The sequence below is a fragment of the Scandinavium sp. genome, assembly GCF_036271055.1.
Taxonomy (GTDB): domain Bacteria; phylum Pseudomonadota; class Gammaproteobacteria; order Enterobacterales; family Enterobacteriaceae; genus Scandinavium.
Map to the genome: position 1 here is coordinate 1 of NZ_DATBBJ010000036.1, position 48180 is coordinate 48180.

General features: G+C 51.6%; 59 protein-coding genes and 1 pseudogene. 34 read left to right on the top strand and 26 right to left on the bottom strand.

Annotation, left to right across the window (positions count from 1 at the left end; all coding sequences use genetic code 11):
- Nucleotides 1-175 precede the first annotated feature (175 nt).
- From VH187_RS05350 to VH187_RS05365, 4 genes are read left to right on the top strand one after another with little or no spacing between them, the layout of a single operon-like run.
- Nucleotides 176-1933, top strand: a complete 1758-nt coding sequence (locus VH187_RS05350; protein ID WP_329700455.1) for a hypothetical protein — start codon at nucleotides 176-178, stop codon at nucleotides 1931-1933.
- Complete coding sequence (locus VH187_RS05355) at nucleotides 1933-6726, top strand: hypothetical protein (protein WP_329700456.1); 4794 nt, start codon at nucleotides 1933-1935, stop codon at nucleotides 6724-6726. The genes VH187_RS05350 and VH187_RS05355 overlap by 1 nt, the downstream gene beginning before the upstream one ends.
- Before the next feature lie 14 nt (nucleotides 6727-6740).
- Nucleotides 6741-7658 carry an N-acetylmuramoyl-L-alanine amidase gene (locus VH187_RS05360; protein WP_329700457.1) on the top strand — a complete coding sequence of 306 codons (918 nt, stop codon included), beginning with the start codon at nucleotides 6741-6743 and terminating at the stop codon, nucleotides 7656-7658.
- Nucleotides 7643-8020 carry a hypothetical protein gene (locus tag VH187_RS05365; protein WP_329700458.1) on the top strand — a complete coding sequence of 126 codons (378 nt, stop codon included), beginning with the start codon at nucleotides 7643-7645 and terminating at the stop codon, nucleotides 8018-8020. Before VH187_RS05360 ends, VH187_RS05365 begins: the two co-directional genes overlap by 16 nt.
- Here VH187_RS05365 and VH187_RS05370 read toward each other — a convergent pair.
- From VH187_RS05370 to VH187_RS05480, 23 genes are all read right to left on the bottom strand, one after another.
- Nucleotides 8017-9120, bottom strand: coding sequence for a DUF3987 domain-containing protein (locus VH187_RS05370; RefSeq protein ID WP_329700459.1), 1104 nt, complete (start codon nucleotides 9118-9120; stop codon nucleotides 8017-8019). The two genes, VH187_RS05365 and VH187_RS05370, sit on opposite strands and share 4 nt — an antisense overlap.
- Nucleotides 9121-9199: 79 nt before the next feature.
- Nucleotides 9200-10663 carry a DNA polymerase gene (locus tag VH187_RS05375; RefSeq protein WP_329700460.1) on the bottom strand — a complete coding sequence of 488 codons (1464 nt, stop codon included), beginning with the start codon at nucleotides 10661-10663 and terminating at the stop codon, nucleotides 9200-9202.
- Complete coding sequence (locus VH187_RS05380) at nucleotides 10660-11043, bottom strand: hypothetical protein (RefSeq protein WP_329700461.1); 384 nt, start codon at nucleotides 11041-11043, stop codon at nucleotides 10660-10662. The genes VH187_RS05375 and VH187_RS05380 overlap by 4 nt, the downstream gene beginning before the upstream one ends.
- On the bottom strand, nucleotides 11040-11174 hold the full coding sequence (locus tag VH187_RS05385; RefSeq protein WP_329700462.1) for a hypothetical protein: 135 nt from the start codon (nucleotides 11172-11174) through the stop codon (nucleotides 11040-11042). The genes VH187_RS05380 and VH187_RS05385 overlap by 4 nt, the downstream gene beginning before the upstream one ends.
- Before the next feature lie 156 nt (nucleotides 11175-11330).
- Entirely contained in the window at nucleotides 11331-12419 is a 1089-nt protein-coding gene (locus VH187_RS05390; protein ID WP_329700463.1) for a uracil-DNA glycosylase family protein, read from the bottom strand.
- 169 nt (nucleotides 12420-12588) lie between these two features.
- On the bottom strand, nucleotides 12589-13881 hold the full coding sequence (locus tag VH187_RS05395) for a ParB/RepB/Spo0J family partition protein (RefSeq protein ID WP_329700464.1): 1293 nt from the start codon (nucleotides 13879-13881) through the stop codon (nucleotides 12589-12591).
- Nucleotides 13878-14204 (bottom strand): hypothetical protein, encoded by a 327-nt coding sequence (locus tag VH187_RS05400; RefSeq protein WP_329700465.1) that lies wholly within the window; start codon nucleotides 14202-14204, stop codon nucleotides 13878-13880. The genes VH187_RS05395 and VH187_RS05400 overlap by 4 nt, the downstream gene beginning before the upstream one ends.
- An 81-nt stretch (nucleotides 14205-14285) precedes the next feature.
- Complete coding sequence (locus VH187_RS05405) at nucleotides 14286-14723, bottom strand: hypothetical protein (RefSeq protein WP_329700466.1); 438 nt, start codon at nucleotides 14721-14723, stop codon at nucleotides 14286-14288.
- The gene (locus VH187_RS05410; RefSeq protein WP_329700467.1) at nucleotides 14720-14953 is read right to left on the bottom strand and encodes a hypothetical protein; all 234 of its coding nucleotides are present in this window, start codon (nucleotides 14951-14953) and stop codon (nucleotides 14720-14722) included. The genes VH187_RS05405 and VH187_RS05410 overlap by 4 nt, the downstream gene beginning before the upstream one ends.
- Nucleotides 14950-15732, bottom strand: coding sequence for an AAA family ATPase (locus tag VH187_RS05415; RefSeq protein ID WP_329700468.1), 783 nt, complete (start codon nucleotides 15730-15732; stop codon nucleotides 14950-14952). The genes VH187_RS05410 and VH187_RS05415 overlap by 4 nt, the downstream gene beginning before the upstream one ends.
- Nucleotides 15733-16123: 391 nt before the next feature.
- A complete protein-coding gene (locus VH187_RS05420) occupies nucleotides 16124-17023 on the bottom strand; it encodes a PD-(D/E)XK nuclease family protein (protein WP_329700469.1) in 900 nt (299 codons plus the stop codon).
- Between the two features lie 208 nt (nucleotides 17024-17231).
- Nucleotides 17232-17426, bottom strand: coding sequence for a hypothetical protein (locus VH187_RS05425; protein ID WP_329700470.1), 195 nt, complete (start codon nucleotides 17424-17426; stop codon nucleotides 17232-17234).
- A 174-nt stretch (nucleotides 17427-17600) separates the two neighbouring features.
- A complete protein-coding gene (locus tag VH187_RS05430) occupies nucleotides 17601-17792 on the bottom strand; it encodes a hypothetical protein (RefSeq protein WP_329700471.1) in 192 nt (63 codons plus the stop codon).
- 58 nt (nucleotides 17793-17850) lie between these two features.
- Nucleotides 17851-18147 (bottom strand): hypothetical protein, encoded by a 297-nt coding sequence (locus tag VH187_RS05435; RefSeq protein WP_329700472.1) that lies wholly within the window; start codon nucleotides 18145-18147, stop codon nucleotides 17851-17853.
- The gene (locus tag VH187_RS05440) at nucleotides 18137-19609 is read right to left on the bottom strand and encodes a UvrD-helicase domain-containing protein (protein ID WP_329700473.1); all 1473 of its coding nucleotides are present in this window, start codon (nucleotides 19607-19609) and stop codon (nucleotides 18137-18139) included. Before VH187_RS05440 ends, VH187_RS05435 begins: the two co-directional genes overlap by 11 nt.
- Nucleotide 19610: 1 nt before the next feature.
- Nucleotides 19611-19811 carry a hypothetical protein gene (locus tag VH187_RS05445; RefSeq protein ID WP_329700474.1) on the bottom strand — a complete coding sequence of 67 codons (201 nt, stop codon included), beginning with the start codon at nucleotides 19809-19811 and terminating at the stop codon, nucleotides 19611-19613.
- A complete protein-coding gene (locus VH187_RS05450) occupies nucleotides 19808-20071 on the bottom strand; it encodes a hypothetical protein (RefSeq protein WP_329700475.1) in 264 nt (87 codons plus the stop codon). Before VH187_RS05450 ends, VH187_RS05445 begins: the two co-directional genes overlap by 4 nt.
- On the bottom strand, nucleotides 20068-20268 hold the full coding sequence (locus VH187_RS05455) for a hypothetical protein (protein ID WP_329700476.1): 201 nt from the start codon (nucleotides 20266-20268) through the stop codon (nucleotides 20068-20070). Before VH187_RS05455 ends, VH187_RS05450 begins: the two co-directional genes overlap by 4 nt.
- A 60-nt stretch (nucleotides 20269-20328) precedes the next feature.
- On the bottom strand, nucleotides 20329-20628 hold the full coding sequence (locus tag VH187_RS05460) for a hypothetical protein (RefSeq protein ID WP_329700477.1): 300 nt from the start codon (nucleotides 20626-20628) through the stop codon (nucleotides 20329-20331).
- 443 nt (nucleotides 20629-21071) lie between these two features.
- Complete coding sequence (locus VH187_RS05465; protein WP_329700478.1) at nucleotides 21072-21347, bottom strand: hypothetical protein; 276 nt, start codon at nucleotides 21345-21347, stop codon at nucleotides 21072-21074.
- Between the two features lie 636 nt (nucleotides 21348-21983).
- The gene (locus VH187_RS05470) at nucleotides 21984-22244 is read right to left on the bottom strand and encodes a hypothetical protein (protein WP_329700479.1); all 261 of its coding nucleotides are present in this window, start codon (nucleotides 22242-22244) and stop codon (nucleotides 21984-21986) included.
- A 234-nt stretch (nucleotides 22245-22478) separates the two neighbouring features.
- Complete coding sequence (locus tag VH187_RS05475) at nucleotides 22479-22661, bottom strand: hypothetical protein (protein WP_329700480.1); 183 nt, start codon at nucleotides 22659-22661, stop codon at nucleotides 22479-22481.
- The gene (locus tag VH187_RS05480; protein WP_329700481.1) at nucleotides 22658-22819 is read right to left on the bottom strand and encodes a hypothetical protein; all 162 of its coding nucleotides are present in this window, start codon (nucleotides 22817-22819) and stop codon (nucleotides 22658-22660) included. Before VH187_RS05480 ends, VH187_RS05475 begins: the two co-directional genes overlap by 4 nt.
- A 178-nt stretch (nucleotides 22820-22997) precedes the next feature.
- Between VH187_RS05480 and VH187_RS05485 the strand changes: the two genes are divergently transcribed.
- Nucleotides 22998-23285, top strand: coding sequence for a hypothetical protein (locus VH187_RS05485; RefSeq protein WP_329700482.1), 288 nt, complete (start codon nucleotides 22998-23000; stop codon nucleotides 23283-23285).
- Here the strand turns inward: VH187_RS05485 and VH187_RS05490 are convergent.
- The 3 genes from VH187_RS05490 to VH187_RS05500 all read right to left on the bottom strand — a co-directional run bounded on the left by VH187_RS05490 (nucleotide 23282) and on the right by VH187_RS05500 (nucleotide 24292).
- Complete coding sequence (locus VH187_RS05490; RefSeq protein WP_329700483.1) at nucleotides 23282-23425, bottom strand: hypothetical protein; 144 nt, start codon at nucleotides 23423-23425, stop codon at nucleotides 23282-23284. The two genes, VH187_RS05485 and VH187_RS05490, sit on opposite strands and share 4 nt — an antisense overlap.
- Nucleotides 23426-23572: 147 nt before the next feature.
- Entirely contained in the window at nucleotides 23573-23743 is a 171-nt protein-coding gene (locus tag VH187_RS05495) for a hypothetical protein (protein WP_329700484.1), read from the bottom strand.
- Between the two features lie 105 nt (nucleotides 23744-23848).
- Entirely contained in the window at nucleotides 23849-24292 is a 444-nt protein-coding gene (locus VH187_RS05500; protein ID WP_329700485.1) for a hypothetical protein, read from the bottom strand.
- A gap of 664 nt (nucleotides 24293-24956) precedes the next feature.
- On the opposite strand from VH187_RS05500, the gene VH187_RS05505 reads away from it, so the two are divergent.
- The 29 genes and pseudogenes from VH187_RS05505 to VH187_RS05640 all read left to right on the top strand — a co-directional run.
- The gene (locus tag VH187_RS05505) at nucleotides 24957-25592 is read left to right on the top strand and encodes a hypothetical protein (protein ID WP_329700486.1); all 636 of its coding nucleotides are present in this window, start codon (nucleotides 24957-24959) and stop codon (nucleotides 25590-25592) included.
- Nucleotides 25589-27130, top strand: a complete 1542-nt coding sequence (locus VH187_RS05510; RefSeq protein WP_329700487.1) for a terminase — start codon at nucleotides 25589-25591, stop codon at nucleotides 27128-27130. Before VH187_RS05505 ends, VH187_RS05510 begins: the two co-directional genes overlap by 4 nt.
- A 277-nt stretch (nucleotides 27131-27407) precedes the next feature.
- Entirely contained in the window at nucleotides 27408-27569 is a 162-nt protein-coding gene (locus tag VH187_RS05515; RefSeq protein ID WP_329700488.1) for a hypothetical protein, read from the top strand.
- Nucleotides 27570-27734: 165 nt separating this feature from the next.
- Nucleotides 27735-28463: a transglycosylase SLT domain-containing protein gene (locus VH187_RS05520; RefSeq protein WP_329700489.1), complete on the top strand. Its 729-nt coding sequence runs from the start codon at nucleotides 27735-27737 to the stop codon at nucleotides 28461-28463.
- A complete protein-coding gene (locus tag VH187_RS05525; RefSeq protein ID WP_329700490.1) occupies nucleotides 28456-28851 on the top strand; it encodes a hypothetical protein in 396 nt (131 codons plus the stop codon). Before VH187_RS05520 ends, VH187_RS05525 begins: the two co-directional genes overlap by 8 nt.
- Nucleotides 28851-30590 carry a portal protein gene (locus VH187_RS05530; protein ID WP_329700491.1) on the top strand — a complete coding sequence of 580 codons (1740 nt, stop codon included), beginning with the start codon at nucleotides 28851-28853 and terminating at the stop codon, nucleotides 30588-30590. Before VH187_RS05525 ends, VH187_RS05530 begins: the two co-directional genes overlap by 1 nt.
- Nucleotides 30591-30685: 95 nt before the next feature.
- Nucleotides 30686-30856: pseudogene (locus VH187_RS23555) on the top strand (Bbp19 family protein); the annotation flags it as partial.
- Between the two features lie 19 nt (nucleotides 30857-30875).
- Nucleotides 30876-31607, top strand: coding sequence for a hypothetical protein (locus VH187_RS05535; protein ID WP_329700492.1), 732 nt, complete (start codon nucleotides 30876-30878; stop codon nucleotides 31605-31607).
- An 88-nt stretch (nucleotides 31608-31695) separates the two neighbouring features.
- Nucleotides 31696-32739, top strand: a complete 1044-nt coding sequence (locus tag VH187_RS05540; protein ID WP_329700493.1) for a major capsid protein — start codon at nucleotides 31696-31698, stop codon at nucleotides 32737-32739.
- A gap of 15 nt (nucleotides 32740-32754) precedes the next feature.
- Nucleotides 32755-33315, top strand: a complete 561-nt coding sequence (locus VH187_RS05545) for a Bbp16 family capsid cement protein (RefSeq protein WP_329700494.1) — start codon at nucleotides 32755-32757, stop codon at nucleotides 33313-33315.
- Nucleotides 33315-33797, top strand: coding sequence for a hypothetical protein (locus tag VH187_RS05550; protein ID WP_329700495.1), 483 nt, complete (start codon nucleotides 33315-33317; stop codon nucleotides 33795-33797). The genes VH187_RS05545 and VH187_RS05550 overlap by 1 nt, the downstream gene beginning before the upstream one ends.
- 401 nt (nucleotides 33798-34198) lie before the next feature.
- Nucleotides 34199-34447 (top strand): hypothetical protein, encoded by a 249-nt coding sequence (locus VH187_RS05555; protein ID WP_329700496.1) that lies wholly within the window; start codon nucleotides 34199-34201, stop codon nucleotides 34445-34447.
- Nucleotides 34448-34451: 4 nt separating this feature from the next.
- Nucleotides 34452-34988 (top strand): hypothetical protein, encoded by a 537-nt coding sequence (locus VH187_RS05560; protein WP_329700497.1) that lies wholly within the window; start codon nucleotides 34452-34454, stop codon nucleotides 34986-34988.
- A 2-nt stretch (nucleotides 34989-34990) separates the two neighbouring features.
- Nucleotides 34991-35569 (top strand): hypothetical protein, encoded by a 579-nt coding sequence (locus VH187_RS05565; RefSeq protein ID WP_329700498.1) that lies wholly within the window; start codon nucleotides 34991-34993, stop codon nucleotides 35567-35569.
- A gap of 44 nt (nucleotides 35570-35613) precedes the next feature.
- Nucleotides 35614-37437, top strand: coding sequence for a hypothetical protein (locus VH187_RS05570; RefSeq protein WP_329700499.1), 1824 nt, complete (start codon nucleotides 35614-35616; stop codon nucleotides 37435-37437).
- 7 nt (nucleotides 37438-37444) lie between these two features.
- Nucleotides 37445-38587 carry a hypothetical protein gene (locus VH187_RS05575; protein WP_329700500.1) on the top strand — a complete coding sequence of 381 codons (1143 nt, stop codon included), beginning with the start codon at nucleotides 37445-37447 and terminating at the stop codon, nucleotides 38585-38587.
- 14 nt (nucleotides 38588-38601) lie between these two features.
- Complete coding sequence (locus tag VH187_RS05580) at nucleotides 38602-38934, top strand: hypothetical protein (protein ID WP_329700501.1); 333 nt, start codon at nucleotides 38602-38604, stop codon at nucleotides 38932-38934.
- A gap of 8 nt (nucleotides 38935-38942) precedes the next feature.
- The gene (locus VH187_RS05585; protein WP_329700502.1) at nucleotides 38943-39122 is read left to right on the top strand and encodes a hypothetical protein; all 180 of its coding nucleotides are present in this window, start codon (nucleotides 38943-38945) and stop codon (nucleotides 39120-39122) included.
- Nucleotides 39106-39675, top strand: coding sequence for a hypothetical protein (locus VH187_RS05590; protein ID WP_329700503.1), 570 nt, complete (start codon nucleotides 39106-39108; stop codon nucleotides 39673-39675). The genes VH187_RS05585 and VH187_RS05590 overlap by 17 nt, the downstream gene beginning before the upstream one ends.
- A gap of 142 nt (nucleotides 39676-39817) precedes the next feature.
- On the top strand, nucleotides 39818-41320 hold the full coding sequence (locus VH187_RS05595; RefSeq protein ID WP_329700504.1) for a hypothetical protein: 1503 nt from the start codon (nucleotides 39818-39820) through the stop codon (nucleotides 41318-41320).
- Nucleotides 41317-42261 carry a hypothetical protein gene (locus tag VH187_RS05600; RefSeq protein ID WP_329700505.1) on the top strand — a complete coding sequence of 315 codons (945 nt, stop codon included), beginning with the start codon at nucleotides 41317-41319 and terminating at the stop codon, nucleotides 42259-42261. The genes VH187_RS05595 and VH187_RS05600 overlap by 4 nt, the downstream gene beginning before the upstream one ends.
- 9 nt (nucleotides 42262-42270) lie before the next feature.
- Entirely contained in the window at nucleotides 42271-42426 is a 156-nt protein-coding gene (locus tag VH187_RS05605; RefSeq protein ID WP_329700506.1) for a hypothetical protein, read from the top strand.
- On the top strand, nucleotides 42423-42710 hold the full coding sequence (locus VH187_RS05610) for a hypothetical protein (RefSeq protein WP_329700507.1): 288 nt from the start codon (nucleotides 42423-42425) through the stop codon (nucleotides 42708-42710). The genes VH187_RS05605 and VH187_RS05610 overlap by 4 nt, the downstream gene beginning before the upstream one ends.
- 211 nt (nucleotides 42711-42921) lie before the next feature.
- Entirely contained in the window at nucleotides 42922-43122 is a 201-nt protein-coding gene (locus VH187_RS05615; RefSeq protein WP_329700508.1) for a hypothetical protein, read from the top strand.
- Nucleotides 43123-43393: 271 nt separating this feature from the next.
- The gene (locus tag VH187_RS05620; RefSeq protein WP_329700509.1) at nucleotides 43394-43630 is read left to right on the top strand and encodes an Acb2/Tad1 domain-containing protein; all 237 of its coding nucleotides are present in this window, start codon (nucleotides 43394-43396) and stop codon (nucleotides 43628-43630) included.
- The gene (locus VH187_RS05625) at nucleotides 43627-44439 is read left to right on the top strand and encodes a phage connector family protein (protein WP_329700510.1); all 813 of its coding nucleotides are present in this window, start codon (nucleotides 43627-43629) and stop codon (nucleotides 44437-44439) included. Before VH187_RS05620 ends, VH187_RS05625 begins: the two co-directional genes overlap by 4 nt.
- 1 nt (nucleotide 44440) lies before the next feature.
- Nucleotides 44441-47086, top strand: a complete 2646-nt coding sequence (locus VH187_RS05630) for a phage tail protein (protein WP_329700511.1) — start codon at nucleotides 44441-44443, stop codon at nucleotides 47084-47086.
- Complete coding sequence (locus tag VH187_RS05635; protein WP_329700512.1) at nucleotides 47083-47529, top strand: hypothetical protein; 447 nt, start codon at nucleotides 47083-47085, stop codon at nucleotides 47527-47529. The genes VH187_RS05630 and VH187_RS05635 overlap by 4 nt, the downstream gene beginning before the upstream one ends.
- On the top strand, nucleotides 47529-48180 hold a 652-nt coding region (locus tag VH187_RS05640; RefSeq protein ID WP_329700513.1), incomplete at its 3' end, for a hypothetical protein. The genes VH187_RS05635 and VH187_RS05640, both read left to right, overlap by 1 nt.

Genomic DNA, 48180 nt, shown 5'->3' on the forward strand with positions numbered 1-48180 from the left:
CCGCCGGACAGTATCGTGTGGCTGGTTACGACACCGAGGCGGCTGGCTATAAATTGCAAGAAGAAGCCATTGGCATTTCGGGACAAGCTTCGCTCCTCGGTAGCGCGGGTTCGATCTCGAAGAGTGCTCTTGGATTCTATAAATCTGGGGTATTCAGTCCCGGGGGAACGCCTTAATGCCTCAGGTTCCCTACAGAGCAGTTCCTGAAGTTGCGCCGGAGGTCCGGCCGCTTCCGACGTTTCAGGCGCGAGGCGCGGAAGAGACCGCCTTTGGCGGTGGTATTGGTGCTGCTCAACGAGAGTATGGCGGTCAGGTTATTGGCTATGGAGGGCAACTTAGGGAGAAAGGTAAGGAGATCGCACGGCTTGGAGGGGCTGAGGAAGGAGTCGGCGAGAAGCTAGCGCAAAGCGCCATAGCATTTCAGCAATTAAATAATGAGACGTGGGCTAAGGACAATGACGTTAAAGTTCTGACGGAAATCGGCCAAGCCAAGGCCGAATACGACAAGCTTGAAGGGCAGAATGCTGTAAACGCCCTGCCAGGATTTCAAGAACAAATAAAGGGTATTCGCGAGAAATATTTGGCTACGGCTCCGAATGCTGAAGCGAAGAGTATGCTTGACAACTCTATGGCACGCCAAGTCGGCTATGCCATTGTAGACGCTGGCGCTCGTGCGGGCAATCAAGCGAAGATCGCTGCTGATCGAGCGAGTAAAGCTCGCCTAGACGCTTATGTAGATGCTATCGATTTGCATAACCCTAACGCCGTTCGATCTAACCTGAAAAATATTCGAGAAGAGAGCATTGCTCAGTGCGAACACAGGGGTGATGAAGCCGATACATGCCAGTTGAGTATCAAGCATAACACTGGTCGTGCGATTGGAAAAGGAATAAAGGACATCGCCTACAGCGATCCTGACTTGGCTCGAAAATCTTACGAAGAGTATAAGAATTTTATGGAGCCGGACACTCGTGAACAAGCGCATACTGCTGTTCTGCGGGGCGAGGCCGGGACTGGCTCGCTGCTCGCAGCGCAACGTGCTACTCGTGATTTTGATCCGTCCAAGGGACCAGGGCAGCTCGAAGAAATGCTAGAACGTGGGAAGAAGGCGACTGAGGGATCGGAAAACCCCTATCTAAAGGAGAATACCGAGTCTAGAATTCGTGGAATTGTTAATCTTGGTTTATCTGGTTATCGAGACACGCAGATCGCCAGCCTCAACAAAGTTGAAAACTTTATTATCGGTTCGAGTGATGAAAAGCGTATTGTCAATATGGACGCACTTCGCAACGACCCAGAAATGAGTTCTACTTTTGACTCCCTATCCGCTCAAAATCAGAAGGTTGCTTTGGATTTTATGGCCAAGACAAAGCGCCTATATGAGAAATCAACACCCGAGCAGGATAACAACTTTGATAGGCTCTACGGAATGTCGCGGTCGAACTCTACGAAAGAACAGTTCGTCGGGCTTAACCTTCTAGGAGAGAACCTGACATATAAACAAGTGCAGCTGCTGGAGAAGCGCAAGGACGCGTTGCTCGCAAAATCCGACCCGGACGAGGATGTTGACCGTTATTATTCGTCGGTTAGAGGGCGTGTAAGAAACGCTGGAATCAGCCACGATTCTGATGAGGAACTGGCGTTTAAGGGAAAGTTTTCTCAAGCGCTTAACCGCTTCAAAGAAGCTCACCCAGGTAAAACACCAAATTATAAAGAGCTTAATGAGATAGCGACCGACCTACTGCTTAATCAGCCTGGTGGCCCAGGGAAGGGCTTCCTTCACCTTGCTGGAACACCTCGATACGAGCTCGATATCCCTGACGACCAATACCAGAAGCTTGGCGCAGCGCTTCGAGCCGAAGGTATTCCTGATACTGTTGCTAATATCTACAATCAGTATTTTAAGGCGAAAGCCGCTGGTAAGGTGAAATAATGCCGACAGAAGCAGAGTGGCGCGATATAATAAGAGACTCGAACTCGAGTGCGGCGGGGATTAACGCTAGCACGCCAGAGGCTTCGCCGGAAGCGGCTGCGCGAACGCTGAGAAATGCGACAAAAGCTGGCGTGCCATACTCGACTGGGAGTGGTGATCCCGAGCGATTCAATCAAGAAGTCGAGTCAGCAGAGAACGCTAATCTCGCGAGAACTGACCCCGTCCTTCGAAACTACTTCGCAACGTATGATTGGGCTGGATCGATTTCACAGGTTGATACGCAACAGCTCGCTAAAGCGGGCAATATGCTACGGCAGGTAGGAAGGGACATCTATGATGTAGCGGCTGGAGGCGTCAAACAAACTGCTGAAGCTATCCCAGAACTGATTGGAACGGTCCCTCCCTCTAAAGAGGTTCAAGACACTGTCGAACAAACAGTTAACTGGATGGTCGAGCATGGAGTTGCTCCCGACAAGGCTGAACTCGAAGGAGATCGAATTCGCTCAACCCTCGTTCGTAACGAAGCATTACAAGGGCTCTTATTTGGGCCGTTTACAGCTTTAGCCTCGCCTGCCATAGGCGCTTATCGAGCTTTGGTCTCGAGGCCTATTGAAGAGGCGACAGGCTTTCCAAAAGAGGTTACGGAAGGTTTGACTATGGCGGGCTTGGCCGCCATTCATACGACTCTGAGCACAGCAGGACTTTATCATGCTGCCGGTGAATCGCCAAAGCCAGGTGTTGACTATAATTTGGATCGTATAAATATCGAGCAATCAAAAACTGACAATGCAAACCTTGAGGCAACCTCCAAAGCGCTGGACGCCACCAAGACGAAGCAACTCAGCCCTGAGGCTACAAAGGGATTCGTAGAATCTGCTGTTGGCGATAAGCGAATTAGCATTTCTGCAGATGCGATCGACTCGATCCTTGGAGATCGAGCGGCAGAAGAATTTAAGTGGCAGCCAGACTTTCAAAAACAGTTACAGATGGCTCGAGAGGGTGGAGGAGACGTAAGTGTTAGGCTTGATGACTGGAATGCGTTTGCAACACCAGAACTTAGAGAAGCTCTGAAAGGTGATACGCGAGTTCGTCCAGCAGGATTAACGCCGCGAGAACGCGAGGCACTCGAGACGGCAAAGCCGGAGCAATACCCACCAGATGAACTGTATGTTGATAACGAGCAGCTTAAAGCCCTGTCCGAAAGTCTCAAGACGCAGATTGCCGAGGCTGAAAAAGTTGGGCTCGGCCCTGAGGATATTGACCTTCTTAAAGCTCGTAAATCGCTCGTCGATCGTCAGACCATCAAGCCAAAAAGCCCTGCTCGGCAAACTGTAGAGCGAGAGCTTTGGCTGAAACCGCTCTTTGATGAAAATACTTTCAGCCGATTCATGACCAAGAGCGTTTTCGCAGATTATTCAAAATCCTTTGAAATGGAGGCTACCGAAGCCAATTCTGCAGAGTTCGCACGTCAGCAGCGCGAGATAGCGAAGCGGCAAACTACTGAATGGAAAACGAATCGCGAGAAAGTTCGCGAGGATGTTAACACCGACTTCCAAGAGAAGCCAATTATTATGGCTGACAAGTTCTTACGAACCGGAAGATACTTTGGCGAGAAAGTCAGGGATTTCAAACTTAATCGAGGGGATGTTCCTGTTCGTTACAATCAACTCTTCGAGCGTTATACAGTGCCTAAGGGGGGTGTTCACCCCGACGATATTGCTGGTCTTTTCGGCTACGATAGTAGTCGAGCTATGCTCGAAGATTTGCTAACGCTGGATCAACGACGTGGTGAAACGCAGCCAGCAACACACATACGCCAGCTGATCGACGCCGAGACCAATCGACAGATGGAAGCCAAGTACGGCGTTCTGCAGGACAACATCCTCAAAGAGACTCGCGAAGCGGTGGGCACAGGTGGCCAAGCCGACATCCTCGCGAATGAGATGTTCACGCTCGGTCGATCGGAGATGCTCCCAATCGAAGATCGAATGCCTGCAAAATTTACACGAGAATATATTGAGGGTCGAATTAATGATCTGTTCAGAGCTTCTAAGGCTGCGCAGTCGCGAAGCGTCGAGACGTTCGTCAGAGACGTCGGCAAGGCTCAGCGTCAAGCCGAAGCAGCGCTGCTTAAGGGCGATATTAAAGCGGCCTTCCAGGCCAAGCAAAAGGGGTTCGTTGCTTTCCAGTTTATGCGTCAGGCGCAAAAGTTCGAAAAAACTGTCGAATGGACCGAAAATACTGTAAAACGGTATGGTCAAAAGCAGATCGTTGAAAGCGTGGACCAGCCCTATGTTGATCAGATTCATAACATCCTGGGAGATATGGGTCTTGGAAAGCGATTTCCAATACCAAAGAATACGCCTTCATTAGAAGGTTTTGTTCGATCTTCTGAAGGGAAGGTGGAGGTAGCCTACTGGCTAAAAGACCTCGGTGATAAACCTGCTTATAAGGATTTAACTGTTGATCAGTATCGAGCGTTTTCTGACAGTCTGCGATCATTGATCGAGGCTGGACGAGATGCCAGGAAGGTTGTAGTCGCGGAAGGCAAAGCCGATCTCGATACCGCAGCGAAAGAACTCAAGGAGGGACTCGATAGGTTCAAGCTGATTCCGCAGGATCGATTGAACCCAACGGTAAAGCAGAGGATTGGTTCTAACTGGAGATTGGTTCAAGCTAAGCTGCTTCTCGCAGAGCGCGTTATGGATTACTCAGATAAGAATGATCCTAATGGACCTATGATGCGGTATATCGATAATCCGCTCAGACAGGCATCCGCTCGTGAATTAGAATTGCAAGAGCAGGTGCGCTCGCGTCTGCAAGACATGCAGAAGTACACAGATTCCTCAATCAATGATATGATCCCTAATAACTTGATTCCAAGCAAACGGAACGGAACAGGGTTTATGCGACTGAACCGCCATAATCTTCGAATGATCGCCCTTTATATGGGCGATGAGGAACGAGCGACAAAGCTCGTTAAGGGCTTTGGTCTTGTTGATCCAACAATCGAAGAATTTTACGGCGCGAATTCTCGCGAGATTCTTAACGACGCGTTCGCGAAGGTGGAAAAATTTCTGAAGGACAATATGACCGAGAACGATTGGCGATGGGTTGTTGGGCACTGGGGAATTTTTGACTACCTGAAACCAGAGGCCGATGCTACTCACATTCGAGATACTGGCGTACCTGTAGATGAGACGCCAAGACGTTCGATGAATACGATAATGGGCAAGGTCGATGGAGGCTACACGCCACTAGTTTATGACAAGCTAGAGACTCGCCAGGTGCCTGTTGGGCACGATCTATTCGAGCCAAATTATCAGTGGGCTTCAACTCAGAAAGGTTATACGAAGGCGCTTACGCAGTATGCCGAACCACTTGATCTTACGGGCGCTCTGATGCCATCCAAGATCATGGGAATGGTTCATGATATTGCTTTTCGCGAAGCGATTCGCAGCGTTGATAAAATCATTCGACATCCTGATTTTCGAGATGCTATGATAGACAAGTGGGGCAAAGAAATCTATGATATGTTTCCTCGCTGGCTTCGAGATTTGGCAAATGTTCAGAACATCGATGATAGTTATGTTCAGTCATGGACGCGAGCATCAGTATTCTTTAGGCAGAATCTCACTTCGAGTCTAATCTTTTTCAATCCTCGAACTGTAACTAAACACGGCTTGACGGCCACGGCGCTTAGCGCCACGCAAGGCGGCTTCAGACCGCTCGCGAAAGCGAGTGCTGAACTTTGGGCTAAAGAAATGGTAAGTAGTATAAGGGATATTCAGAACTCGCCCAAACTGGCGCCGCCTACGCCAGAGTACGTGGATGCTCTGAAGGAGCTTACTGATCAGGGAGAAAAAGGCCAGAGCACTATGCAGTTTATCATGGATAACTCGCCCATGATGCGAAATCGTCAAGTCAGATTTAATGACTCTCTTCGAGAAGCTTACAAGAAAGCATCGGAAGCTGGCACACTCCGAACCTTCTTCAATATCCGAGCGGTTACAATGGATATAGGCCGAACACCAGTTGCATGGTCGGACGCTTTCTCAGCGTTCCCAACGTGGCTGATGAACTATAAACGGGTTTTCGGTGAAGGGTTCTCTCGTGAGGAAGCGGCCTTGCAGGCCGATAAAGCTGTTACGCGAGCGCACGGTTCGACGCTGCTAATGGACAAGCCAGCTGCTACTCGAAGTCGAAACGAACTCTATCGTTGGTTTACACCGTTCTATAATTTTTGGAATCACGCTGCCAACTTTCAGACGCAAATAGGTTGGGATTTAGCGGCTTATGCTAGAGGGGCCGAGGAGCCTGGAGCAAACATTCCAAGCCTGGCCAACAAGATATTCAAAACAGCGATGGTCCCTATTCTCGTGGAGGAATTCGCTAACCTAAGTTGGAGTGATAAACACGAAAGTTGGGGTTCGGTACTCGCGAAAGCAGTGGGTCGCTTCTTTGGCGGTATGATCCCAGGCGTTCGAGAAGTTTCTAATTGGGTACTCGATGGGCGTGAGCCTTCTGTAGGAATGCTTACTACTGCTGCACGAACGGCGCAGGCAGCCAGAACCGATGCACAGCATTTAATTACTGGAAAGAAATTGAGCGAGAATTGGGCAACTCATTTCACCGCTGCAATCGGCGGCGGTCTCGGTATTGGGGGTCCGCAGGTTGGAAGGACTGGAACCTTTACAGTTGATTATTTACACGGCAAGAATCAACCAGTAACCTTCGATCAATGGATGCGTGCGCTCTTTACTGGACACGCCAAGCCCCCGAGGGGGCACTAAGAGGAGATCAATTCATGAAGATTGTCATAAGCTCTGGACATGGCCTGAAGGTTCGCGGCGCGAGCGGATTTATCGATGAAGTCGATGAAGCTCGAAAGGTCGTTGCTCGTGTGGCGACTGACCTGGAAGCCATCGGCGTCGGGGTCGTGGAGTTTCACGACGATGTAAGCACGACGCAAAGCCAGAATCTGAATCGGATAGTTGCGTTTCATAACTCGCAAACGCGAGATTTGGATATCAGCGTCCATTTCAACGCTAACAAGACAACCCCCAGCCCGATGGGCTGCGAGGTGCTATACGTCACTCAGGTCGGTTTGGCTGGAGAAGTCGCCAGCGCTATCTGCGCTGCCTCCGGTCTAAAGAATAGAGGGGCAAAGAAGAGAACTGACCTGTTCTTTTTAAATAAGACGGAAGAGCCTGCGATCCTCATCGAGGTCTGTTTCGTGGACTCTCAGGCTGACGTTGATATTTACCACAACAAGTTTGGCGTGATTTGCGAAGCTATTGCGGATAGCGCCTCGGGGCAGGCGCCGCCCCTCGATACGAGGTGGCGAGAAGATATCACTGCCACCGTTTTTGGTGGCAAGGGCGATCCGCAAGATAGTGCTTACACTGGCAAGCCAGTCGATCCAACTGTCCCGGCAGTGGCGCTGCCGTACAAGTGGTACGACGAACCTGCTCCGACGGTTATCGTCGAGGGACCGAAGGGTGCCTCCAAAGCTTCTATAGTGGACCGAGGCCCTTGGAATCTTGATGACGAGGGCTACGTCATCAAGGGCTTTCGGCCAGCGGTCGAGGGTCAGTACGAGAACCAGACTGAGGCTGAGAATGGACAAGTTCCGACTAATGATGCGGGAATAGATCTGACACCGGCGCTAGCCGATAAGATCGGTATCTCTGGCAAGGGCAAAGTCAAGTGGCGATTCGCCTAAAACCACTCGAGCAGATGACGATTGGACAGCGCATTGCGTTGACCGTCGTGATCGTGCTTGTGATCTTATTTGCGATGGCGGTTGCCGGTTTCATCAGTGGTAGATGGGACGAGGCACCAGCGCAAGCAATAACTGATATTAATCTCTATGGCGACGTGCCACTCGATACCACTTTGCTGCGTCTGGACCGACGAGCACTTGATGAGGCTTATCACGCGCAGCTCCTGAAACTGTGGGGGGTGTGGCTTGCCGATGGTGCACGCCATCCAGGCAATTTCCAAAACGGATTGGGCAATGCGCGACGAGCTTACGGATTAGCATTGCAAGCCATCATAAAACGCGAGCATGAGGTTAGACCTTAGTCTTGCGTTCCAGGACTAAACACGATACCGCCAGCCTGACCAATCGCAGCTTTGACAATCTTGGCCCTCGCCATAATATCTATCATACGAAGAACGTTGTGAGCTGGAACGCGGTTCTTCAGAAAGCTTACGAGGGCGTATTCTGGAACTGGCTTCCCAGTTCGAAAGAACTGAGTTTGAATGAACAGGGCGGCATCCTCGATTATAGCGTGATCACCACCTGATGATATCGCGGAGAATATTTCTGGCATAACGCGCTCGGCTCCGAGGAGCCAGCCGAAGGCACAGCCGACATCGCCATCGTTAATCAGCATGTCATTGCCACGCGAGGCGCAGGCAACCATGCAGAGTTTTATCAAGTGGGCTGTACGCCGGGTCTTGTAGTGGTTGAGCTTTAGGTGCTTTGGCGGCTCTTGCATTCCTTGCACGTTGCCATCGGCTAAGTGAAAATCACGAACGATATCCCTCGCAGTATCAGTCCAAGTCATTCGGCCATGAAGGCCAAAGATGGCTTTGAGATCGATAACCAAATCCATTCGATCGAGATCGAAAACGTTCTCTGTGAACACATCAACGATCTCGCGATCACCACAATAGACTAGAATTGTTCTAGATATAAATCCCTGATCCCAAGCCCCGTCCGGCATGAGGTTGTTAAGATACGAGGGGGTAGTTGCAGCTAAAAGGTTCAACTGGGGTTTTTCAATTTTGATATGCAGCTTTGCTGTGCGTCGGCGTTCGTCGTAAGGCGCTCCGTCGTAGATGGCCGTGAGCGAGTTCATAAACTCACTGTCATAAACTGGAATTAGGACACCAAGCTCCCCCGACACCACAAGCAGAGAATTAAAGTTGAGCGTCTGCTGATTGCGAATATCTACAATAGTTCGCTTCGCTTCGAAGAGCGAGTCAACGAGAGCGGCGCGAGTAATGCTCGTGGGCGCGACATGAAGTTCACTGATCTCACGCCATAGTCTTTCGACCTGGGTGAGCATGACGGTCTTACCTACACCAGGCGGCGTCACGAGAATGACGTAGAGATTAGGATAGAGAGAGTCTCCCCCCGTCTGGACCCAAACCTTACGCTCGAGAACTCCAGCCACCGCTGAAATTCCCGCCCATGTTCTTAGGATTTCAGGCGACGGGAAGTGCTTGGTACGCCTAACGAAGCCTCTAACCCAATCATTTAATCTCCTCGGAGCGACAGCGGCTGTCACAGCCATTGTACTTTTTTAGCCCGTCGGGGTTATCCTTGGAGTGGTCTGCCCAGTTCCAGCCGGTCTTGACTTCGTAGGGCAGTTCCATAACCCGGTCATGCTGGAGCACTACGGGGTGACGCATCAGTGATTTTAGTTGGTGGACTATTTCATCTTCGCGCTCCTGTGGATACTGGACCAGAATAGCATCGTGGATATTCATAAGAACTTGGCAGATATTGGCTTGCCAGACCTGCAACATCCCGTTGTTAAGGATATCGCTGCACGATCCCTGTGGGTCGTAGGCCACTGCTTCGCGAATGGTTTCTGCTTCGGTTAGCCGCCCTAGGAAGTGTCGCCTTCGCCCCATGAGGCTAACAAGAAACCCATCTCGCTTAAGCACGTTGGCGACGGAGATGTGCCAAGAGAGGTGGCCGGGAAAGCCTCTAAAGTATGCGGACTGAAACTTCTCAATGACTCCCGAATCAATTTTTGTATGAACAGCCATCGTTGAGGGGGTGCCCATATAATTAGTTCCATGACCGAGAACTTTGGCCATATGTCTAAATGAATGCTGTCGATAAAAGGGCTGCTCTGCAATTTCACGATCAGCTCGTATATCTCCAGTCCATTGCATATTTGGCCACGCCATTCGAGACACTGAGGTGTGGAGGTCTCCGGACTCGCAAGCGTCAAGGTAAGCACCGTCGCGGAAGAGGTTCCATTCGATTGCTCCGACACAGCGACTATCTCCCTGCTCTGCATCCAACTGCGCGAACTTCATTCCTGAATCGGCGACGAAAATACGGCGAAGCCGCTTCTCTATGTTTTGGAGATTTGTTCCGGTGCCGAAGTCGCTGAAGCTGGAACTGAATCGTCCAGTGTTTGTTCCAGCGATATTATAACTTGTTCTGATCCGATTGTCAGAATCAATCTCGGTCTTGAGAACTCCAATCTTCTTGTGAAGATCGCGGCACGCGAGGATATGATTAATAAGAGGCTCTGCGAGAAAATAGCTTTTAAGCTTTTCGAGCGCATCTCGGTTGACAGTAGTCTTACCGGCTCGTCGCACGGGCGGGCAATCAAGGACATTATAAAGGAGATTAGACACTTGTGCAGGGGATCGCCAGTTGATAGCTGAGACACCAACTCCTCCAATAAGGATTCGTTGCAGATGATATTCGATCTCTCCAATCTCGCTCTCAAAGTCTCGAACCAACTGATCTCTGACTTGGACATCGATGCGAACTCCCCTGAGTTTCATTTCCATCGTAGGGCCCTGAAGAGCTTTCGAGAATTCATACGTGGCTCGTGTTGTTTCATTCAGATCAGTCTCTATTGCTCTGAAAACTTCTTGAGTTACCATAGTATCCAGGCCGTTATAAATCCACAACTTCTCTGTTTCAGAGCTTGGAGGGCGTTCAAGCTTGTCAGTGTAAATAATCTTCATAGACCAAGCTCTTCAAGCGTATTGTATTCGCGAGCTGGTTTATGGTTATATCTATCTTCCCACACTCTTATGATCTCCTTTATTCGCGCTGATCTGCGATCTCCCATATGAGGAAGTAACTTGTACATAAGATCGATTGCACGTTGCGCATGCAGCGTTGCTTTATATTGAGGTTTATACCCTCTTCGCCGCATAGATGGTTCGTATCGAAGAAGGCAACTACATTGCATCAAAGCTGCCGCTTTAGCTATTACATCCTTATCGATCATGTTGACTCTTACCTGAACATACCAACCTCTTCCTGAGTAATTACGGCCAACATGAAAACTACCTTCTCCTTCGAGCAGGCCAGCAAGCCAGACCAGTTCTAATTCTGTCATATCGTCACCGTCAAGGTTAGGACCGCCGCCGCAAACCAGTAAACTGCTCGGCGCCAGTCGCCATAGGCGGTGTAAACGGCGCTGGCACCGAGGTCGAGCACAATAAGCATCGCTGGGAAGATGCTGGTCATTTCTTTTTCTTCTTACTCTTGTAGCCTGGTCTAACGAGTTGATAGGTTCTACACATCTCTTGTACGTAATGCAGAGCCAAAGCTTTGTTCAGCACCGAATCAAATTCGTAGTAAATCGTGCTGAGACCATCCTTTATTACGAGCTTCAAGTGTTTCTTATTCATCTCTTTTCAAGGTCTCCATGTGCTTCGATCGCATAAGCTTCCAGGCCGGCTCGTTCGTGTAAACGCTCCCAAGGAACCCGAGGCCCTTCTGCATTTCCGGCTGCAGCGCGTGATGCAGCAGCATCGTGTCCTCACACTCACCAGCGGTTGCTAGACCGTAAACGTTATAGAGGATGGAGAGGTCGAAGGCTCCGTTCTGGAAAACCTTTCGGCATGGATGGCGTAAGCAGCGGCTAACAAACTTCCAAGCTGCGCGTTCATGGTCAAGATTGATCCAATAAGCTCCATCTGGTTTTCTGAGGTCAACGAACGGAACAACAAGTGAAACTCGCTCATTGGGAGCGAATCCAATACAAGTAATTTCTGTTCCAACTGTCTCAATGTCAATGGAGAGGAGTTTGCATTCGCGGATGTATGTTTCATAGAAGGTCTCCATATCACTTAGCGATGGTTCTGTCCAGACGGCGCGTTGCGGCCTGCGAATTTCTCGGAATGCGCTTTCGCGTCGGGCTTTGATCAGATCACTGACGGTGATGACTCGGAGCTTCCATTCGCGGAGAATGGCAGCGGGGTGGACGATTGGAATGCACTTGATACCAAGGTTGGACCAAGCGACAGTTCCTCGAATTTTAAGAATGCCGGGCTGTCCAAGGAGAGCCCACGCAGCAGTTCCTCCAACTGCGATCGCAAGATTGGGCTTAAGGGATAGTAGTTCTTTCTCAAGCCGATTAAGTTCAGAAGCGTATTTAGCAAGAATATACTTTCCAAGGCTGAGACTGGGACGGCCAGGGATAGACTGAGCTTTACTGCCACATAGGTTTGCGATGTCATTGGTCGGCCTCGGCCTGATGTTGAACACGTTCGTGAGGTAGAGTTCTGGATGGGCGTCCCATATCGCAGCTACGAACTTGGGGTCTCGAGTGGACCAGTACGCCTGCGCCATCGAGCGGTCATGAAACGACATCTTGATGATACCAGCCTCGTCGCACATCTTAGCGAGTTCGAGACCTGAGGTTCCCACGAAGGGACGCTGAAGGCGTTCTTCGTTCTCGCCCCAGGATTCGCCGATGAGCGCTATCATCGCCGCTTTGGGCGCCAGCCCATCTCGATCATGTGCAGCACTATGTCCCCGCTTGGACCGCCCTTATATCCGGGAACGTAGAGTTCTATGCCTTTTTGCCAGTCTCGATTAAACCTCATTTGTAACTCGTGAAGTTCCTTAACTGTTAGTTTAGGCCATTTTTCCTTAATCATTTTGACAGCTCCTTTAGAGTTCGTGCTTGTGATAATCTAACTCTGGCTCGCTTAGCAAACTCCTCATTCATCTCGAGTCCGAGAACGCGCTTTGCGCCGAGGCTCTCAGCCGCGCGGAGCGCAGAGCCGCTACCGCAGGTTGGATCGAAGATCGAGGTGAACTGGTCAACGATCATTCCAAAGAAATAGCGAAGCATCGGTTCTGGCTTCTCGGACAAATGACCACCGTCCCTGACGGTTGGGGCAGCGTAAGCGTTCGAGACGGCTCGCACAATTTGGCGATCACCTCTATGACCAAAAAAGGCCGTTTCATAAATACGTCGGGGCCCTCGCTGGGGATCAGGCAATACACCAGCGTTGTCGGATTTGAACCAGACAAGAGGGAAGGGGTTGACCTCGAAACGAGTCTTGAGGAGTCGGAGGGTGTCAGTGTAGTTAGCCATTGAGAACCAAAAGACGATGTGAGCACTATCAGAACAAATCCGATCGAGCCCATCAAACAGTACGCCACAAAGTGTTCTATAAATTTCTGGCGTGTCATCGTAGATTCCTCTTACCTGAGTTGCAATGCCTTGTTGAACTTTACCAGCGCCAATACCGAAGGGAAAGTCGCAGTGAATGAAATTAAATCTGGGACCATCGTAGGTCTTGATCCAGTGAACGAAATCTGTTATAAGTATTGACTCATCAATATGTGGTGGCGCTGTAGCCCCAAACATTTGAGCGATAGAAGTGCGACTGAGTTCTTCTTGCTCTGCACGAGCGTGATCAGCTGCTCGCGTAAGTATATTTAGAGCAACACTAATGCCTGTCATCTTAGCTGGATCTATTTTACCAGCAACAATCGCATCAGCGACTGTGAGCCGGTCTGTAACGATCGAGCGATCGCCGAATCCAAGAGCTTTTTGCGTGTCGTCCTGGCTCCATTCTGGTTCTATTGTGCGTCTATTCTCGTGGTACTCTCTCACAGCGAGACATTCGTCCTCCCATTCTAGGTTGACGCGCTTTATATTCTCCTCAAGTTCTATTGCTCTAAGCTCATGAAGATCGACTTCGTCTACCCATTGAATAGGAATATGAGTCCACCCAAGAATCTTGCAAGCCTCAACTCTGCATTCGCCAGAGACAAGCCGATAGTCCCGCGTTATTACTGGTGGATGAATGAGCCCGCGATTGCGAATAGACTCTGCTAGTTCATCGATACCTTTTAGCTCGCGCCGCTGGCGTGCGTCTCGATTGATTATTATACTGAAGAGCTCGACTGCTTTGAATTCGCCAGAAGTCATCATGCTCCCCATTCGTTGGGAGGAAGTATTGAGTTTTTCTCGAGAAAGTCTTGAAGCCTTCCCGCTATGTGATGCCAATCGCCTTGATGATGCAAGTCTCTAAGCTTAGCGTGCAAGGAGTACTCAAAATTACTTGGCAACACGAGAGTAAGTTGTAGTTTGTATGGATTGCCAACTTGACATTCGATAAGCCTCTGTCTACAATCAGAACCATAACCAATCTTTACAAAGTTATGACACTTAATAAAATAGGTGCCAGTATTCTTCAAATCTTGCTCTCTCCAATAACGAGCAGCCAAATTGGTCATTTCTGCTTTTAAGTCCACTTGATTCTCCGTTTTTGGAGGTCGCCGTGTTTTGAGAGGTACCTCGTGGGATTCCCACGAAGCACCCCTCCAGCTCGCTTGTTAGACCCGCACCGTCCCTGCGAGAACGTGGATCATACGAGGTTCAGTGCCCCTCGACAACTGCTGTCGAAGGACGACGCCGACCTGGCGCCCAGGGCTCTCACTCATTAGTTCCAGGATGGTTTTCTCACCCTCCTCGATACCGAGGTGCTCAACGAGGAACTGCTTTATGAAATACTTGTTGTTCTCGGTCACGTAGAAGTCGATGCTGACAGACTTACCTTCGCAACCACCCGCATCGGCAAGGCCTTGCTCGTCGGCGACCTCGATCGGGCGGATAAGCTTGGCACGAAAGCGATAGCCGGGAGTCTTCTTCTCACGGCTTTCGATCCGCTCGAACATTCCATCCACGATGCCGAGGTACGTACCAGACGGCAGTGCCTTTGGCGGCTCGATGTCCTTCGCGCGTGTATTCAGGATTTCTTCGAGGGTGCTCATTGCTCTATGACTCCATTGAGTTTATCTTGTGTATCACCAAGCGATGTTACTGCTTCGTCGAGTTCGTTTACGATTTCCTCTGTTCGTTCTCCTTCCTCTCCGCTGCGAATGCCTTCTGGCATGTTTTCCAGACTGTCCTCTTCGTCGGATTTAATTTCTTCGATGTCGACCTTTGCTCTCTCGATGAGGTCTATGACTGATACGAGTTTCTTTCGTCGGCTTTCGTTCATTTCTTTGCTCCCTTGACGGTTTGGAAAAAAGTTGCCAACCCCGTCTCAATCGGCAACTCTTTGGCCATTTCGAAGCTCGCAGGGTTCTTCAGGTCTATGAGGGCGGTGGAGACTGTTTGGATTGTGCGGGCTCCCCCGGGCCGGGTGACACACTGGACCACACTATTGAAATACCGAGGGATTGTAGGGCTAAGTGCCTGCCCAACAGCAGTTGGATAGCCTCTTTTAGTTCCATCCGGAAGGTCGATGAATCTGATATGCGCTGTAACAATGACGTTGGTATTGTAGTCTCTATTCGTAATGTAATTGAGGACGTGTTCGATGGCATCTTGTGCGGCTCCGTATATCTGGCGTTGATCCTTGGCTCCTGGGTTCATGGCCCAGGCCCAGTTGAAAGCTCCGTCACTAAGAAAGGTAAGACTATCGATAGCAAGGACGGCATTTGGTCCCCATTCGCGAGGATTTCCAAGATCTCCCCATTTATCCAGGAGACCGAAAGCTTTAGTAAACGCTGTTGGTGCTCCTTCAAGAATTGGGCCGGCTGCAGACGGGCGATACTTATCTCGGAAGGATTCGACTTGGACCGAAGAAAGTCGTTCAGGGCATGTTCGTCGAACAGCCGCTGCGAGGCTTTCCCACCCGGCGTCCATATCCAGCAATCTAACGTCATAACCGACCTTCACAAGGGAGGCGAGGGAGCCAGTCTTGCCTGTGCCACTATCGCCTATCATCAGGAGTTTGACTACGGGGCTTGCCGTCAGCTTGTCTAATGTTGGCATATGCATCTCTCATTAGTGGGGGCTTTTGCGGAGTACTTCTGTGTAAAGCGTTAAGATGTCGCCTACGCGGACATCAGCGCTATCGGGCAGCATACACAGCATACTGTAGGGTTCACCGCTCGGGCCACTTAACCGAATTAGCATATAGTTGCCACGCCGCTCGGTTACGGGGACTTTGGCGAGTGGTAAGATGAATCTGAGTTGCTTCGTCATGTAACGATCACTCGGACTCTTGGATGATAGCGGACGATCCGTCCGTTTCTGACTGTGTAAAGTAATGGCCGATGATTATGACTGACCGGTGTGATTTTTCTGGCCTTCATCGAGGCTTTAAACTTCGCATGTTGTGCAGCACTCCACTTATGTCCGCGCATGATAAATCTCCCATTTGTTAGCGGATTTCTAGCGGATTCCAAGGACGACGCTCGAAGTCGCTCTCCAAGAACATCTGTCGAACCGACGGGTCTTGCGAGCATACTCGCTTGAAGCTGCAAAGCATACAGCTTCGTTCGTTCATTGGCCAGTAGTTCGCTGCGGCATAGGTCTCGGCCTGGCGCAACCAGAATATCAGATCGTTAAGCCATTCCTGCGTTTGCGCAGGTGTTCGATATGTCATTCCACGCGCAAAGCGCGTAAAGCCTACGGCTATTTGAGCACCATCGATGATGATTCCCTTAACGGGGGTGTGGAACACCACGTTGGCAGCAATGGTATAGAGGGACATTTGATTGTCGAGGTCGAAGCGACCAAAATAGTCTGAGCCGATAGTGTGCGAGGTGGTCTTGCGATCAGTAACGTACTGACCACCACCAAATTCTACTATGCGATCGAGATGACCACAGAGCAGATATGGGGGACCGCCAGGCGGTCCCCAGTCAAGCTCCATTCGGAATGAAAGCTCAACGGCGGGCTTGCCATTCTCGAGCGTCACGGTTTTAAGTGGATCGGTGGCGAACTCATCCAGATACCAAACGATGGAGCGAATGAGGGTTTCGCGATTGCGCTTCGTGTCGTCGCTGTTCCAGCCATAACTGTTGACTAAGGTTATTCCAATAACCTCCCTGAGAGCGTGGGTCTTATCCACACCATCGATGAGGAGGCGGTCCCAAAGCTCCAAAGCCTGGTGATAGAACTGGCCGAAGGTCAGAGCGACATTCTCGCTCTTTGCGCGCCATCCCTCTATTTGGTGATAGAAGTATTTGCGAGGACAGTCTTTGAGCCAGCCAAGGCTGGTGGAGTCCCACGCGAACTGGATGTTGCCGTCGTAAGGGCTTACCGCTGCGGTGCTCATCTGAAACCCTCAATCCATCGTCTTGCGCCATCCATATCATGCGTACTAAGATAGAATAAGCCTATCAGCATCATGCTAGCAGAAATGTCCTTAAGTTCCTCATGCTTCATTAGGTCAGAGCCCATTGAACCGATAGCATTTTGGATATCTCCACGATCGAGATATTCTCGCGCCCGCTTCTTACACCATTCTAGATGTTCATCTCTTGTCATAGTCCCAAATCCTCCAGGCTGTCAGGGTCTTTGCCAATCGGCTTTTCGCTCTTAGGCTTTGGGGCGGCCTTGCCAAGCAGCGATTGCTTACGGCGCTCACGCATATAGGCGATCACTCGGTCGAGTTCCTCGTCGGTGTAGCGCTTTTCAAGCGGGTTCCTTGCAAATAATTCAGCGATTGTGTCGGGCACGCTTCGCCTCCTCTGCGTTCTTAAGGAACATATCGACTAATTCTCGAAGGATTATGGCCATGGGCTTGGCAGGGAAGTTCTCCTTGAGCTTCGCCACTTGATCGGGGCGCAGCCGTGTGTGGAGGTGATAGAGGTCAGTCTTGCGACGGGGCATTATTCCACCTTTACCCTCCGTTAGCAGGTCAGTTTGGACTTTGCCACCAGGTCAAAGAAGCTACGTGGTAGCTCCATGACTCCGGTTATTAAAGCGCCTTTGGGAATCACCACGGTTACACTGTTTGGATCACCAAAGCGGGAGGGTTTAATAATCAGGTATTCCAAACCCTCAAGAGTCATTAATGGAATTTTGATTTCGTCATGAGTCATTATGGTCCCTCTTCGTCAAAAAAGGTGCAGTTTTCACATTTTCGAATTTTCTCGGACATCAGATCTCCCTCATATCCGGCAGGGCCATTTCGACCTTCTTGATAAGAACTGCCGTCCCGCTTAATTCGAGACGAAGCTTGTCGTAGATCGACTGCTTGTGTAGGATGTGTGTCTCGTCATAGATTTGAGCGTTCTCACGTCGATCGAGCCGCCGAAAGTAATTGGCTCGACCGCGCCAATAAATAGCTTCGCCTCTCGTTTTGAAATTGACTTCTAGCCCTCGCGTCGCGTTGAGCGCTCTATCGAGAACCCGCTTTACATCTTCGAGCGCTAGCGGTGTCCGATTAAAGCTCACTGAAGTCCTCCAGGTTAACTAAGAACAACTCGCGCTTCGCCCTCGTCGTGATGACGTACTCGACGTTAAGCTCCTGCTCGAGCGCTTCTGGTTCTTTGGCCCACTTGCTGGGTATTCGCCAAGGATCAAGGTGATATACGAAATCCCATTCGAGACCCTTAGCCTTATGCCCACTGAGAAGTTGGACGGGTCCTTTGGATTTAAAGAGAAGCTCCGCGTATGCAACAGCGTCCCGGAGTGTCTCTCCGTATTCTGCAAAAACGCGGAAACATTCAGCTTTATCGTAGATTGGCCCAGGCGGTTTGCCACTGTCGATTTTTTCACTTGTCCACCTTTCAATAGCTTGGAGAACGTCCTTGCGAGGCATTTCGTCCGGACCAAATTTCTTCATGGTGCGAAGCAAGCCCGCGCCAATATCTGTTCCAATAAGCTGAACGCCGTGGCCGGCGCGAAGAAGCTTGAGCGCCAACGCGAAGAGCGGAGCGTTGTTGCGACAGATAATCGCAGTGCTGCTCGTGTCGCCATTGATAGCCCAAGGGGCTCGAGCGCTAACAGCGCCCTCAAGCGCCCAAGGCGCCCATTTCATGTGAGGGACGCGGCTCTGCGCTTTGCGAACGACAGCTTGAGGACAGCGAAAGCTGACGCTCAGCGTCATTTCTCGCATTGAGAAGCGCTCTTTGAGTCGTTGCATACTGGAAGTGATTGCCCCACGAAAAGCGTAAATTGATTGCCACGGATCGCCCACTGCCATGAGGCGATTGGGCACGAGCTTTTCGAGCATGGCATGGTTAATCGACGAAAGGTCTTGAGCCTCGTCCACCATTGTAAGCGGATATCTTGGGAAAACGCCTCCAAACAGTGTGGGCATGTATATCTGATCGTCAAAGTCAATGACGCCCTCGAGGGACGACGCGATAGACTGGCGAAGGACCGCATCAACTGTATCACGGTAACAGTCCTCCTCTAGCGAGCTGTAAAACTCTTCACCAGTGCAGAGACCTTTTCTGCCAATCGATTCAGGGATGTAGCCAGCAATTTTAGCTTGTCGGATAGCCGCAAGAGTGTCTGCAAACATATCGTATTGAACCTCTTGGCTCCGGCGCGATAGGGCGCCGATATGCGCCTTAAGGAAGTCGTAGGACTTGTCCTTGTTGACGGTCAGGCGCCGGCCAGTCTGACCGGACCAGGCGCGATGACCAATGCTGTTCAGCGTCATAGCGGCCACATTGGCCGGAAGGCGCTTCTGCATTTCCTCGGCAATGCGCTTGTTGAAGGCGAGTGAGAGGATCGGCATGTCGTTGGGCAAGTACTTACAGAGGAACTGCAAGGTGCTCGTTTTGGCCGCGCCGGCGAGCGCGTTGATGAGGAGGCTATCCTTGCAGTTGAGAGCCTCCTCGATAATAGAGGTCTGCTCCTCGGTAGCTTCGAGCGTTTTGCCGTCGTATTCTAGGACATATGTCATATTAGTGTTCCTCTGGTTTTGAAAGAGCCTGAATGAAGCCATCCACGCCAGGGAGGTATGCGCGAGCTTTTTCTAACGTAGCAAATGGACCGTAAATTCTGGACGGCGAGTTCACCTCAGGAACAATAAGAACCCACTTAAACGGGTCTCCAAGCTTGGCTAGCCTGGCCTCTTCCCTTTTTGTAAGCGCTCTGACTGTCATTTTCTATCCTTAGTAGCTCCTCCAGCAGCGAACCATTCGCTATCTGAAGGTTCCTTCTGCTTCATCCAATTAGCCAATCCTCCTGGAGGCTCCTGAGCCGGGGGAGTTGTGACTTCCTGAGCCTTTCTCTTTCGCTTTGGCGTTCTGACCGAAACCAGGACTCCACCATTAGAGGCAATAAACTCTCTAATGGCGTCATCCTTTATTGCTCGCAAGCTGACTGTATAAACCAGCCAAGTTCTTCCGAGTTCCTCTTTCATTGCAGCCTCCCCATTGCCAATTGCGTTAGCTGGTGTTGAAGCTTCTTGAAGTTCTCGCTCACCGCCAGCCACATCACGCCGATCTCGGTCTTGCGCTCGGCGTTATGGAGGTGGGCGATCATCGCCGCGTGTTCCTCGGCCTTGCGGAGGTTCTCCATAAGCTGGGAGTATTCGTCGCCGATTGTTGGGACGCTCAAGACTTGTTACCTCCAAGGTGGGAGAGCAGACGGACTGCTCTCCCAAAGTTGGAACAGACACTATTTCGAAGTCTGGTCTGTCAGGGCCGGAGCGGCGATACCGAGGATGCGAGCGGCCTCCTCCTTCGCTCTCTGGCTGGCTTGCTCGAACACCTTAATGGCGGCGAGCTGAACCTTAGTCACATTGGTAACGCCGTTCAGCGCCATTGTGGCCTCCCGCGCCTCCTTTGGCTCGAGAGTGTGATTGACAACGCGCTCGGCGATCTCAGTGAAGCCGTGAGCAACTCCGATAAGCGAGCGTTCAATCACAAACGGGTCAGACATCTTCTCGACGTTACCACTTCCATTTTCATTTGTCATGACTTCCTCTCTCTATGTACAATCCGAGGGATTCGGATTGTTCTAAAACTTCCATGCAGTGTCTACGAGCATTCTCAACCGCTGCCATACATTGAACTAACGGATAAAGTTTTTCCCAACAATCCTCGCAAAACTTGGTGCCAAAGCCGAAACGTATCACAAGATAGCAATCCACGCGAAACGTGCCCCAAGGCTGTTTGCAGCGGGTGCACCTTCCCACAAGCAACGAGTCTTGCATTTGGTTTCTAAGGCGGTTGGGAACTTTGCTCATCAGATGGGCTCGCCGATCGACAGCACGTCGCGCAGCTTTATGCCAATCCGGCGTGGACTGAGATGTCGAATCAGATGTTTATAGCGGCGACGAAGAGTGGCGATTGACAGCCCGGTCAACTCGGACGCTTCAACCAAGCTAATAATGCATTCAAGTCGAAGAGTTGGGTCCATCACGACTCGCCTCCGATGGATCGCTGAATTAGCGAGAGTCTGTCGCGAACGTCATCAACTCGACTCTTCGTTTCATCCAGAAGATCGGTTACTCGATTGAGAAGCTCGATAATGTCCGTGCCACGCGGCCTCGGCCCTGATTTGGCGATGGCTTTCTCGGCAGTGTTAAGTTCAGTCTGATTCTTGTACGGAACGTGAGAACCTGGAGGGATTAGCTGGTTTTCGATCTTGTCGAGGGTCTCAGTCATCACCTTGTCGAGGTCGCGCTGGTTCATAATCCTAACTCCTCTAGTGAGTTGTATTCGCGAGGCGCCGTTGGCGGTTGCTTGACGTTTGGGTAATGGTCGGGCCAGTCGTCGGGAATGTAATACCAAGGTGGAAATAGAAGCACTTCGAGACCACCAGGAAGCGCGTACTCCAGGCTTTTAAGGTCCCAATGCCTATAAGGGTAGGCTCTGTGCCCGCTGGTTGGAATTATCCAGCCCCTCTCGTGCTCGCTGCCGATCTGAATCGGCTCCGCCACGTCGAACGCTGGCTGGCCCCGAACTTTGTGTAGGATTAGATAGGGCATTGGCTTATTCCTTGTGATCCCATCCTTCGGGAGCGCCCTTGAAGCGTCCATCGAGGTTCCATGCTGGTGCTTCGGCCCAGTATAGTTCACTTCGAGGCTTCATCCGAGGGCCGTCGTACCAGCATTTGGCGTCGATCGGAGGGATTTTGGTTCTGAAGTGCCACGATGCGTCCTTAGGCTCAAGCTGGCATAGCTGACGCTCGCCTGCATCAGCGGTGTCAAACACGAGAAACCAAACAGAGAGGAAGAGGATATATTGGGCATACCCTCTTCCTGCGCTAAGGGGCTGCTTCTCAAGCATAATTGCCCAATCCCCTTAGATCAAGCGTCAACTTCATCGTTATAGTCCTAGGGCCGCGAGGCCCTCCTCTATCTCAGCGGCTACCGCCGCCTTTGCCGCTTCGCGCTTTTGCGCGGCCATGGCTGAGAGCCATTTATCGAGTTGATACTGTGTTGGTTCAGCTTTCGTGCCGATAAATGACTCCGGCTTCTCGGAGCGCTCGCGCAACGTGCGCAGAAGCATAGCTACGCCATGCTGGTTGTATGGCAACGCCACAGTGTGGCCGTGCAATTCACCGCTGCGCGGTGGGAGTCCCACCATCAGCTTGTCGCCCGCTGCCCAGATGTAGGCTGCGTGGCGTGGAACAGGATAGTCACTCACGTCGCGAATCTCCTATCACTGCGCTCGCTATGCCAACGAGTGCAACAACCATGATTATCATAAGCGAAAGCCCAAACAACGTCGCTTTGACGATCTCGAGCTGCCACACCTCTATAACGTAAACCAACGCGAAAAACGCGATGAATATTGCTATGACTTGCCAATGTTCGCGCTTCATCGGGAGGTCTCCTTGTTGAGCAGATCGATGGCGGCTTGCGCCTTATCGAGCGCGAAATGGAACGCGCACCAGCATATACCAACGTCATGATCGCATGGCTCGTTGATCGCGATCATCTCGTCCCGGCAGAGCCGAAGGGCGCTAAGCGCGTGGAGCATGGCGCGCTGCTCGGTGGTCATGGTTTTTGCTTGAGCGTTCGCATTGCATTGCTCAATTCGGCTTTTAGCCGCGAGATTTCATCTCGCAACTCAGCGCACTCTTTCTCCGACGCGCGCCACAGCCGCTCGAAGATCGCCGCTTCGCCTTTGAGATCGGAGCGCTGCTCGCCGTTGGTCATGACAGGTCCTCTGGATAGAATATCGTGAGAATGGAATGCGACGGCCAAGCGGCGCTGCCATAGTTAACAGTGAAATCGCCGCAGAGCCAGTGGTGGGTGATGATGGTCCTGATCATAGTCGGACTCCATGCTCGTCGCTCGGAGAGCTTCTTGGCCAGTGCGGATTGAGCAGCCCGATGTGGACTGTCAATTCGCGCTGTGTGCGAAAGGCTTGACCACACTTACAATGGAATTGCCTGGGCTGTGCCCTCCCGAAAACGGCTGCGTAATTGCAACCATCCTCTTGGATGTTCGTGGTCGCGCCGCATTCCTCGCACACGCCCTGGGTGTAGAGCTTGTTTGGCTCTGCCATCGTTTGCTTGATGCCGCACACGACGCAGTTGAATTGCTGGTAGATGGTTACGCCGTCGTCGATCAAGCGACCGACTTCGGTAACGACTTCGCTGAATGGATGGAGGCGCATTAGCGCGCCTCCCGTTGCACTTTCAATAAACGTTGGATGGCCATCTCGATATATTGGCGCGTTTTTGTATCCTCAATTTCAATGCCGCGCAAATATTCGATGGTCAGCGGAATTGCCACTACATCTGGTATTTGAATTTGCATTTGTGTTCCTATGGTTTTCGCGGGGCGATTTGCCCATTGTTTAGTGTACCACAAGCTCGCCATTTTGTCAATGGTCTCAAATAAGAAATGTTCAGGGCGATGGTCCGTTTGAAACCATCGCCCTGACGCGACCGCCGTTGGCGGTGTTCAGCGTTGTTGGTTTGCTTCCAACAACCTGGCCAAATCATCGGCTATTTCGAGCATTGTTTGCTTTAGCGTTTCGTACTCGTTCGCATCGTAATGGCCATTGAGGAAATGACGAATGACGATGGAAGCGCTGTGCGTTCCCCATTTCCGGATAAACTCTTCACTGGTCATGGCTGTCACCCAGCGTAATGATCGGTGGCGGACTGGCCATCATCAGCGAGCGCATTACGCTCGGACGGTCAGGGGCATTCGCGCCCCCGTCCCGTTTCGGCCTGGTTACGCCACTTCGAGGCTGTCGAGGTCGAGGTCTTTGGAAACCTCAAGTTCTTGCCGCGCGATGTCCACCAGTTCCGGGTGCTTCGCGAGGTATGCCCGCGCGAAGGCGTCTTTCTTGGTGAACGACTTGAGATCGGCTTTCGGATTCTGCCGCTTCCAAGCCGCCACAACCGTCGCCCGTGCCTTCGTGAGGGCAAGGCCTTCGGCCGTGCGAGGCGCACCAACACGCGCTGCGCGGATGTCACCCTCATAGAAACGCGCGAGGATGCCCTCAACATGGGCGTACATTTCGTCCGCGTCGGACTCGTCCGCCTTGAACGACGCGATGGAGTCGTTCAAGCGCTGGCGCCAGCCATACTCGGCGATGTACGCTTTGACGTGCGCTGGCACGCGGCTCTCGTCGACGTTGATCGCGCGGTCACACTTCTTGATAAGGACTTCCATAGTGGTCTCCCATTGTTTCGGCGGGTTTGCCGATGACGCGAGAATGGCTCTGTTCGAGCCGATTGTCAATCACGCTCCGCGTAAATTCGGCGTAAATTCGTACGAAATAAAATTGCTGAGCCTGTTGCAATTATGCCACAGCTCGGTAATGACCCTGGGGTTACGGTGACGTCCCGTCATGGGACGCCATGTACTGATAAGCCTAACACTGGGGGGACCGTTCTCAGTTTTTCCAGCTGGTGACTGAAAAAAAAAAAAAAATCTCATTACTCTTCTCTCTCTTTCGAGCGGCCAGCTGACGATACATCGTGGTAATCCCACGCGGTACCTACTACCGCACTGCACCATGAGAATGACAATGCGCAAAAACTGGATATGAGTCGATCGCGTCCCATGAGAGTCGTCGACCGTAACATCAGGGCAACTACTGAGCGTATACGCGTGGCCAAGCGCTGACTACGCTTCGTGGCCTCGCGGCAGCGAGGCTGAGGCCCCAGAGACGCTCGAGGCCCCACCGGGGGCCAAAACTCGGGCTCGGCCCCCAACATACACCCCTCCAAAGTTTTGCCGCTCGAATCCGCAAGGTACCTCTTAGGTACCCCAAACGGCGTTTATTACATCCATCTGTAACTATCGGCTTGACAACACCGCGACGCGGTGTAGAATGCTGGCCATCGATCGGGTGATCGATGTGAAGCAGCTGGATTTTACGAAGCTCGACCAGGAACTGCTCGACATCGACGCGGGCAAGGCTCGGCTCATCCCCCTGCAACCACTCCAGCGGATTCGCGATAGCCATCATTGGCTTGCCCGCGCTATCGCGATGGGGAAGCGACATTTCGAGGTGGCAGCCGAAACCGGCTATTCGATCAGCCGAATCTCGATCCTCCTGGCCGACCCGACCTTCCAGAACCTAGTACAGATGTATCGGCGCGAATTTGCCGAGCAGGACATCGAAGGGCATATGGATGCTCGACAGATGCTCCAGCAGAACTTTGTCAAGTCGCTCCGCTTGCAAAGCGACCTCCTCGACGATTATGCTGATGCGCACGAGGCAGGCGAGAAGCTCCCCGCCGGTGTTATTCTCGATAACGTCGTGAATCTCGCAGATCGACTTGGCCACGGCAAAACCCAGACGAACGTCAATGTGGATGCCAACGGCCTGGCCGATCGCATCGAGGCAGCGCGACGCGCTTATCTTCGCAGCTTGGGCGATTCAGCTGATCCCGCCACCCGGAAGCCCTCCCATGCTTCCGCCTCGGCTGGATCGCCCGCCCTCCTACCGGAGGGTGACAAGTGAGAGAACCTCTGGATTTTGATAAGCTGGTCGCTTTCGTGCACGACCCTGCTGACTTCGTTCAGTTCTGTTTCCCTTGGGGCCAGGGGGAACTCGAGGGAATGACCGGCCCAACCGAGTGGCAGTTGCGCGTGCTGCATCACATAAGTGCCAAACTGAAGGAAGGGTATCGACCAGGCAACGTGATCAACGAAGCCATGATACGAATCGCACGAAGTTCTGGCCATGGAATCGGCAAGTCAACGTGTGTCGCGTGGATCATCCTCTGGGCATTGGCAACGTTTCCAGATACGCGCGGTGTAGTCACCGCGAACACGAAAACCCAGCTCGAGACAAAGACGCGAGCTGAGCTTGCCAAGTGGCACCGATTGTTCTTTGGCAGTCATCTGTTTAGAATGACTGCCACTTCTATTATGTCCAGTGATCCTACCCACGAGATGACATGGCGATTGGACTTCATCCCGTGGTCCGAGAACAACCCAGAGGCGTTCGCCGGCCTCCACAACAAAGGCAAACGCCTGCTCGTCATCTTCGACGAGGCGAGCTACATCAGCGATAGCATCTGGGAAACCACCGAAGGCGCCCTCACGGATATCGATACAGAAATTCTGTGGTGTGTCTTTGGGAATCCAACTCGCAGCGTGGGTCGATTCAGGGATTGTTTCGGGCGTTTCGCCCAAGTGTGGAATACAGAAACGATCGACGCTCGAGAAGTGCCATTCAACACTAACGCGAAGCTCCATCAAGAATGGATAACTCTCTATGGCGAGGATTCCGATTTCGTGCGCGTGCGCGTGCGAGGAGTGTTCCCGCGAACTGGCGAGATGGAGTTCATTTCCTCGGAAGTTGTCGAGGCCGCCTGTCTCGCAGAAGCCTATTCCACTCCTAACGATCCCCTAGTGATAGGAGTTGATGTTGCGCGATACGGAGCAAACGAATCAGTCATCTGGTTTCGTAAAGGCCGGGATGCTCGTACCATTCCGCCTGTGCGACTTAGAGGCATCTCTACAGTGGACCTCGCCGGAAAAGTCTCAGAAGCCTTCTACCGATACAGAGTCGACGGCATCTTCGTTGATGGTGGAGGCGTTGGCGGCGGCGTTGTTGATCAGCTTAGGGCTCTGCATATTCACGTCTTCGACATAAATTTCGGCTCAAAACCGCAAGGTATGGGCTGGGCCACTGGCAACGAAGGCGAGCGTTATGCGAACAAACGCGCGGAAATGTGGGGCGCAATGCGGGCTTGGTTATCCCACGGAGCCATTCCTTCGGATGCTGATCTTAAAACGCAGCTTGTTGGCCCGACGTATACCTATACTGTCAAGAACGAAATCCAGCTCGAAAAGAAAGAAGATATGATGCACCGGGGCATCGATTCTCCGGACCTCGCAGACGCACTTGCATTGACCTTCGCTATGCCTGTCGCCCCGCATCAGGGAAGGAGCGATGGTCCGGAGAAGCCTTTGGTCGAATCGGAGTATAACCCATTCGATCCCAAGTTCATGATGGATGGCGTCGCCGACGAGCGGAGGAACGCTGCATGAGTTTCCTTGGTCATCTCTTCAGTGGTGGCGGAGCGCCTCCGTTGGGTTCTCCCGCCAACCCAATTCTTCCAGTCCCGCCGGCTGTTGCTGCTCCGGCCCCGCTCGCACCTCCAACTCCGCCACCGGCGCCTACCGCAGCGCAAGCTCCACAGAGCTTCGCCCCACAGGCGACTCCAGCGCAATCGCGGCAGGCGAGCATCAACGCAGGCGTTCCAACGTTCCTTGGAGCAGCCGCCGGTCCTGGTCAAATAGCGAAATCGAAACTGGGATAGCGCTCATGGCAAACGTCGGATTGATCCTGTTGTGCTTCGCCTTTGTGTTCGCCGTAATCGCAGCGTGCATCATGACCGCGCAGGGCCGTTGGCACTTCGGCTGGGCGGCGATCGCGTTCTGGATCGCGAGCGAGCTGATCGGTGGCCTAGGGAGGGTTTTCCATTGAGCAGGGATACAAGCTTCGAGAACCTGTATAGCCACATGAGCTACCACGATGTCAAAGGGTGGCTGATTAAAGGTGCGAAGCACGAGGATGCTCAGACGATCCTAGCCGCCTTGGCTAGGATCTCCAGCCGCCGCTTGCGGAAGGGATTGGCGAAGGTTTTAGCTGATGCCTGACGATGACTACATCGCGCAGAATGCTGGTCGCACAGATATCCCCGAAAGCTGGCTGCGAAAGATAATGGCTGTGGAATCAGGCGGAAATCCTAACGCACAAACGGGCTCTTATCATGGGCTCTTTCAGCTATCGCATTCAGAGTTCCGCGCAGGTGGTGGTACAGGCGACATCTACGATCCACAACAAAACACGAGGGCTGCAGCAAACAAGATAGCTCAGGAGAAGCAGACATTCGAGCGGAAGCACGGTCGACCTGCCACGCTGCCAGACATCTACATGATCCATCAACAGGGCGCCGCTGGGTATGATGCTCATCTGGCCAATCCAGATGCGCCAGCTTGGCAGAACGAGCAAAGGGCCAGCGGCAAATCAGCGAGTTGGGCCAAAACTGCAATTTGGGGCAATATGACACCAGCGATGAAGGCCAAATACGGCTCGGTCGAGAATGTGACCTCTGGAGATTTTACTGGCGACTGGAGTCGGAAAGTCGAGGGCCAGGCGCCTTCTACAGCGATGACGCGAAGTCGTGCTAGGCACGAGGCTATACCAACCGAGGCCGGAACCGCACCAGAAGGCGCACCTGCACCGAAACCCGTGCCCGAACTTGATATCTCGACGGGTCCGGATGTTGAGCCGGTTGAGATTCGGCCGGTTGCGCGATTCAGAATGAGGAAAAGTCCGTATTTGGCTTCCATCCCATCAGGAGGTAACGGTGCCTGAGCAATTTCAATATCCGGAAAACGGCTGGTCCACCGGTACGATGCGCAAGAACGGTGATGTGCAGCGAGCTATGGAGCTGGGCGCGGATATCCAGAGGCGCCGGTTCGGTGGAACCGATGGCCTTGGGCCTGGCGAGGAGTTACATCATAACCTCAATAATCTTCCAGAGGATTGGCAGCAGATCAACCGGCACCCCGATGGTGGTTTCATTGTTAAGCGAGGCGCCGAAAAGACGTCAATGAAGCCAGGAGACCTTCGGTCAGTCACTGATCCGGGAAATAAGTATAAAGGCCTCAAAACTCAAGAAATGTATATGCAAGGCGGTATAAGCGATGAGGCTGTTGGTAAGCAGATGGAGGAAATGAGGAAGAAAGGGAAGCAAATTTAATGCCCGCTAATTACGTCAGCGATGAAGACCTTGCCTACCACCGCCATGTGAATGAGCGGCTGCTAGGCCTGCGTGTCAATCGCTATAGCTGGTGGGTCCACGCTCGCGAACTAGCCGACTTCCTTCTTCCACGTAGGTATAAATGGCTCATTACTCCAAACCAGATGACCCGTGGTTCTCCGATCAATCAGCACATATTAGACTCTACTGGGACTCTTGCGGCCAGGAACTTAGCGTCCGGGATGATGTCAGGTATCTCCTCTCCGACCAGACCCTGGTTCAGATTGAAGATTGGCCGGATCGATTCTACTCAGACGAGCCCGACATCTTTGTGGCTCTCAGAGTGCGAACGTCTGATGATGCTCGTGTTCCAGGAATCCAATTTCTACAATTCCGTAGCGATTGTATATTTCGATCTGGTTATCTTTGGGACAGCAGTGATGCTCATATACGAGGATTTCGATAATGTTATTCACTGCTATAATCCTTGCTTCGGCGAGTTTTATCTCGATAACGACGGCAAATACAACCCAACGATCTTCTTTCGTGAATTCACAATGACCATCGATCAAGTGGTCAATCAGTTTGGTTACGAGAATTCCTCCACTCAGGTCCAGCGTCTCTATGACGAGGGCAAGGCTGGTCTAACTCGCGAGATCATCGTAGCTCACGGGATCGAGCCGAACGATGATGCCCGGAGGTTTGGCGTTCCAGATCACTTCGCCTTCCGAGAGTGTTATTGGGAATGGGGCGGCTCGACCTCGCCGCAGGGCGGTATTAGCTATGCTCCCGGCTTCTTGCGTAAGCGGGGCTTCCATGAAAATCCTTGTATTGCTGTTCGTTGGGACCTTGTCTCTAACGATGCATACGGACGATCTCCCGGAATGGATGCTTTGCCAGATATCAAACAACTCCAACAGGAAGTTAGACGCAAAGCTCAAGCAATCGATAAAACTGTTAACCCACCGATGGTTGCTGATATACAACTTAAGAACCAACCCGCATCCTTGCTTCCTGGTGGAACCACTTATGTAGCGGGAATGATGCAGGCCAACAATGCAGGATTCGCACCAGCCTACGGCAACTGGAAGCCCGGAATCGCCGAGATTTCAGAGGATCTTAATGAGATTCGTGAGAGGATTCGTAGGACATTTTATAATGATCTTTTCCAGGTCATCTCTCAGTTCGAAACTCGTTCTAACGTCTCCGCCACCGAAATTGATGCACGGCGTTCTGAAGCGCTTGTCATGATCGGGCCGGTGCTAGAAAGGATCGAATATGAACTCCTCAGCCCAGCAATCGAGCGAGTCTTTGGGATCATGGCTCGATCCGGAGTCCTGCCCCAACCTCCACCAGATATTCAAGGAGCAAATATCAATATCGAATACGTCTCAATGCTCTCCCAAGCTCAGCAGGCAGCAGCCACCTCAGGAATTGAGCGGACCTTACAACTGGCAGGCGGCCTCGTCGGAGTTGATCCCTCCGTCATGGACAACCTTGATACTGACTTTACTCTCCAGAAATATTCCAACTTAATGAACAACGACCCCAAGATGATCCGCTCGCCGGAAGCCCTTGCGCAAAGACGTCAGCAGCGCCAGCAGCAAGCCGCACAGCAGCAGCAGGATATGATGGCAGAGCGAGCCGCCAAGCTCGCGGGAGGTGCGAAGACACTGAGTGAAACTGATGTCGGTGGTGGCCGCAACGCCTTGCAGGCAATGATGGGAGCACCTGGATAATGGCCTATGATGCAGGAAATCGGAAAGACGTTCGAGCAGCGGAGAAACAAGCGAAACTGGAGGAGCAGCAGCGTCGTGAAGTCGTTGGTGGTATTATGTCAGTTGCTCCCGGACGTAAGTGGGTTTGTGAACTGCTCGAACACTGCCACATCTTTTCTACCAGCTACTCCGATGTGGCGCACCGAATGGCCTTTATGGAAGGTCAACGTGAGGTTGGAATCAGGCTGCTTGCTGACGTCATGGCATCCTGCCCCAGTGAATACATGGAGATGATGGAGGAAAGAAATGCCCGACAATCAACCATCGACCGAAGGTCAGATCGAAAGGACCCCGACCGGCCAGATAGCGGACAAGGGCCAGACGACGGCTCCGATGGCGACGACACCGCAGACCTCGACGACGACGGAAACTCTGGCTACTACCCCGGCCAGCACGTCAGATACGACTGAAAAGTCCCTAGTCAACCAGGCCCAAGAAAAGTCACTCGCTAATCAGCAGCCTCCCGCAGGCGCTCCGGAATCTTACGAGCCATTTACCGTCCCGGAAGGTTATACCTTAGATGAAGAGACTATCAAGGAAGCTGGCGCTATATTCAAAGAATATGGTCTCAATCAGACCCAAGCTCAGAAATTGGTTGACTTTCATGTCAAGCAATCCAACGAAGCCTTTAACGCTCCATACCAAGCTTGGAATGATATGCAAGCGCAGTGGATCAAACAAGTTAAGTCCGATCCGTTTCTTGGCCCGAGGCTCAATCAGGTGACTAGCGCGATTAGCAAAGCGATCGACTTGGCTTCGGCCGGCAATCCAAAGCTTGCAGAGGGCTTTCGTCAGGTGATGGATTCTACTGGTGTGGGAAATCACCCGGACTTCATCAAGCTATTCTACGAGATGGCCTCGCGACTCACCGAAGGCGGCCATGTCGCAGGCAAAGGGCCGTCTCCGGCCGGTCAGCGTCGAGAAGGCGCGATGCCCTCCGCTGCCCAAGCGATGTACCCGAATTTACCGTCTGGATAGTCCAGCCTCAGAGAGGATGAACCGCAAAGGCGCAGATGGACTCAACTCAGATAGTTGAAAGGAGATAACTCGAATTTAGGAGCCTGACATGGCTACCATTGGGGCAACTGCCCTAACCTACGCTGACTGGGCCAAGCGGATGGATGATGGCTATCACGTCGCCGTCATCATTGAGCTTCTGTCCCAGACCAACGAAATACTTGATGACATGCTGGTAGTGGAAGGCAACCTTCCGACGGGCCACAAGACCACTGTGCGCACCGGCCTTCCGCAGGCAACGTGGCGGCTGTTGAACCAGGGCGTGCCCAACGCCAAGTCAACAACCGCTCAGATCGTCGATACCTGCGGAAACCTTGAGACTTACGCAGTTATCGACAAAGATGTGGCTGATCTGAACGGCAACACTGCGGACTTCCGGCTCTCCGAAGTCAAAGCATTCCTTGAGGGAATGTCTCAGCAAGTGGCCGCCACGTTGATCTACGGGAACCAGTTCATCAACCCGGAACGCTTTACCGGATTGGCACCTCGCTACAGCACGCTTAACCAAGCTAACTCCCAGACGGCGGCCAACGTTCTTGATGGCGGCGGTACAGCTTCCACCAATACGTCCCTCTGGATCGTCGTCTGGGGGCCCGACACCTGGCACGCCACCTTCCCCAAGGGAAAAGTGACTGGCCTTCAACACAGGGACATGGGCGAGTGGCCTGTGCAAGATGCAAGTGGTAACACGTTCCAAGCCTACCGAGACCACTTCAAGTGGGAAATCGGGCTCGTTGCCAGAGATTGGCGTTACGCTGTCCGTATCTCCAATATTGACGTTACACAACTCACGGGTGTTAACGCAGCAAACCTCATCAACCTACTCGTTCGAGGTCTCTACCGTCTACCGACAGCGCCAGCTGGCGCGACGACGATTCAGACCTCAGACACCCCTGAGGTCCGGGCGAATATGGGTCGTACCGTCATCTATGCCAACCGTGTCATCCGAACCTACCTCGACCTCCAAGCCATGAACAAGACGAACGTTCTGTTGCGGATCGAGGAGTTCGATGGCAAGCCTGTCACCACGTTCAGGTCTATCCCTGTTCGGACCTGTGATGCGATCCTGAACAACGAGGCCCGAGTGGTCTAGAAAGGAGATTCGGCTATGATCCTCGACAATTTTCTAATGTTCACTGGCACCAGCAACGGCACGTCCTCTGGCATCGCATCTGGTGCCAACACGGACAAGCCAACGACTGGTGCTCAGACCAGCACCAACATCATCGACCTACACATGCTGGGTATCCCTGTCCTTGCATCAGGTCAGGGTGCAAGGGACATCGGCATCGGTGATGATCCTGCAATGAAGCTCTTGGTTCTGGTTACCGCTACCTTCACAGGCGGGACCAGCCTTCAAGTAGCCTTGCAGGGTTCACCGGATAACGGCTCGGGAGCCCCGTTGGGCTTCGTGACCTGGTGGCTCTCGCCAGTATACGCCGAAGCTACTCTTGTCGCAGGCGCTCGCCTGTACGACATGGATATGCCTCGGCCTCCAGCCGGTGTTGTAGAGCCAAGGTTCCTTCAGATGCTCTTCACTTCTGCTGGAACCCATGGAGCCGGTCTGATCGAAGCCTGTATCGTGCTCGATCGTCACGACCAGTTCTACAACGCAACCGCAAATAACATCCTTGGCGGCTATCCGCCTGGGGTGATTGTAGCGAACTGATGCGGAATGTTAAGGGCTGGTTGGTTGGGGCAGCGCTTGTTGCCCTAGCCACCGCTGTGATAGCCCAACCAGTCGCACAGAACAACGTTAGCGGCAACGAATGCTGGAATGCCGGGCAAGGACCGGGTGGTCCGAGTTCGTTCCTCTGCATCAATCTAGTCCGCAACGGGACGGCAATGGCCCTGATCACCGGCTCCGGGGCCGCCACAACGATCGCCACGCAGCAGCAGCAGGTGTTGATGTGGAATGGTGCCGCTCCGACAACTTGGACAGTCACCCTTCCAAATCCAGCATTTGACGGAGAGCTTCTGACGCTAGGAACTAACACCACGCTGACTACAATGGTTACGGCCCAAACTACAAACACCCCGCAGGTACAAGTGGCGTTGTCTCCAGCCTACTCGGCTCAGACTCTCACAGCTGGCACATCGGTGATGTGGCAGTTCAACTTCGCTAGCTTAACGTGGTTCAGAGTCCGATGAAAAAGCTCCTATTCGCACTCGGGCTATTGCTGGCTTTCCCTGTCGAGCCAGCGGTAGCCCAACTTGCCCAGTGTGGCCGAATCGTAAATGGTGCCAGTGCCGCAGCAACAACGCTACTCGTCAGTGGAGGACCAACCTTCCGAGTCCATCTGTGTGGATGGGACATAACCTCTACGGCAGCTGCCACTTTCCAGCTAGTAGAAGGAGGCGGCGCTACTTGCGGCACTAACACGGTGAATATCACGGCCGCTCATACTCTGACCGCACAAAGTGTGCTCTCCAGCTCTAGTGCCCTGCCAGGTCGATACTCGCTTGTCGGCGGCAATAACCTTTGCATGGTGATCACCGGCACCGGGCCGGTTCAGTGGACAGTATACTATACCCAGTTCTAGGAGGCTCAAATGGCAAGATTCGGTTCAACCCAAGCCTTTCAGGTCAACAATAAGAAATACAAGGCCGGGCAGACGTATGCCGACACCACCGGAAACGCACTTGCTGGCGATGTAGTGTGGGCAACGGTCGGCACATCAGCAGGTATGTCTCCTGGCCTTGTGCCTTTAGACGCTGGTGCAACCACCATAATGAATGCCTCGAGATTCGCCAGCACTCCATCCTATCGGATCGACGGCGTTAACAGTATAGACGGGTGATGTTATGGCTAGATGGACACTAAAGGACGCTCACTATCTCAGTGTCCCCGGGACTGAGTGGGAGTATCAAGAGACCGACCGCGAGACGGGCCGGCGGCTTCGCAAAGTCTTCGAGGTCCCACTCTATCTCAATCCAAAGAACGAGGAAGATTGGAACTATCGATCGGAGCAAGTCATAATTGTTAGCAATAAGGAAGATCCGCAATATCCTCGAGATATTGTGTTTACTGGCGATCCGACGCCAGATATGGAACCGATTGATGAGGAGGCCAAGAAAATCTCGCAAGATTATGTCGATAGAGGTATGTGGAAGCATCCAATCGAATCCCTGAATATGACCTACTCCCAGAGTATTCTCAGTGAACTAGAGCAGGCTATGGTTAAGGGCGTCGTAGATAAGATTCAAGTCCAAGCCCCTAATGTCTCGGCCGGCGCTGTCACTAAGAAGCAATTCGACGAGCTGCAGGCTACGGTTAAGCAGCTAATGGAACAGAATGCCAAGCTTCAAGCGCAGCAGCTAGAGCCTAAGTCAAAGGTCTGATAGTGATTACCATCACTCACAGCTTCGTAGACACTGTTCCTGACGGGCCTGATCCGACGGTCGTCAGGCCGTCGAACTGGAATGCTGTCCATGCTATTGTTGGCAATATAAACCTGGCGTTGGATGTTGTTGGGATACTACCCTCGACTAATGGCGGCACGAGCAATGGATTTACTCAGTTTAGTGGCCCGACGACATCCACCAGAATCTTTACCTTGCCTAATTCATCTCAATCGATTGCTTGTCTTGATCTTCAAGGTCAATTAGTTTCTGGCGGAGCAACTGTCAATTCCTCAAATCTTGGCACGCAGAGCAGCGGAACATTAACACCAGACTGCGGACGCTGCCCACTTCAATACGTCACCAACAACGGTGCTTTTACGCTGGCGGCTCCGGCCGCAGATGGTTCGATGATGCTGCTCGTCACAAATGGTGCCACTGCCGGAACGATCAGCTTCACCGGTTTTAGTATTCCAACTAGCCCAGGAGATGCACTAGACACTACTAACGGACACAAATTCACGTTCACGATCTGGCGCATCAATGCCATAGCGGGTTTCAGGATAGCGGCACATCAGTGATGTTTTTCTCTCCTACCACAATACCAAATTTTAAGCACGCTGTAGTGCCAGCGGTGCTGCCTTTGATTACTAGCAGAGTCACTATGTTGCGGCCTGGACAGACGATTTGGAATAATGTCGGCGGCACAGCTTGGTCTCCAACATGGTCAATCCCTGATGTTGTTAATCCTGCTTTCTATGGCAAGGATTGGGACGTAGGATTAAACCCAAATTCATATGGTATTATATTTAGCGGTTCAACTCCTGTGACGACTGCGACGGTGAGTTTTGGTGCTACAAGCACAGCGCCGGATGGTACTTTGACAGCGGTGAAACTTATAGAGGCGGCCAATAACAATCAGCACTATATCACCGCGGGATATTTTACCCTCGAAAATCTTACGACATACGCGTTGCGCCTTGGTATAGTTGTTCAAGTGGCTGGAAGAACACGTATCGCTATTTTAGCAAATGATTCTGATCAAGAGTCCGCCAACTCGGTAGTCGGTCCTGTTCTGCCTTCGGCTAATCCTGGCGGTGTCGAAGCTGTCTTCGATCTAGCGGGCGGACAGGTAGCCGTGGTCAGTACAGCATTCGGTACAGGTTGGCTTGTTGCGGGTCCGGCAACAATAGCTCCATTAGCGGGTAGCCCTGGTTGGTACTTTTGCACAGTAGACTTTGTTAAGCCGAATCAGAACGCTACTGGTCGTGGTATAGTTAAGTGTGTTATTAAACTTGATAATGGTTCTGGCACTGCCGCCAAGAGCGACTCTTATCTTGGTGATGGAACGTCAGGAGTTCTCATATGGCGGACATGCTTGCTGCCGCCTACCGCATGGGGATTCAACAATCAGGTTTTCTTCGAGGACTTTTTGGACACAAGTGGAATCGATATGAACAATACTCGTGCTCCTGGGTTCAACATCTACGTCAACAATTTCTGGCCTGGGATTGCCGGACCGAATCCAACTTTGGCTGCTAACATAGTGGTATCAGGCTCGAAGATTTCATTCCTCAATAACATTGGTACCAATGGTTATTTATGCTCGGCAGCGTATGCGAAGGACTGCGCGCAGTTCAATGGCAATCTGAATGCTGGCGTTTTGACTGTTAATGCCTCTGGCCCAGGTATGCCACAAGTGTTTGGTAAGGTCACCACCGGCCAACACATAACCGCCTCCAATGTACCAAATGCAACCACTCAAGTCACTGGACAGCTAAGCGGGATTATTGGCGGAGCTGGGACCTATTCAGTAACTGGAACGCAGGTTCTCACCAATACTATAATGTGGAGTTATGCAGCATTTGGCTACAGCACCGCCAATTATGTGGGTAGGGTTTGGCAACCGCCGGCTTATTTCGAGATCAACGGACAATTTGATGCGCATGACCACAATACTGTGCCTTCGGTGTTCTGGGCATTTGCTATGGAAGGGATGCTAGTTCCCGATCCCAATGCTGCATTCCCGCCAGGCGTAAATGCCTTGGAGCATGATTACGTCGAGAACATAGTCAATGATATGGTTCCAGGCGATGCACTTATTGATTGGCACCAAAGCACCACAGAATACGCCGGATCAGGCCCATATATCTTCCCTATGATAGGTGGCAACTCGAATAATGGCCCTGTGCCGATAGACTTCAGCCTATTCCATACCTACGGCACCATTTGGATACCGATTACCGGTTCGACTGAAGCAACATCTGGGCTGATAGTCAAATTCTTTGATGGTTGTCTTGCAAGGGCATTCTCCTACGGGCCAGCTGTCAATGTGCCTGTTCTAGCTGTCCCCGCCGATGCTTTTAACGAAGACACGACGCAGCACTGGCCATTCTTCTTTGGCGGCGGCACGGCACAATGGGATTGGATCAGGATAATCACTCCATGAGGCTCACATGCTCACGATAACCCACACCTTTGTAAGCACTCTGGGCGATGGCTCTGATGCAACTCTTGTGAAGCCAAGCAACTGGAATGCGACCCATACCATCGCTGGAAACATCAGCCTTGTCACAGATGTTAGTGGCAACCTTCCAGTTGCAAATCTCAATTCTGGAGCTGGTGCATCGTCTTCGACATTCTGGAGAGGCGACGGTACCTGGGCAGCACCAGCTGCGAGCAGCACTGTGTTGACAGTCGGCACTACGACTGTCGTTGGTGGCACAAGCGGGAACTTCTTCTACAATAATGCCGGTATTTTTCAAGAGCGAACACCAGCCCAGGCAACAGCTGTTCTGAATCTAGCAACATCAGGTTTGCAAGGCCTGGTTCCAGCTTCTGGTGGTGGCACTGCTAACTTTTTGCGCGCTGATTTGACATGGGCTGCGCCTGCTAGTGGTGGTGCACCTGGCGGCACGAGTGGGCAAGTTCAGTGGAATAACACTAGTGCTTTTGCTGGCATGTCGGGGACGAGCTGGGACGATGCTAATCGTGCGCTGACGCTGACTGGAGCAACGGTAACGACCTCGCACCCGATTCTTAGTTTATCACAGACTTGGAATGCTGCCGGCGTTTCATTTACTGGAATGTTGTTGAATATTATTAATACCGCGAGTGCAGCTGCGTCTAGGATATTAGATTTTCAGGTCAATGGTAATACTTTTCTTAACGCTAATGCTGATGGAACCGTTGTTGTAACCCAGACTGCTGCCAATCTTACCGCTAGCGCATTTAGGGTTTTTGGCCCGAGTAGTAATTTGGCCTTTAATGTCAATTTCCAGGGGATATGCACTGGGTCCGCGTATGTAACGACTGCGCCTCTCGTAAAGACAACAGCTTATACTCATGCGATAGGTGATGAATTTCTGATCTTCAATGGAGGTGCTTCGATCACGCTTACGCTGCTAGCTCCATCGTTGTTCCCAGGAATGAAACTCTGGGTGAAGACCATCGCAGCCTTTACTGTTGTGAGTGCATCATCCAATGTCGTCCCACGTGTTGGCGGCTCTGCCGGTACGGCGATCCTCGCAGCTGTAGCAGGCACTTGGGCAGAACTCGTGTCCGATGGCACGAATTGGGTCATCATGGCAGGCAACTAATAGGAGAAAGACCAATGGGAACTGTCACAGTCACATCATCCGGCTTTGCTGCTCTGCCGAGCACAGCGCCTACTCACTGGTCGGCCAACATAACCTGGCCCGCTGGCGGTTCAATCAACGGCACGAAGAGTTTCACCATCAGTGACGCTGACATACAGCAGATGATGTCTTGGATCGCTCAAACCTATAACGCTGTGTTAGTGGGTAATAGTCCACCGCCAGTTACGGTTTTGGCCGTTCAGATTTTTGTTGCTTGGTTCGATGGATTTATGCGGACAACAACAGCTGGTGTGCAGCAGCAGCAGACCTTACCTCCGCAAGTCCCGCCGCCAATCACAATTGCGTAGGAGAGAACATGATGTTCACATTCACGTTCACGGAACAAATGATCAAGGATATCGGTGCTTGCTTGGAGAATGCTCCATATCGGATTGCTGCGCCTATTCTGCTCGAGATACAAAAGCAGATCAACGCCCAGCAGCAGCAGCCATCATCAGGCAATAGTAAGGAAGCTCAATGTGTCCTTCCAAGCTAATGCCTTTCAAATCAACGCCTTTCAGCAAGTGGGTGGTGCTGTGACTGGTCCTGCCTTTGTAGATACAGCATTTCAGAATAATTCCTTTCAGGTTATTGGATTGCCGCCCGCAGTGCCAGCTGGCAGCAATACCAGAAACCTCGATTTGGATATGAGTGGTAGCTCTTGGCACAAATCTAAAGTTTATCTTGGCCCATCGCTTGGATGGAAGGAAGTCCAAGTCAAACCAACCACCTTAGTCACATCTCTGGGGACGTACTTCGTTACTCCAGGGGATTCGATCATTCTTGTCAATGCCGTAGGTGGGGTCACAATTCAGCTTCCTGATGTCGTGCAGTGGGTTCAAGAAATAGCCTATCAGCCAGCTACAGGATTCGAGCGTGCTATCTGGATCAAAGACCTCGGGGGTAATGCTGCCGCAAGTAACATAATTGTGGCACCATTTGGGGCTCAGACCATAGATTTGCTGGTTCAGAGCTTCATAATGGTGCAGAATCGTCAGTTACTTCGCTTGTATCCACTGAATGATCTGACGGGGTGGTACAGTGGTTAAACGCCTTCCGCTCATAGCTCTGCTTTTGGCCTCGTCCGCCGCTCTTGCGCAGGATATCACTAACCACGCCGTTCCAGTTGGTGGCGGCCCTGGCGTTGTTGGTTGGAGAACGGTTGGTCCTTGCTCTGCTGGACAAACGCTTGTGTGGCCGACCATAGGACAAGATCCAGTTTGTGGTAGCGGTGGTGGAGGTGGTGGAGGTGATACTCTAACTGTTGGCACTACTGTCGTTCTTGGTGGTATTGTCAATGGCCCACTCTTTGCCAATTCCGGGCTTTTAGGGGAGATGACCAGTGCGGATGCGACAGCGTTTATCGACGTCTTTACTTCAAGCCTACCTGGCGCTGTCCCTGCTTCTGGCGGTGGTGTTACTAATTTCCTTCGTGCTGACGGAACCTGGGCAACACCACCAGGCGGTGGTGGTTCTGGATCGATAACTATCAATTCTGGTACAGGCGTCGGCCTTACTGCGCCGGGTACGATCCCGCTTGGTGGAACAGGTGTAATAGGAGCTATAACCGATGTCCCAAGATTCGCTGGAATTAACGTCCCGATCATTAAGCCTAATACAGATTCAACAACAGCTGTTCAAATTACAAATGCTGCTGGAACAAATCAGGTTGTCCGTGTTGATACAACAAATAACAGAGTCGGAATTAACAAAACTCCAGGAGCATTTGACTTCGATGTCAATGGAGCTTTCAACACTGGTGGAGTCCTTACATTTGGAACTCTTAGTTCGGCAAGCCTCGGAACCAGCCCATCAACTATTACTGGGCTTGTAGCCAATAATACGCCTAACAACACCAACGACTATATTCTTTATTTCTCCGCCGCTGATAATGCGATCCGCAAATGCCAGATTGGTGTCTGCTCGACCTCGGGTGTTGCAGGTGTTGCTTCACTCAATGGTATTACAGGTCCAGCAAGCGTTCTTGCGGGCGCAGGTCTAACCGCAACTGTTGCTGCCCCTAACGTCACCGTTGCCCTTAGTGCTGCCCGGCAAACTCTTCCAAATGTCCAAGCCTTTACCTTTGGCACCAACGCTACTTACACAACTCCAGCTGGCGCTCTTTGGATCAGAATCAAGATTTGGGGCGGTGGTGGTGGAGGAGGTGGTGGTGGTCTTACTCAAGGTAATGGCTCGAATGGCCTTCCATCTTGCCTAAATACCTCTTCCCCGGCTTGCACGACTCCAGTTCTGTCTGCTGGCGGCGGCAATGGTGGAACTGTGATCAGCGGTTTTGGTGGCACAGGTGGCACAGTGACTGGCAGCGGGACTTGCAATGAGCTTGCTGTAACTGGTGGAAGCGGCGGTCCTTCATCGATCAATGTGAACAACGGTGCCGCAGGTGGTGATTCTCCTGTTCTAGGTGGCGGAGGCCGGAATTCATTCGCAAGTATAGGACAAGCCGCTATATCCAATACTGGTGGCGGTGGCCAAGGTGGCGGATGGTCTACTGTTAATTCACAAACTGGGCCCGGTGGCGGCTCTGGAGCTTACTGCGAGACCATAATTAATAGCCCAGTTGCTACCTACACCTACACCGTCGGCACTGGCGGCGGTGGTGGAACCGGCTCTGACTTCGCTGGCGGCAATGGTGCAGTTGGCAGAATCATCTTTGAGGCGCACTTCGGATCATGACTGTATCAGCCATAAATGTCTCAATCACATATCAGGGCGATGGCGTTACTACGCTATTTGCCTTTCCATTTCCTGTTATTAATCCAACAGATATCATTATCTTCATAAGCACTGGCACCGATGTAATACTGGGTAATCCAGCCACATACCAAGTTTTTCTTAATCCTCCAGTAGCTCCTAATCCAACTCCCGTCGGCGGATCAGTCTTATATCCAGTGGTTGGTGGTGGCGTTCCGGTACCCGTCGGACAAACTATAACAATATATAGGCAGCAGACTACAGTTCAGGAGACTTCGTTTGCTAATCAAAGTGTTTTATACCAGACTGTTATAGAACAGACCTTCGATTTTGTAACAATGCTGACTCAACAGCTCCAAGAGGTAACAGATAGGTGCATACAAGGCAGTCCGATTGATCCGGCTATGGCACAGCTTCCTCCGGCTGCTGTTAGGGCAAATATGTTTCTAGCATTTGATTCTATGGGCAACCCAATGCCCGCTGCCGGGGTTGTCCTCGGGAATGTTGTTATTTCCCCAGCTATGGTTCCGGTCGTTACGGCTGCAACTGTTCAAGTAGCCGCAACTGCTCTGGGCATTGGAACACCAGCTTTCGGCCTACAATTCGGAGTTTCTGCTCCCGGCAACCTGGATCAAAATATACAACTTGTTCACGTCGCCACCGATACTATTCTCGATACATTTGATCACATGTCCAGGATTATTTGCGATGTTACTCTTAATATCACTCTTCCAAAGGTTTCGACGCTGTGGAATGGTTGGGGAGTTTGGATAAACAGTAGAAGTCATGTAGTCAATGTTATTCCAGATGCTGGAGACTCGATCGATCCGTTGGCTATGGGTGAGGCGCTTGTCATGGAAGCCGCTGGTGGCGACACAACTATATTCATCCAAACAGACGGAGGCGGCGTGTGGTTCTTTTAGGAGGCGGACATGCCTAGCACATCACGTAAGCAAGCAATCGCAATGATGCTTGCCGCAAAGGGTAAAGGCAACATCGGAATTCCTCCATCTGTTGGAAAGGAGTTTCATGCGGCTGACAAAAAGACTGGAATGCTGAAGAAGAAGAAGAAAGGCAACGATAAATGACCAATCCATTGGGAACGGCTGACCCGTTGAGTCCTGTGGAGATGCTTGAGGACGGCGACATCGATCTTATGGTCCCGCCGAGGATCATGCGGCTGGCTCAGCATCTCCACAACCTTATTTATATTCGAGCCTTCTACGAAAGTATTGGTCAGCAGCCACCGGAGTGGACCAAAAGGGAAATGGGTCGAGCAGAGAAAGTTCTGTTAAGCGAACTTGACCGCGAACACAGTCAAGGTGGTGCTTTTAGGAAAGGAGACTCATATGAGACAAGGAAGAGCGGATAAGAGCGGCCGGGAGAGTTGGAAGGCCGAGCCCAAAGGGAAAGCTGGAAATCTGGAGGGCGTTGATCAACAAGGCCGGGCCCTGGCTTTCAAGCACAGGCCCATCTTTGACGGTCCTGGCTATAACCCAACTACTACTAGCCGACCGGCTCTCGGCCCCGGCGGTGGCCGTGAAATTCATCCGAGTGGTTCACAAGGCAAACACAAGTAGGAGATGATGATGGATGTGAAGCTGGTAAGTGATCTTCTTAATGTGGCTGATCTGTCGAGAGATTATCCAAGTCTGAAGGCCATCTTTGATGAAGCTCAAATCGAGCTCGCCAAAGTTGCTAAGGAGATCGAGGATGAGAAAGCCTCAGAACATAATAAAGCTTCGAAGGAAGCTCCGAAGGCGCAACATAGAGGAGAGAAGTGATGGCAAGAGACATTCTGAGTGAATACGGGCAGGAGGCCCACAAGCCGCAAGCGCCTCGCGCTGGCAGCGGTGGAATTACTAGAGCTAGGGATGTGATGAACTACAGCCCGCCGCAAGGGCCGACTAACATTCATGATCCAGCAAGCCCTGGCCTTCATGGCGGGAATCATGGTATGGCTCACAAGCCAGTGCCCGATGCTGATGATTGTCGTGGGATACCGCCAGGGCATGGTCACACTATTCACAAGAGCGGATCGCAGCGAGGATGACCGTGGACCAGCGAGAAATGACCTATGGCGAGAAAGCTGTAGGTCTGACCTTCAACCCGAGTGGTGATCCGGTAGTCAACGATATGAAACGGGACTACGCAAAGATCATTGACGAGTTGAACAACCTTCGGGATGCAAGCAGCAACGAAGAGCAAAGACGCTTGTTCTCTGTTGCCATCACCGAAGCCCAAAGTGCCCAGATGTGGGCAGTTAAAGCTAGAACTTGGAAGCTCGAATGACAGCAGAAGTTGACATCGCCAATCGAGCGCTATCTGCGATCGGCACGCGGTCTCAGATAGCATCCCTCGATGAGGGCTCCAACGAGAGCATTCAATGCAACCTCTTGTTGGAGCCTCTTCGAGATGAAGTGCTGCGCCTTGCGCCGTGGAACTGCGCGAAGAATGTGCGCAATCTCGATTTGATTTGCGCAGCCCCAGGCACGCCCGAAAATCCAAATCCTGGCGATACGCAATGGCATCGAGGGATTCCTCCGCCGCCTTGGAGTTACGAATATGCCTATCCCTCCGATTGCATACGAGCAATATATATCGTACCTCAGTTTAGTACGGGATTTGCTAGTGGAGTGCCAATTACAACTGCTGTCACAGGAGGAGCGCCAGCGTTCTGGAATGGACCTCCCGTCAGATTCCACGTTGGAATCGATCAGATCGGCGCTGGCGGAAGGCCTCAAGACGGAGGACTTGATCAGAGAGTTATACTCACAAATCAACAACAAGCTATTCTCTGCTACATTAGAAGAGTTGTCAACCCGGATGTGTGGGATGATCAATTCCAGCAGGCTCTTGTTGCAGCGCTTGGAGCAAGACTTGCAATCGCACTCACAGGTGACAAGGGCCTCGCTCAACTGAAAACGCAGGAGGCTAACCAATTCATAATGCTCGCTCGCCAGGGCGACGGGAACGAGGGCTTAACGATCAACGACGTGACTCCTGACTGGATACGAACTCGAGGCATCAGTTATCAGGCTTGGGAGTTCTCGCCAAACATCATGTTCGACTGGGGTCCAGCACTAACAATGTACTACTGAAATGTCTGACAATGTCATCCAGGCATCATTTGCATCTGGCGAATTGTCCCCAAGCCTCTTCGCAAGGGTTGACATCACGAAATACCATTCTGGCGCGGCTAGAATGCGGAATTTCTTCGTTGATTATCGATCTGGCGCGAGTACGAGAGCTGGGACGGAGTTTATTCGTCCATGTGCTGGCGGGCCCGGTCGTGATGTAAGGCTAGTTAGATTTCAGCAATCTGTTAATGTTACTTATGCTTTGGAATTCGGCGATCATTACCTGAGATTTATAACTCTTGGCGGATCTGTTGTAGAGGGGGCTATTGGAGTCACAAACGTCGTTAGAGGCCTCACTACGCATATAGCCTTTGATGGCAATTACAATGCTGGTGATCTTATATTTATTTCCGAAATAGGTATTAGAGAAATGAATAATAGATATGTTACAGTCGGTTCTCCTGCTACGAATACTTTCTTTGCTCTCGATCCATTTACTGGCCAAGACATCGACTCGACTGCGTACGATCCATGGAATCCGGCGGCTGGGGCAGGTATAGTTCAAAGAGTTTACACTATAGCCACTCCTTGGGATTTCACTATGTTGCCACTACTGAAGTTCTCTCAAAGAGCTTCGCAATTAAATATAACCTCTCCATTTACTCCACCATACATCTTAACTCTTATCTCAGCCACTAATTGGACTCTGTTACCAGCCGTGTTTGGCGCAACGGTTAATCCGCCTACTGTAGTCAATCTTGGTGCATCAGCTAGCGGGCCGGCATCCTATAAATATACCGTAACATCTGTAGATGGTAATGGCCAAGAATCTGGACCCGCGCCGCAAAATCATCTTGAGCCAGTTTTGGATTTAAGAACTACTAGTGGATCGATCACGATAGTTTGGGATGCGGTGCCTGGTGCTGATTCTTACAATGTTTATGGCGCAATACCCTCGTTGTCTGGCGATCCTGTGCCAGCAGATACTCAATTTGGATTTATTGGTATAACGCAAGCTCCAGGGGTTACGTTTGTCGATTCTAACATTGCGCCTGATTTCGCTACATCTCCACCGATACCTAACGATCCATTTGTTGGCGTCTTCGCAAATCCTCAGGTCTCGGCTTTCTTCCAGCAGCGGCTTGTATATGCTAATTTTGGCGGGAATAACACGGACGAATTTATTATGAGTAAGCCCGGAGCATTCTACAACTTTGACTTTTCTAATCCATCTCAAGCCACCGATGAAGTCGATGCTCGACTGGTTAGCCTTGAAGTTAATGAGATTAAGAGCATGATCCCAATGCCTGTTGGCCTTATCATGATGACCACGAAAGGGGCCTGGCAAGTAAGTGGTGGAGCGGGCGGTGTAGCTACGCAGGGAGGCCCGATAACGCCAACTACTGTGACAGCCACTGCCCAAGCTTATGTTGGAGCTAATGACGTCCCGCCTATTCTTATCAACTACGATATATTGTATGTTCAACAGAAAGGCTCTATAGTTCGTGATCTAGCTTATAATATTTATGCCAATATCTTCACGGGCAATGACATTTCTGTAATGTCGAGCCACCTATTTTACGGTCACCAAATTATTGAATGGGCTTATGCGGAGGAGCCGTTTAAGATTGTTTGGGCAGTTAGGGATGATGGAGCTTTGCTTTCGCTGACTGTGGTTAAAGAGCAAGATATGTATGGTTGGGCCAAACATGATACTTTGGGAAACTTTAAGTCCATCTGCACAGTTACTGAAGGCACAGTTGACGCTACCTATGTAGTAGTGGATAGACCAAGACCGGATGGAACCTTTATAAAGATGATAGAACGCATAGCAGAGAGAACATTTCAATTTGGTGCAGAGGATGCTTGGTGTGTAGATGCTGGGGCTACGTCTGGCCATTTTACTCCGACATCAGATCTAAACATTATCATAGGACCGAGGGGCAATTTTGTTGGTGCAGAGGTTTCTTTTAGCGCTGCCTCTCCAGCTACCTTCGGGCCTGAAATGGTTGGATGGGTTATTAGAGCTGCTGGTGGCAAGGCAACCGTCATTTCATTTGCGAGTGATAGTGCTGTGCTTGGTAGGATAACCCTTCCATTCACTGATCTGTTGCAAGATGATGTAAATCCAAGGGGCCGGCCGAATTTAGTCCTTAACGGATTCTGGGCTATTGATCAACCGAGTGATACAATATTTGGTCTATCCCATCTTGAAGGTCAAACGGTATCTGTATTGGCCGATGGTGGTGTTATTAGAGGATTGACTGTACAGAATACGGCTGTAGTCCTTCCAGCGCCAGTCACTCACGTCACTGTCGGTCTCGGCTTCCAAGCTCAGCTCCAGACAATGTATCTTGATCTTGGACAAGAAGCCAACACCATTCAAGGAAAGCGGAAGAAGGTCAATGCTTTAACAGTGCGGGTTAAGGATTCTCGCGGCCTCAAGGCGGGAAGGACGTTCAGTACGCTGGTTCCGATTAAAGAGCTTAATCGTACAACTCTTATAGATCAGAATATTCCGCTAATTACTGCAGATGAACGCATTATTATGGACCCGCTGTGGGACGTTCCTGGACAGATTTGCCTTCAGGTCGATGATCCGCTGCCTTGTACGGTGCTTGGCGTCGTGCCCGAAATCACTGTGGGAGATACAGGGAGCGGCAAATGAAAGTAGAAATTAAACGAGCCAATCTCATCGATGTGGCTGCTGTCGTGGCGCGAAGTAACATCAAAGATCAACCAACCGCAGAACGCGATCTCAAGAGGTTTCTCGCGCTTAGCTTCGAGTCTTGGGCGGGGCTAATCGATGACGAGGTTGCCGCCGTCTGGGGTTTGATAGCACCAACGATCCTGAGCGATCGAGCTTATCTATGGCTGGTGACTACGGATTTGGCTGGTAAGCACCCATTTATATTGGTGAGACATTCGCAGATGGTTGTTCAAGATATACTCAAAATGTTTAAAGTTATAGAGGGTCATGTCATCGAGGGCGAAGCCCGAAGTATTCGCTGGTTGAAATGGTTAGGCTTTCGTATGGAAGCGCCTCATTTAGGCTTTCGTGTGGCGACGCCTCGTGATGGTCTTATTAGGTTTCATCTCAGGAGGACCTGATGACTGATCCAGTTGCAGCGACGCTTGGCATCATTTCGCTTGGATCGAGTATTGCTGGAGCGCAGGAAGCTCAAAAAGCCATACCGATCCAGCAGCAAGGCGCTGAGCTTCAAGCTCATGGCGCGCTAGTTCAGGCGCAGGGCGCGGCGCTGGAGGCCCAAGCGCAAGCTAACATGCATACTTATCGAGCCGCCGTGGCTCAGCTCAATAAGCAGTTTACTGATTCAAATGCAGCCTATGCCACCGCAGTTGGTGATGTTAAAGCTCAACAGCGGGGTATGGCCGCTCGAGAACAATTAGGACTGACTACAGTAGCGCAAGCGGCTAGTGGTTTGTCTGTTTCTGGTCCCTCAGCGACTCGTGTTCGCGAGAGTGAGATCAATCTTGCAGATTTCGATGAGGCTACAATTAGATCGGATGCCGCCCGGCAAGCTTATGGCTACAAAATTCAGGGATTGAATTATCAAGCCGAATCTGACCTTGAGACGGCTTCGGCTCAAAACGCTATAACCGCCGGACAGTATCGTGTGGCTGGTTACGACACCGAGGCGGCTGGCTATAAATTGCAAGAAGAAGCCATTGGCATTTCGGGACAAGCTTCGCTCCTCGGTAGCGCGGGTTCGATCTCGAAGAGTGCTCTTGGATTCTATA

Excerpts from the sequence above, each read along its gene's own strand:
- VH187_RS05350 (WP_329700455.1), top strand. The coding sequence starts at position 176 with ATGCCTCAGGTTCCCTACAGAGCAGTTCCTGAAGTTGCGCCGGAGGTC.
- VH187_RS05355 (WP_329700456.1), top strand. The coding sequence starts at position 1,933 with ATGCCGACAGAAGCAGAGTGGCGCGATATAATAAGAGACTCGAACTCG.
- VH187_RS05360 (WP_329700457.1), top strand. The coding sequence starts at position 6,741 with ATGAAGATTGTCATAAGCTCTGGACATGGCCTGAAGGTTCGCGGCGCG.
- VH187_RS05375 (WP_329700460.1), bottom strand. The coding sequence starts at position 10,663 with ATGAAGATTATTTACACTGACAAGCTTGAACGCCCTCCAAGCTCTGAA.
- VH187_RS05380 (WP_329700461.1), bottom strand. The coding sequence starts at position 11,043 with ATGACAGAATTAGAACTGGTCTGGCTTGCTGGCCTGCTCGAAGGAGAA.
- VH187_RS05385 (WP_329700462.1), bottom strand. The coding sequence starts at position 11,174 with ATGACCAGCATCTTCCCAGCGATGCTTATTGTGCTCGACCTCGGTGCC.
- VH187_RS05390 (WP_329700463.1), bottom strand. The coding sequence starts at position 12,419 with ATGATAGCGCTCATCGGCGAATCCTGGGGCGAGAACGAAGAACGCCTT.
- VH187_RS05395 (WP_329700464.1), bottom strand. The coding sequence starts at position 13,881 with ATGATGACTTCTGGCGAATTCAAAGCAGTCGAGCTCTTCAGTATAATA.
- VH187_RS05405 (WP_329700466.1), bottom strand. The coding sequence starts at position 14,723 with ATGAGCACCCTCGAAGAAATCCTGAATACACGCGCGAAGGACATCGAG.
- VH187_RS05410 (WP_329700467.1), bottom strand. The coding sequence starts at position 14,953 with ATGAACGAAAGCCGACGAAAGAAACTCGTATCAGTCATAGACCTCATC.
- VH187_RS05415 (WP_329700468.1), bottom strand. The coding sequence starts at position 15,732 with ATGCCAACATTAGACAAGCTGACGGCAAGCCCCGTAGTCAAACTCCTG.
- VH187_RS05420 (WP_329700469.1), bottom strand. The coding sequence starts at position 17,023 with ATGAGCACCGCAGCGGTAAGCCCTTACGACGGCAACATCCAGTTCGCG.
- VH187_RS05430 (WP_329700471.1), bottom strand. The coding sequence starts at position 17,792 with ATGACTCATGACGAAATCAAAATTCCATTAATGACTCTTGAGGGTTTG.
- VH187_RS05440 (WP_329700473.1), bottom strand. The coding sequence starts at position 19,609 with ATGACATATGTCCTAGAATACGACGGCAAAACGCTCGAAGCTACCGAG.
- VH187_RS05445 (WP_329700474.1), bottom strand. The coding sequence starts at position 19,811 with ATGACAGTCAGAGCGCTTACAAAAAGGGAAGAGGCCAGGCTAGCCAAG.
- VH187_RS05450 (WP_329700475.1), bottom strand. The coding sequence starts at position 20,071 with ATGAAAGAGGAACTCGGAAGAACTTGGCTGGTTTATACAGTCAGCTTG.
- VH187_RS05460 (WP_329700477.1), bottom strand. The coding sequence starts at position 20,628 with ATGACAAATGAAAATGGAAGTGGTAACGTCGAGAAGATGTCTGACCCG.
- VH187_RS05465 (WP_329700478.1), bottom strand. The coding sequence starts at position 21,347 with ATGAACCAGCGCGACCTCGACAAGGTGATGACTGAGACCCTCGACAAG.
- VH187_RS05470 (WP_329700479.1), bottom strand. The coding sequence starts at position 22,244 with ATGGTGGGACTCCCACCGCGCAGCGGTGAATTGCACGGCCACACTGTG.
- VH187_RS05475 (WP_329700480.1), bottom strand. The coding sequence starts at position 22,661 with ATGACCACCGAGCAGCGCGCCATGCTCCACGCGCTTAGCGCCCTTCGG.
- VH187_RS05480 (WP_329700481.1), bottom strand. The coding sequence starts at position 22,819 with ATGACCAACGGCGAGCAGCGCTCCGATCTCAAAGGCGAAGCGGCGATC.
- VH187_RS05490 (WP_329700483.1), bottom strand. The coding sequence starts at position 23,425 with ATGCAAATTCAAATACCAGATGTAGTGGCAATTCCGCTGACCATCGAA.
- VH187_RS05495 (WP_329700484.1), bottom strand. The coding sequence starts at position 23,743 with ATGACCAGTGAAGAGTTTATCCGGAAATGGGGAACGCACAGCGCTTCC.
- VH187_RS05500 (WP_329700485.1), bottom strand. The coding sequence starts at position 24,292 with ATGGAAGTCCTTATCAAGAAGTGTGACCGCGCGATCAACGTCGACGAG.
- VH187_RS05505 (WP_329700486.1), top strand. The coding sequence starts at position 24,957 with ATGCTGGCCATCGATCGGGTGATCGATGTGAAGCAGCTGGATTTTACG.
- VH187_RS05515 (WP_329700488.1), top strand. The coding sequence starts at position 27,408 with ATGGCAAACGTCGGATTGATCCTGTTGTGCTTCGCCTTTGTGTTCGCC.
- VH187_RS05520 (WP_329700489.1), top strand. The coding sequence starts at position 27,735 with ATGCCTGACGATGACTACATCGCGCAGAATGCTGGTCGCACAGATATC.
- VH187_RS05530 (WP_329700491.1), top strand. The coding sequence starts at position 28,851 with ATGCCCGCTAATTACGTCAGCGATGAAGACCTTGCCTACCACCGCCAT.
- VH187_RS05535 (WP_329700492.1), top strand. The coding sequence starts at position 30,876 with ATGCCCGACAATCAACCATCGACCGAAGGTCAGATCGAAAGGACCCCG.
- VH187_RS05540 (WP_329700493.1), top strand. The coding sequence starts at position 31,696 with ATGGCTACCATTGGGGCAACTGCCCTAACCTACGCTGACTGGGCCAAG.
- VH187_RS05545 (WP_329700494.1), top strand. The coding sequence starts at position 32,755 with ATGATCCTCGACAATTTTCTAATGTTCACTGGCACCAGCAACGGCACG.
- VH187_RS05550 (WP_329700495.1), top strand. The coding sequence starts at position 33,315 with ATGCGGAATGTTAAGGGCTGGTTGGTTGGGGCAGCGCTTGTTGCCCTA.
- VH187_RS05555 (WP_329700496.1), top strand. The coding sequence starts at position 34,199 with ATGGCAAGATTCGGTTCAACCCAAGCCTTTCAGGTCAACAATAAGAAA.
- VH187_RS05560 (WP_329700497.1), top strand. The coding sequence starts at position 34,452 with ATGGCTAGATGGACACTAAAGGACGCTCACTATCTCAGTGTCCCCGGG.
- VH187_RS05575 (WP_329700500.1), top strand. The coding sequence starts at position 37,445 with ATGCTCACGATAACCCACACCTTTGTAAGCACTCTGGGCGATGGCTCT.
- VH187_RS05580 (WP_329700501.1), top strand. The coding sequence starts at position 38,602 with ATGGGAACTGTCACAGTCACATCATCCGGCTTTGCTGCTCTGCCGAGC.
- VH187_RS05585 (WP_329700502.1), top strand. The coding sequence starts at position 38,943 with ATGATGTTCACATTCACGTTCACGGAACAAATGATCAAGGATATCGGT.
- VH187_RS05600 (WP_329700505.1), top strand. The coding sequence starts at position 41,317 with ATGACTGTATCAGCCATAAATGTCTCAATCACATATCAGGGCGATGGC.
- VH187_RS05605 (WP_329700506.1), top strand. The coding sequence starts at position 42,271 with ATGCCTAGCACATCACGTAAGCAAGCAATCGCAATGATGCTTGCCGCA.
- VH187_RS05610 (WP_329700507.1), top strand. The coding sequence starts at position 42,423 with ATGACCAATCCATTGGGAACGGCTGACCCGTTGAGTCCTGTGGAGATG.
- VH187_RS05615 (WP_329700508.1), top strand. The coding sequence starts at position 42,922 with ATGATGATGGATGTGAAGCTGGTAAGTGATCTTCTTAATGTGGCTGAT.
- VH187_RS05625 (WP_329700510.1), top strand. The coding sequence starts at position 43,627 with ATGACAGCAGAAGTTGACATCGCCAATCGAGCGCTATCTGCGATCGGC.
- VH187_RS05630 (WP_329700511.1), top strand. The coding sequence starts at position 44,441 with ATGTCTGACAATGTCATCCAGGCATCATTTGCATCTGGCGAATTGTCC.
- VH187_RS05635 (WP_329700512.1), top strand. The coding sequence starts at position 47,083 with ATGAAAGTAGAAATTAAACGAGCCAATCTCATCGATGTGGCTGCTGTC.